Below are 57,671 nucleotides of genomic sequence, written 5' to 3' on the forward strand. Positions count from 1 at the left end.
ACTGGGGCTTGGGCGTGACGGTGCCAATCTCCACGGCGGAGAAGCCGCAGGCGAACAGCCCGTCCACGGCCTCCGCGTCCTTGTCCAGTCCGGCGGCCAGCGCCACCGGGTGGGCGAACTTCAGCCCCGCCAGCTCCACGGACAGGTCCATGGGCGCGCGGGCCAGCGTGTGCTCGCGCATCGCGCGGCAGCGGGCGTTCCACTTCCCCAGGGCCGCGAGCCCCGACATGCCCAGCCGGTGCGCGGGCTCCGGGGGCAGGCTGAAGAGCAATGCGCGAGTCAGGCCGTACATGGCTCAGGCCGGGATGAAGGACGCCTCGCGCGCCCACGCGAGTGCCTGGTCCACCTGCTCCGTCGTGAGCAGGCCGTTGGACTCGACGATTTCAATCTCCCGCCGCATGTCCGTCTCCAGCAGGTAGGGGCCGTCCGTGTTGATGGTGAACTTCACCTTGCGGTCCCAGAACGTCTGCATGATGTGCTTGAGCTCCTGCAGGTCCGCCACCGCCTTGGTGTGGATGTTGGAGGTCGGGCACAGCTCCAGCGTGATGTTGTTCTCACGCAGGACCTTCATCGCGGACTCATCGTAGGCGGCGCGGATGCCGTGGCCGATGCGGTGGGGCTTGAGCTTCTCCACCGCCGCCATCAGGCCGTTGGCGCCCGTGCCGGCCGTCTCGCCGGTGTGCACGGTGCACTTGAGGCCCGCCTTGCGCGCGCGGGCGTAGAGGTCCTCGTACTCGGAGAGGGAAGACTTGTGCTCCATCGCGTCGCGCTCCGTGCCGGCCAGGTCGATGCCGTACACGCCGCGCGAGCGGTACTTGATGGCCTTCTCCACGATGATGCTGTTGAGCTTGTGGTCGAACTCGCGGGCCAGGCAGAAGATGAGGCCCACCTTCACGCCGTACTCCAGCGTCGCGCGGTCCATGCCCCGCAGCGCCGCGTGGATGATGTGGTCCAGGTCCAGCTCGCTGGAGAGGTTGCGCTTCATCGGGTTGAAGCGCAGCTCGATCTGGGTGACGCGGCTGCCCCGGTACTCCTTGCCAATCACCTCGTAGACGGAGCGCTCGATGGCGCTGGGAGACGATTGGATCTTCTCCGTCCAGGTGTGGAGGATCTTCAGGTAGTCGTCGAGGCTGCCCACCTTGCCCGGACGGGAGGTGATCAGCTCGACGAAGTCGAAGTAGTTCTTGACGGGGAGCTTGAAGCCCTGCTGGTGGGCGATGGACCACAGGATGTGCGGAGCCACCGCGCCACCCACGTGGATATGAAGGTCAATGAGGTCGCGAACCATGGCGGCATGTATGCACAGCCACGGCCACGCGTAAAGCTATCGGCGCAGCAGCACGTAGACGGCGCCAGCCCCGCCGTCCTGCGGACGGGCAGTGGAGAACGCCAGCACCATGCGCTCCAGCCGCTTCTGCGACAACAGGTCCCTCACCGCGTCCTTGAGCACGGGAATCTGATCCTTGGAATTCAAACCGCGCCCGTGGACGATGAGCACGCAGCGGCGCTTGGCGCGGCGGCTGTCGGACAGGAAGCGCTCCACGGCGGCCTGGGCCTCGCGCTGCGTCTTGCCGTGGAGGTCCAGCCGGTCCTGCACGGAGAAGTCGCCCCGGCGCAGGGAACGCAGCAGGTTGGGGTCCACGCCGGGGGAGGCGCCCTCGAAGGACGCGTCCGAGCCGGTGAAGGACAGCGGCCCGTCCACGGCGACCAGGTCGGAGAGCTGCGCGAGCGCCTCCGCGTTGTCGTCGATGAGCTCCGGCAGGCGCGGGTGCGTCTTGGGGGCTTCACCGCGGTTCGTGATCTGCTGCACGCCGTCCATGGCGGAGAAGAAGAGGCCCACGTCGTCGTCCTCCGGACGGGCCTTGGGGGCCTTCGTGGCCTTGGGCGCGGCGGCCTTCTTCTTCGCGGCGGCCTCCGCGGCGGCGGCGGCCTCCTTCTCCTGCTTCTGCTGATCCTGAAGCGTCTTGATGGCGGACTTGAACGGGTTGTTCTGGAACTCCGCTTCCTTCTTCTTCGGGGGACGCTGGCTCATGGGATTCCTGTCTTCTAACCCGGGCTACAGGCCGCGCAGCCTGCGGATTTCCTCGTAGGCGTCGCGGACGGCCTGGAACCGGCGTGCGGCCTGCTCGGCGGCCTTGGGTGCGAGGTGGCTGGCCTTGTCCGGGTGGAAGCGGGCGGCGAGCTTGCGGTAGGCGCTCTTCACCTCCGCGTCGGTGGCATCCGGGGGCAGGCCCAGCGTCTGGTAGTGGGCGGTGGCGTCGCCCAGGTGCTGTTCGGCCAGGGCCTGGACCTTGGTGTCGGGGACGTCCAGGCCTTCAGCCATGCGCTTCAGGGCCTCGCGTTCGGAGCGCTGGAGGGGGCCGTCCGCGAGCGCCATCTCATAGAGCGCGTCCAGCAGGCGGAGCCGTTCGCCCGAAGGCAGGGAGTCCAGGCAGGAGGCGAGGGCGGCGGGGGCGTCCAGGGAGGCGGGGTGGGAGAGGAAGTCCTTGAGGTAGCGGCGCACGGCCTGGACGGTGTGGGCGTCGGCGCGGAGGACCTCCTCGAAGTAGCGGCGGACCTCGCGGACCTCCTCGCGGCGCATGTCGCCGTCGGCGCGGGCGACGTCCACGAAGAGGGCGGTGATGTCGCGGTCGAGCGGGTCCTCGTCCGGGGCCTGGACGATGGGGAATTCGCCGGGGCCCTGGGAGAGGGGGGCCGGCTTGGGCGGCGGCTCGAAGGTGGCGGGGAAGTCGCTGAAGATTTCAGGGAAGTCCGGGGGCGCGGCGTGCTGTTCGTCGAAGTAGTGGCCCAGGCCGGTGCCCAGGATGAGACCGAGCACGATGGCCCAGGGCCCGCCCATGAGGAGGCCGGCCATGAGACCCAACATCGCCCCGAGAACTTTTCCCGCGCCCATGCCTTCGCTTCGCTCCCTTGTGCCGGGCCAGTCTTGCATAAGGTGGGTCTCATGACGGCTCAGTTGATTGACGGCAAGGCAGTGGCGGCGCGCGTGCGGGCGGAGATCAAGGAGGAGGTGGCGCGCCTGAAGGCCGAGCGCGGCATCACCCCGGGGCTCGCCGTGGTGCGCGTGGGTGAGGACCCGGCGTCCAAGATCTATGTGACGGGGAAGAAGAAGGCCGCCGAGGAGGTGGGCTTCAACTCCTGGGAGCACCACCCGGACGAGACCATCACCCAGGACGCGCTCCTGGCGCTGGTGCACAAGCTGAACGAGGACCCGGCCGTGCACGGCATCCTGGTGCAGCTGCCGTTGCCCAAGCACATCGACGCGGACGCCATCATCGCGGCGGTGAAGCCGGAGAAGGACGCGGACGGCTTCCACCCGATGAACGCGGGCAACCTGCTCCTGGGGAGGCCGGCGACGCGGGCGTGCACGCCCTATGGGGTGATGCGGCTGCTGGAGGAGGTGGGCTGCAACCCGTCCGGCAAGCGCGCGGTGGTGGTGGGCCGCAGCAACATCGTGGGCAAGCCGCAGGCGCTGATGCTGCTCCAGAAGGACGCGACGGTGACGGTGTGCCACCGCAAGAGCGACCTGCCGGCGGAGGTGGCGCAGGCGGACATCCTGGTGGTGGCGGTGGGCGTGCCGGAGCTGGTGAAGGGCGCGTGGATCAAGCCCGGCGCGGTGGTGATTGACGTCGGGATGAACCGCAAGGCGGACGGGAAGCTGGTGGGGGACGTGGAGTTCGCCGCCGCGGCGGAGCGCGCGTCGTTCATCACGCCGGTGCCGGGTGGTGTGGGCCCGATGACGATCGCGATGCTGATGAAGAACACGCTGGAGGCGGCTCAGCGCGCGGGGAAGTAGTCAGACGGTTGGACCTCCCTGCCCCTGTGTGAAGAGGGCAGGGAGGGGGACTGTGTCACAGACCGCAGACGTACGGGCCGCCCTGGTTCTCGCAGGCGTCGTATCGGATGCACCAACCGTCCAGCGTCGAATAGGCATACCAGTAGCAGCTGTTGGCGCAGCGGGCGCGGGCGCTGTTGTGCTTGGCCCAGTTCCGTGGACATCCGAGATGTGATGGAAGGAGCACGGGATGTCCGCAACTGACGAGAAGCCGAAGAAGCCCCGCCGGCCGCGCCGGGAGTTCACCGCGGAGTTCAAGGCCGGTGCGGTGAAGCTGGTGCAGGAGGGCAAGTCCAGCCCTCAAGTGGCCAAGGACCTGGACCTGACGGAGTCGGTCCTGCGCTTGTGGGTGGAGCAGGTGAAGCCGGACCGGGGTGAGGGTAAGCCCGGAGCCCTGACGACGGACGAGCGCGAGGAACTCTCCCGGCTGCGCAAGGAGAACCGCGAGCTGCGGCTGGAGCGGGAGATACTAAAAAATGCGGCCTCAGACTCAAGCGGTCGTCGCAACGCATCCTGGTTGAGTTGGGCACAGAGGAATGTTGAGCGCGTCGGCAAGTATTTTCCAGCCAAGAGTCTTGCCTTTCGGGATGTACTGGCTGAACGGGAAGCGCCCCTGCCACCTCCTTCTGCACGCTCCGCATCTGCTCGCGCTCCAACTGACAACCGAGGTCAAAGATCACGGCCGTTGGCTCTGCCGGTTTCTGGGTCATGCTGGATTAGGAATACGTCTTCTTCTCCTCTGATCGAATGGGGGTTTGCAGGTCCTGTTTGAGGGTGGCAAAAGTTTCCATGGACTTTGCCGAATATGCCCCAATGCGGGTTGCGTCGGCCAAACGGTTTTTTCCCATCCGAGTTTCGGCAACAACAACGATCTCCTTTTGCCCACCTACTTCAACAAGACGTGGCGGCAAGGGCTTGTCGAGGAGGTCATCCTTCAGGTCGAGTTCACCCTTCAGGAACAGACCCGTGTCAGGGCTTCCCTCCGCAAATTTTTTCACAAATGTCGACACCATGGAGCTTGGCTCTTTACGCCCAGTGATGCCTTGTATTCTCGTCGCCAGAACAACACAATCCAAAAGCTGCTTCTCAAAACGTTCACGAAAGGCGACGTCGCTTCCAAGCCGAGCCATTACCGCCTGCACGACCGCATGATCCCGTCCTGTCTCCCCCTTAATGGCCTTCAGGCCGTCTTTGCCAAAAAGGAGCACCCCAGCCGGGGTCTTAAAAAGAAGCCGAAATACGTTCTTTTGTGATCCAATCCACTGATTGTGGCAACCCCTTGCTACTGCCGCCATATTATAAATCGCAAGCGTGAAGATTGAGCGAAGTTTCGCCAGCTTGATGGTTTCAGGCTTGACCTGCTTATCTACCAGACCATGACGAAGCGAGATTCCTACAGAGTCCTCCTTTTCCTCTTCGAAGTATTGGGTCAAGAATGTCGTCTGTGGCTTGTCGCACTTCGTTGCCGCGGACTTCCCTGTAGATGAATTTGCAAATTTCGCCGCCTCTTCCCTGAAGCAACTGTCAATAATGACATTCGCCTGCCTTCGCGACTCCTCGAAAGACTCCCTGTTTTTCCCAAAGAATTCCAAGATCCCAGTGTCTTTTTCGTTTCCGATGTTGCGCAATGGGATTTCAATATTTACTTGCGAGACATTGGCAACAGGTCGCGCCCCCAGCCTTTCGCTAGCCGTTTTGTTGGCGATAACGCAATAGCAACCCGCCCTTTCTGGATTGTCTCCGGTTTTTCGTGTCTCAGCAGCAACGAGGCGATGCGGATCGTTTGGCTCCAACTTGGCATTAAACACATCAACAATATCGGTCATCTTGATAACACATGTTGAGCCGATAGATTTTCGATACTTTTTAGTGGTGACCATGTCTGCGACCGTGTTGATCAGGCGCGAGCAGTGGTTAAGTAATGTTTCCAACTCATTCGAATTTCGCATCGGCCCTGAGACAATCTCCAGGCCTGAGTTATTGTTCTCAATGCTGATGTTGTCGGCAACCAGTGCCAACCGCCGGAGTTGGTGAATGTAGGGCGAAAAACCCTGGCTCTTGGCGAACACCTCGTCGTATTTAGGCCGGGCGCGGTCTTCCAGATTGGAACTAATTGTCTTTTCTACTGGATCCGCATAGTTCACCCAGACGACACGCGAACCCCAGAATTCATTTTCAATGCCCACAAGGAGATTATCATGGAAGCCCATCTCGAGAGGAGACTGCAACTCATTTGCTCTTTGCGGCAACTCGGCGTAATTGGAGAATGCTGAGAAACTTACTTTTTTTATACTTTTCGCTTTGTCTATGTTGTTCGCATTTGTTTTGGCGGGCAATGGTCGCTGTGAGATGACAGGGGGGAGTGAACCGGTCCTTGCCTGCCTACCAGACAACAGGGAGGAACGGGCCGATGTTAATGTGTCCGCTTGTTGCGAGGGGATGCCACGCGGATTGGGGCTTGGGGTTTTTCCCCGTTGAAACACAGGTGGATGTATTGTCTTGACTGGCTTTTGTTGGGGAAACAAGCTCACCTTGCTTATCTGTAGAAATCCCGGCTGCGTATTTTTGGTATTCGCGGGTGGCTTGGACAAAAAAGAATAGGTTGTAAGTGGATCGATGTCGACGGTGCGTTGTTGTCTGGCGTTTGTTTTTATGTTGCCAGTGGGCGGTAGCAAGGAGGTCGCTCTGTGTGTCGAAATTTCCCTGGGGGGTGCGCTTGTTCTTTTTATGCTGAGTGTAATTTCGCCACTTTTCCCGAGTTTTTCGTTATACAGTAGGTGTGCCTTGAAGATTTTTACTGGCTGTTTTTTGCATTCGCCTTCGTGATATGCGTATCCGCAATGGGGGCAATTCATGGGTGTCTCCTTTTGAGTGGCGCAGCGATTCGGAATGACAAGATCTGACTCTGGCGAGCTACCCTCCCTCTAACGGAGGGACAGTAAAAAGCGACCGCATGATTCAAACCGCAATTGACGTCGCCTTTCGAGCCCTGCGGCGATGCTTACCCACGTCATAGGCATGAGCATGACGGCCCCATTCAAGCTGGCGGCCACACTGCCCCCAATGGCCTCCCTGAACTTCACTATCGCTCGGGCAGGTCGCGCCACTGCACGCCCGTCTTCACGCGCCAGACGACGGCGTTGATGAAGTCGCGGTCCCCGCGCTTCGAGGGAGGGCCGCTGCGCGAGCCCAGCAAGGGCTCAATGCGGCTCCACTCGGCATCGCTCAGTTCATGTCGGCGCACGGCCAGCGTTGATCATACCTGGCGCTGGCTGGAAACCTCCTGATGCCCCCCGCCGAAGCCGGGGCCAATCCCGATGTCCGATCCAGCAGGTTGAATTTTCGGACCGGAGATCAGGGACAGCCCCTAGCGGCTCCAATGGAACATAGACAGGTCAGAGGGCGGACCGTCGCGTCGAGTTGCGACTGACTCTGGGCGAACCCGAGCCCGCCCGCCTCCTCCGCGCCGCCTCTCTAATAACTGCGCTGCTCCGCGAATCCCTGCCCCGCGCCTGCCCCTGGTCATCCGCATCGCCAACGTCCATGCCGCCAGCATCCAGACTCCGCCGGGCCCTCCTGCGGAGCAGCCGCTTCCCTCCACGGTGATGGCCTCGCCGGAGCCCTCTACGAGAACGACGGTTGGGGCGAGTCCGTTCCCGCTCGGCACGACGCGGAGTTCGCCACGCACTGGACCAGATTGCGTCGGGCGGAACGCCACCTCGACGGTGGCCCGGCCTCCCGCAGGCATGGGGGCCGCGACCCCGCGAGTGTCCACCTGGAAGGCGGTGTCGGAGGACTCCACGGCCACGGTTACGGGAGCGCTGCCGGTGTTGGTGATTTCCAGGGGAATGGACTCGCTGGAGGTATTCACCCGCTGGTTGCCGAACGCGATGGAGCCTGGTGTCACCGTCATTGCCTCCGCCACGCCAGTACCCTGTACCGCGATCGTGAGCGGTGACGGGGAGGCGTCGTGGAACAGCGCAAGCGACCCGGAATGATCGCCTGCCCGGGCCGGCGTGAAGCTCACGTGGAAGTGATGTCTCTCGCCGGGCGTCAGCTCGTGGGGCAGGGGCAGGCCTGAGATGGAGAATCCTTCCGAGCGGTCGAGCCTGGAAACGGTGACGGGGCTCGTGCCCGTATTGAGCAACTCCACGGCCCGGTGCTGCGTGGTGCCCATGTCCTGCGAACCAAAGGACACCGCCGTGACGGAGGATTCGAGCGACGCCGTGGTCCCCGCGCCCCGCAGCACTACCTGGACGGGACCCGGAAGCCCACCCTGGATTTCCAGCATCCCGCTCTCCGCCCCCGCCTCGACAGGCTTGTAGGTCGCTCGGATGGGGTGTTTGCCTCCCGGCACGATCTGGACTCCCGGGGTGAGTTCCGAAACCGAGAAGGGCCCCGTCACATTCACCGCCGTCACGAGGAGGTTCGCGGTTCCGGTGTTGAACAGCGTCATCTCAAGCGGTGCGCTCGTTGTGGAGAGCCGCTGCCCTCCAAAATCCAGGATGGCATGGGAGATTCGGGGGGCCGCCTGGAATCCGGTGCCGTGGAGTTTCACGACCATGGGGGGCTTGTGCGTCGCCAAGAACACCCGAAGCAATCCGGACGCATTCCCACGGGCCGCGGGCTTGAAGGTGACCGTCAGGGGGAGTGCGGAATTGGGCCCCAATGTCTTTGGGAATGACGGAGCCTGCAGGGAGAACGGCCCCTCCACCGCGACGGTGTTGATGGTGAGTCCCTCTTCGCCTTCATTGGCGAGCGTCAGCGTCAATGGGCTACTGGTGTCTCCCACCTCCACCCCGGCGTCCAACCACGACAGCGCGGCAGGATAGGCTTTCAGATCGGCTTCGGCTCCCTGTCCGTTGAGCGGTTGCGACTGGGCCCCCCCTCCTGGGCCATCTGTTGTAATTGTGAGATCATGGGTGAATTGGCCGATGGATGTCGGCTCGAACGTCACCTGGAGAGGGACTGCGGTTCCTGGTGCGAGTGCGCGACGGTCGGCCGGGGTTACGGAGTATCCAGTGGGGGCCTGGATGGGCTCAACGACGAGCGTCGCGGGTCCCGTGTTCTTGAGAGTCAGGATCCGAGGGGGGCTTGGGGCATGGACATCCTGCTTGCCGAAATCAAGGCCACCGTCAGGCATTGTAATCTCAAGCGCTTCGCCCTTCACTCCCGTTGCCGTGAGGTCAATCTGCAACTCCGGAGTCCGCAGGTCATCGCTCTTGAGGATGAGCTTGTCGTTCGCCTGACCCTCCTGGGGGCTGTAGGCGAGCTGTAGTTCCGCTTTGCCCTGTGCCTTGATGGTCAGGGTGGGGGCGGTTTTCACTGTAAAGGGGGGCTTGACGCTGACGCTTTGGATGAAGAGGTCGGCCTGCCCTTGGTTGAATACCGTGAGCGATTTTATGATGGATTGGCCTTCCACTGAGTGGATGCCGAAGTCCATCGAAGAGGTTGCCATAGCGATGGAGGATTCGATTCCCTTTCCACGCAATGCAATCTCGGCGAATGGGGTCGATTGGACATGCAAGGCCTCGGTGGAAACTCCAGCCGATGCAGTGAAAGACACCGTGAGTGAATGGACTTCATTCGGCTTTAGGATGAGGCCCTCTGGAGGCACTCCGTCGACCGAAAAGGGGGACCGGGTGGAGACGGAGGAGAGGACGATCGGGAGGGACCCTGAATTCTTCAGGAAAACTGACTTGCTGCTGGTCGTTCCAACCCGCACCGCCCCGAAATCGAGAGCGGTGGGATTGACCGAGAGCCGGGCGAGGCCTCCCGTGCCCTGCAGCGAGATCCCGACATGCGGGAGGTCGGGGTCACTACTTTGGAACGACAGCATTCCGGAGGCGTAGCTCTCCTCCTTGGGGGTGAACGTTACGCTCAGGTTCACGCTGCTTCCAGTGTTGATGACGAGGGGATCGGCCACCACCGCGAGCGTGAATGGCGGGGGGACGCTGGGTTTTTCAATGACAAGACGTGTATCGCCTGTGTTGGTCAGGGTCACGGTCTGGGTGCTGGATGTGCCCAGCGAGACAGCGCCGAAGGGCAGACTGCTGGCGCTGTACTGAAGGAGTGGCCGTGCCGCGGTCAACGTGATCGTCGCGGAAGCTACGCAGTTGGTCTTGTCCGTCTGCAGTTTGAGGGAGTTCTTGCCCCGATACTGGTATCCGGGCATCCCCTTCGGATCGGACCAGGTGCGGCTGAAGACCTGCGTCTGGCAGCTGTGGCAATCGAAGACCGAGGTGAGCGCAGGATTGAAGCTTCCCAGAGCCTGATCGTTCAGCAGCACGGTCATGAGCCCACCATCGTAGCCCCGGACGCCGACCGTCACCTTCGCACCCGTGACGACCCAACCAGCAGGAACCGGGTCCGCGAACTCCTGGACCCCGTTGTTCCAGTTCCCCGTGTTGTCTGAACAGGCATAGTACTGGCTGTTGCAGGTCGAGCACCTCGAAGCACCGGTCCAAGACACCGTGGTATCAAAGGTACGGGTCAAATCCAGGGCGTGCGTTTGCGAGGCTTCGCTGGCCGAGTCAGGAGCGTCCGGTGCCACCGGGGCGCAAGCGACAAGGAAAGACAGACTCAGGGCAAGCAATGACTGGAGTCGGCGCATCCGGGGCGCTCCGCTAGGGTTTGGGCATCGCCTGTGGAGCAGGCGGCCAGGCATTGCTTTGCACCCAGGGTGCCAATCAGTGCGGGAGCGCCAGCAGAGGACGGCGGTGGTGATGGCCCGCGGCGCCTCCCGCTTCCTTCGGCGCTGACACGCAACTGACGCGTCAGTTGCGCATCAGCGGCCATCCGGTCGCGCGATGCCTGAAGCCCTCTGGTCGGCACGTGGGCTGGCCCGGAGTGTGCTCTTGGAGCCCACGGACGAGGCGGCTCTGACGGCGTGCTCAACGACATCCGTCTGGCTGCGACCCGCCGGATGCCGCACCCCGCCATTCCCCTTCGCCCCGAGCGCGACATGACGGAAGATGCACGGATGGGTCCGGTCTGGCACCGATGTGCGCGTGGCGCGGCCGCGCTGGGGCTGTTGCTGCTCGCCACCCCCGCGCGGGCCCAGGACGCCACGGCCCTGCCCACGTTCTCCCTGGAGCGCCTGGACCCCAATCCGGGACTGGGGCCCCTGGCGCTCGGGAATGGTGAGTTGCTTGCGCCCGGAGCGCTGCGCATCTCCTTGATGGCGCACTACCAGCACTCCCCTTTGAGGATCGCGAACGGCTTGCTGGAGCCCTCGCTCGTCCTGTCCCGGACCACCGGACTGGTGTCGCTGGCCGTTGGCGTGCTGCCCTGGTTGGAGCTCCAGGCCCAGCTTCCGGGCGTCATCCACCAGAGCGGCGCGGACCTGAGCACCTCGCTGTCCATCGCATCGCCTTCACACAGCGGGCTCGGGGCGCCACGGCTCGCGGCCCGGTTCGGCTTGCTGGGGACCTCCGCTCCCGAGGCCTTCCACCTGGCGCTCGACCTGGACATGCGGTTGCCCGTGGGCGGTTCGGGCGCGCTTGCCCGTGACCGGGGCGTCCGCGGCCAGGGCCGCGTCATGATGGGCAAGCGGTGGGGGGCCGTGGCTCCAGCACTGGAGCTGGGTGTGCTCCTTCGTCGGTCGGTGTCCGACTCCAGCGTGGAGGGCCTTAACGGCGTGGGCAACGAGCTGCGGGCAGGCGCGGGGCTGACGGTGGGGTACGCCTTCCGCGCGGAGGTGTCCGCGTTGGGCGCCTACTCCTTTCGGCAGCAGCGCGTCAGCGGCGAGCTGCTGGGCGGTCTGCGCTACGCCCCCGTCCGTCCGTGGGAGTTCTTCGCCATGGGGGGGGCGGGGCTGGGCTCGGAGCCCGGGGTGCCCCGCTTCCGGGTGCTCGCGGGAGTAGCCCTGTTGCTCTTCGACAAGCCGCCGCGTCCGCCCCCGGAGAACATCGTCTACGAGCTCGTCACGGGCCTGCCGCGTGCTCCCGCCGAGCCCCAGCTCGAGCCCGAGCCCACGCCTTCCGAACCCCCACCTCCCGAGCCTCCCACGCCGGAGCCGTCAGCCACCGAGACCGACACGGATGGGGACGGCGTCGTGGACGTGCTCGACGCCTGCATCCACGAGAAGGGGACCCGGGAGCATGGCGGTTGCCCCGAGACGGGTGACCCGCTCGTCACCCTGACCCGCGAGCGCCTCATCCTCCACGGTCAGGTCTTCTTCGAGGTCGGCGTGACGACGCTGCCGGACCGCTCGCGCGTGCTGGATCAGGTCGCTCGGGTGCTCATCGAGCATCCAGAAGTGGAGCGCGTCGTCATTGAAGGGCACACGGACGCGGAAGGTTCCTCCGCCTCCAACCAGCGCCTGTCCCTGGCCCGCGCGGAGGCGGTGCGTGACTACCTGCTGCGCAAGGGCGTCCCGGCGCACCGGTTGGAAGCCCGAGGCCTCGGGGCACGTCGGCCTTTGGGCTCCAATGGCACACAGGCAGGACGGGGCGAGAACCGGCGAGCGGAACTGCTTTTGCTATTGGGCGAGCCCACTTCGGACCGCTCCATCCCCGCGCCGCCTCTCCCGTAGCCGGGCAGCCTGGCGACCGTGCTCCGCTGACGCGCAACTGACGCGTCATTTGCGCGTCAGCGCCCATCCGTCCGCTCGATGACCGGTGCCCCCGCAGGGCACGCGGACTGGCCCAGAGCTTGCTCTTAGCGCCTGAGAAAGGGGCTCTGACGGCGTGCTCGACAACATCCCAAGCTTGAACGATTCGAGCCTCTTCACCGTCGGTGGCACGGTGCAGGCGGGCGGCGGTGTGTACCTGGCCCGGCGCGCGGACCAGGAGATGGTCGAGCTGTGCCGGGCGGGGACCTTCGCGTTCGTGCTGACGGCCCGGCAGATGGGCAAGTCCAGCCTGATGGTTCGCACTGCGGAGCAGCTCTACGAAGAGGGCATCCGCTCGGTCATCATCGACCTGACCCGCATTGGCAAACAGGTGACGGCGGAGCAGTGGTACGTGGGACTGCTGGTCGTCATCCAGGAGCAGCTCGAGCTGCACACGGACGCGTCCGAGTGGTGGAGCCGCCATGCCGGACAAGGCCCCGTGCAGCGGCTGACCCGCTTCCTGGAAGAAGTGGTGGTCGTCGAGGTCCGGGAGCGCGTGACCATCTTCGTGGACGAGATCGACACCACGCTGGGGATGGGCTTCACGGACGACTTCTACGCGGCCATCCGCTACCTCTACAACGCCCGGGCCAGCAACCCGGAGCTGCTGCGCATCTCGTTCGTGCTCGTGGGCGTGGCGACCCCGGGAGACCTCATCCAGGACGAGAAGCGCACGCCCTTCAACCTGGGGCAGCGGGTGGAGTTGACGGACTTCGCCCTGGAGGAAGCCGAGCCGCTGGCGCGCGGGCTGGGGGACTCGATCGAGACGGGGCTGCAGGTCCTGGAGTGGGTGCTGGAATGGACCGGCGGCCATCCCTATCTCACGCAGCGGCTGTGTCAGGCCCTGGTGGACCACTACCGGCTGACGGACGGCGCGCTCTGGACGCGCGAGTCCACGCAGCAGGTGATGGAGCGCACCTTCTTCGCGGAGCGCAGCTTCCAGGACAACAACCTGGTCTTCGTCCGCGACATGCTGACCCGCCGCGCGCCGGATCCGGAGCGCGTCCTCAGGACCTACCAGGACATCCGGCGCGGCCGGCGGGTGCTCGACGAAGAACGCTCGCTGGTGAAGTCACACCTCAAGCTGTCGGGCGTGGTGCGCCGCGAGGGTGACCTGCTGCGGGTGCGAAACTCCATCTACGAGCGCGTCTTCACCGTGCCGTGGGCGCGCAACCAACTGCCGGTGGACTGGCGCGTAGTCCGGCTGGCCGCGCTGGGATTGGTGATCGCGGGCTTCATCGTGCTGCTGCCCGCCTCGCTGCTCCTGTACGCGCGGCTCGCGGAGACCGAGCGTGCTCGCAATGCGGCCGTCACGGAGCGGGACCGCGCCCAGCGGCTCCGGGACGGCGCGGAGAAGGCCCGGTCCCTGGCGGAGAAGGAGGCGGAGACCATCGTGGCGCGCGCGACCGCCGCGCAGGAAGAGGCCACGCGCATCGAGAGGAACGCGCGGGCGGAGGCCCAGAAGTCCAGGCAGGAGGCCGAACGCTTCCGCGAGGAGGCGCGCTGGCTGCAGGCGGAGGCGCGGCAGGCGCAGGAGAAGAAGGCGCAGGCGGAGCGGGAGATCGCCCAGGCGAAAGACGAGACCGCGCTGCGGCTGCGCGAGGCGGCCTCCTACGTCTTCATGAACAAGGCGGACGCCACGCTCCGCAGTGCCTCGTCGAACCTGACGGTCAGCACCGCGCTCTCCACGGAGGCGGTGCGGCTCCATGGCTCTCCCGAGGCCATGGACTCCCTCATCCGCTCACTCGTCCAGCTTCGCCACCCCCTGACCACCCGGATGGAGCACGAGGGCAACGTCCTGGCGGTCGCCTTCAGCCCGGATGGGACCCAGGTCCTCACCGCGGGGGAGGACCACACCGCGCGCCTCTGGGAGATCCCCATGGGCTACGCCGGCTATCAGCGGCAGGTGCTTCGCCATGACGACGTGGTCACCGCGGTGGCCTTCAGCCGCGACGGCCGGATGGCCGCCACCGCCAGTGACGATGGCACCACGCGCCTGTGGGACACGCGGACCTGGACGTCCCGGATGACCTCCGCGCGCCACGACGGCGGCATCAACGCCGTGGCCTTCAGCCCGGACGGCACCCGCGTGGCCACGGCTGGCGAGGACCGGTTCGTGCGCATCTGGAGCACCGCCACGGGCTTGGCCCTCGGTGAGCCGCTCGAACACCGCAGCCGCGTCCTGTCAGTGGCCTTCAGCCCGGATGGCAGGACGCTCATCACCGCGGGCGCGGACAAGGCGGCGCGCACGTGGGACGCGGAGACCGGCAAGCGGGTGGGGAAGATCCTGCAACACAAGACCCGCATCATGTCGGTGGCCGTCAGCCCGGACGGTGCGCTCGTGGCCACGGCCGGCGAGGACAAGCTCGCGCGGCTCTGGGAGCTCGCCTCCGGCCGGGAGTTGATGGCCCTGCGACATGACAAGGCCGTCACCTCCGTGGCCTTCAGCCCGGACGGCGCGCTCGTGGCCACCGCCAGCGAGGACAAGACCGTCCGCCTGTGGAACGCGGCCACGGGGAAGCAGCAGGTGCTCCTGCCCCACAAGAGCCGCGTCAACGCCGTGGCGTTCAGCCCGGATGGCAGGCAACTGGTGACCGCCACCGAGGGTGGACTCGCGCTCCTCTGGGCCCTCGCTCCCGGTCCTCCGCTCGTCCAGCTTCCCCATGAGACGGCCGTCACCCAACTGGCCTTCAGTCCGGACGGCCGGCTGCTGGCGACCGCCACGGAAGGCAAGGCCGCATCGCTCTGGCGCGCGGACACGGGCGAACCTTCGGGGCCACCCCTGGTGCACGACGGCCGGGTCCTGGACGTCGCCTTCAGCCCGGACGGCACGCGCGTGGTCACCGCCGGTGCGGACAAGGTCGCCCGCGTGTGGCGCGTGTCGGATGGCGCGCTGCTGATGCGCCTGCCTCACGCCGGCAGGGTCATGGACGTGGCCTTCAGCCCGGATGGCACGCTCGTGGCCACCGCCAGCGAGGACCACACCGCGCGCCTCTGGGAGGTGGCCACGGGCCACGAGCGGGTGCGGTTGGAGCATGCGGAGGGCGTTGACTCGGTGGCCTTCAGCCCGGACGGCGGGGTGCTGGCCACGTCCGGCGACGAGGGCCTCATCCGGCTCTGGGATACGCGCTCCGGCGCGAGCCGGGTCCCGCCACTGAAGCATGCCGCGCGCATCGTGGCCTTCAGTCCGGACGGGACCCGTCTCGCCACGGCCGGTGATGACAACACCGCGCGGTTGTGGAGCGTGGCCACCGGCGAGCCGCTGGGAAGTCCCCTCCAGCATGGCCTGGTGGTCACCGCGCTGGCCTTCAGCCCGGATGGCCTGAGTCTGGTGACCGCCAGTGAGGACAGCAAGGCGCGCGTCTGGGACGTCGCCACGGGCCAGGAGCGGCAGCAATTGCAGCATGACAACACGGTCACCTCCGTGGCCTTCAGCCCGGATGGCGGGCTGCTGATCACCGCCAGCGAGGATGGCTCGGCGCGCCTGTGGGAGGCCGCCACCGGCCGCCGGCTGGCGAGCCTGCCCGTCGAGAAGCGGGTGCGCGCGGTGGCCTTCAGCCCGGATGGCACCCGCGTGGCCACCGCCAGCGATGACGGTGTCGCGCGCCTGTGGCCTGTCCGGGCCTCGGATTGGATTGAGCTCGCGTGTCTGTTGTTACCCCGCAACCTGAAGCCCGAGGAGTGGCCCGCGGATGTGCGCGAGGTCGCTCCCTATCGACAAACGTGTTCGCGCCTGCCCCTGACCCAGTGACTGGAAAGAGCCCCATGGCCCGTGTCTTCATCAGTTACAAGCGCGACGTCACGCCGGACCAGGACCTCTCCAATGCCCTCTACCGGGCGCTCCAGGCGTCCCACGAGGTGTTCATCGACACCTCCATGGTGGTGGGTGAACGGTGGGCGGAGCGGATTGGCGCGGAGATCCGCCAGGCGGACTTCTTCATCACGCTGCTGTCGCCGTTCTCCGTCAACAGCGAGATGGCGCGCATGGAGATCGAGCTGGCGCATCAGCAGCATGCGCAGTACGGCAAGCCCGTCCTCCTCCCCATCCGGGTCGCGTACCACGAACGGCTTCCATCGCCCCTGAGCAGCTACCTGGGCCCCATCAACTGGGCGCTCTGGGAGGGGCCCGAGGACACCCCGCGGCTGCTCGAACAGCTCGCCCGGGCCATGAGCGGATCCGCGCTGCCCGAATCCGCGCTGCCCGCCACGAAGCCGGCCTCCCGCGACGTGCCACCCGCCGAACCCGCGTCCCCTCCGCTGCGGCCGCCGCTTCCTTCGGCACCGCTCGAACTGGACGAGCCCCTGGAGGGCGCCATGGACACCCAGTCGGCCTTCTATGTCGTGCGTGGTGCGGACGCGACGGTGATGAAGGCAGTCGCGCACAAGCAGGGGGCGACCATCACCATCAAGGGCGCCCGGCAGATGGGCAAGAGCTCCCTGCTCATGCGGGGCATGGCGGGCGCGCTCACCGCGGGCAAGCGCGTGGCCTACCTGTCGCTCCAGGAGTTCGACTCCAGCTCGCTCCGCAATCCGGATCTCTTCTTCCAGCGCTTCTGCAGCTCGCTGGGGGAGCAACTCGGCCTCACCGACCAGGTGGAGGCGTACTGGCAGAAGCCCATGGGCAGCAGCCAGCGCTGCGGCCTTTACATGAGCGGCCACATCCTGCGGTCGTTGGATGCGCCGCTGGTGCTGGGATTGGACGAAGTGGAGACCCTCTTCGAGATTCCCTTCGGCACGGACTTCTTCGGCATGCTGCGCAGCTGGCACAACAACCGCGCGCTGCCCACCACGCCGGTGTGGAAGAAGCTCAGCATCGTCCTGGTCACCTCGACGGAGCCCTTCCTCTTCATCAAGAACATGACGCAGTCGCCCTTCAACGTGGGGCAGACCGTGGAGCTGGACGACTTCGCCGCGGCGCAGGTGGTGGACCTCAACCAGCGGCATGGCTCGCCGTTGAGCGCGCAGCAGGCCCAGGAGCTCTTCACCCTGTTGGGAGGGCATCCCTACCTCGTCCGCAAGGCCCTGTACCTGGTGGCCAGCGGCAGCCTGGGCGTGGCGGAGCTCTTCTCCCAGGTGGCGGAGGACCGGGGGCCGTTCGGAGACCACCTGCGCAACCTGCTCTTCCGGCTGAGCAGCCAATCACAGCTCAAGGCCGGGCTTCGCGAGGTGCTCCAGCGCGGCGCCTGTACGAGCGAAGATGTGTTCATCCGTCTGAGGAGCGCGGGGCTGGTGCGCCAGGAGGGGACCGCCGTGCTGCCGCGCTGTGAGCTGTACCGCCGCTACTTCCGGGAGCGGTTGCTCGTGGCCTGACCCGGGAGCGGACCCGCCATGGCCTTCGGTCCCCTGGAACTCACGCTCCACCTCGTCTCCGGCGAGCGCACGCGCGACGCGGATCGCTTCCTCTTCCAGCCCCGGGACTATCTGCGATTGGAAGAGGAGGGCACCTCCAAGCGGGCCTCCTTCCCCTGGAACCACGCACTGGACGACCTGGCCAACCTGGGCTCCAGCCGGCCCAGCCCCAACACGGCCCAGCGGTTGGGGGAGCTGCTGCGCGCGTTCCTGATGCCGCTGGGCTGGGCGCAGGATGAGCAGCGATTGCGGCAGGCGCTGTCGGACGGCGGGACGGTGCGGCTCACCCTGCGGTTGGAGCCCGCGGAGCTGTGCGTGCTCCCGTGGGAGTTGCTCGCGCTGGAGAGCACGGGCCAGGCGCTCAGCGACCTGGAGGGCTGCACCGTCTGCTACGAGCGCCCCGGCTCGAAGACCCACCCACCGCGGCCCTCTCCGCCGCCCGCTGGAGGCCGCATCCTCTTCGCGTGGGCAGGGGATGTGCCCGCGGCGGCGCACCAGCGCGCCCTGACAGAGGCCTGCGCCAGGGCGGGGTATGCCTTTGATCCGAAACGGGACGTGCTTCCCCACGTGAGCCTCGCTTCGCTCGAACAGGCGCTGCGGTCCAGCGAGGAGCCCATCGCCTCGCTCCACCTCTTGTGCCATGGCGTTCCATCGGAGCCCGGGGCGTATGGACTCGCCTGGAACTCCTCGCGCCGGGAGGGGGAGCTGGACGTGGTGGATGCGGCCTCGTTGCGCGCGGCGCTCGAACCGCATGCGGGGCGTCTGCGCATGGTCGTGCTGTGCGCCTGCCGTGGCGGCGACTCGGGGCTCCCCGGCAACCACCTGGGCAGCCCTGCTCGCGAGCTGCACCGCGCGGGCCTCTCCGCGGTGGTCGCCTCGCGTCTGCCTTTCTCCAAGGTGGGGTCCGTCATCTTCACCCGCGCGCTCTATGGCGAGCTGCTCGGACGCCACGCTTCCCTGGAGCAGTCACTGGCCGTGGCTCGCGGGGCGCTGCGGCTCGAAGGGGCGCGGATGGATGGCTGTTCGCTCCAACTCTACGCCCGCGCGGGAGATGGACCGGACCTGCGTCCCTTCATCTTCCAGCCGTATTGCGGCCTGCGGCCCTTCGAGCCCGGCGATGAACGACGCTTCTTCGGACGCGAGCCGCTGCGGCAGACGCTGCGCCAGCGGTTGGAGGCCGCCGCGGCGGGACAGCTTCCGGCGCTCCAGGTCATGGCCGGGGTCTCCGGCAGCGGCAAGTCCTCGCTGCTGCGGGCCGGGCTGCTGCCCACGTTGCCGCCTGAGCGTTGGGAGATCACCCGGTTGCGCGCGGGGGACGCGGGGACGCTGGAGACGGTCCGCGCCGTGAAGGCTTCTCCGGGCAAGCACCGGCTCGTGGTGGTGGATCCGCTGGATGAGGCGTTCACCCTGCTGGAGGAGGAGGCGCGCGCGGAGTTGATGCGCGCGCTGTGGGACGCCTCGCAGGCCCGCGAGCGGGGCACGGTGGTGCTCGCGACGTTGCGGATGGATTACCTCGCTCGTTGCGCCGAGGTCCGCCTGGGCGCGGACGGCCCCCGGCTGGACGCGGTGCTCTTCGAGGGAGAGCGCCTGCTCCTGGTTCCGGAGATGACGGCGGTCGAGCTGCGCGAGGCCATCGAACGTCCCTCGTGGCAACAGGGCATCCTGCTGGAGGTGGGGCTCACGGAGCGGCTCCTCCAGGACGTGGAGCGCCAACCCGGGGGACTGCCACTGCTGGCGCACACGCTGGAGCGGCTGTGGCGGCTGCGGGATGGCCGGTGGCTCAAGCACGGCGCCTATCAGGCCCTGGACGGAGTGGCCGGGGCGCTGGCCCAGGAACTGGACCGGCTGTACCTGGGCTTGGGGGAAGAGGAGCGGCACCAGGTGCGCCAGCTGTTCGTGGAGCTGGTCGACATGCGCGACGGCGCGGCGCCGTTCACCTCGCAGCGCGTGGGCCGGGCGCGCATCCAGCCCCGGGACGTGGAGGCGCGCCGCGCTTTCGATGTCGCGCTGGGCCGGCTGTTGGAGGGCCGGGTCCTGGTGCTTGGAAAGGGGGACGGGGGCGAGGTCTTCATCGAGGTGGCACACGAAGCGCTGCTGCGCCACTGGAGCCCCCTGGGTGAATGGATCCGCGAGGCGCAGGCGCTCCAGCGCAAGCGGAACGAGCTGCGCACGGGGGCGGAGGCCTGGCGGTCGCACCCGCGGACCGCACCCTCCGGGGAGCGTCTCCTGCGGGGCCGGCATCTGGAGGACGCATTGGAGCTGCGTCAAACCCATCCGGGTGAGCTGGATGAGCAGATGCGGTTGTTCATCGACGCGAGTCAGGAGATGGCCAGCACCCTGGCGCGGGAGGCTCGCCGGCAGCAGGAGCAATTGCAGGACTTCGCGCGGTTGATCGTCGCCGACAAGTTGAGGCGAGAGGATCCCACGGCCGCCCTGTTGGTGTTGCTGGAGGTGCGCGAGCCCGAGCAGCACCTGTCCTGGACGCAGACGGCCCTGGAGGTGTTCCAGCAGCCCATCGCCTCGGCGGTGTTGCGAGGACATCGGGGGCAGGTTCGAGCCGCGACGCTCAGCGCGGACGGCCGGTGGGTGGCGACAGCATCGAGCGATGGGACCGCGCGCGTGTGGCGAGCGGATGGAACGGGCCTGCCGAAGGTGCTCGAAGGTCAAGGCGGAGAGGTGCTGGCCGTGGCGTTCAGCCCGGACGGGCAGCGGGTGGTGATGGGCTCCGCGGATCGGACCGCGCACGTGTGGCCCGTGGAGGGCGGAGGCGGGCCGGAGGTGCTGACGGGGCACCTGGCGGAGGTGGTGATGGTGGCGTTCAGCCCGGATGGTCAACGGGTGGTGACCGCCTCGCGGGATGGGACGGCGCGCGTGCGGCGGGCGGATGGGACGGGCCTGCCCATCGTGCTCCAGGGCCACTCACAGGGCCTGGTGGCCGCGACCTTCGATTCAACCGGCGAGCGGGTGGTGACGGCCTCGCGCGATGGAACGGCGAGGGTGTGGCACACGGATGGACGGGGCGTGTTGGCGGTGCTGGCCCATCCGGGCGAGCTGCGCGCCGCGGTCTTCAGTCCGAATGGGACGCAGGTGGCCACGGCCTCGGTGGATGGCACGGTGCGCATCTGGCGCGTGGAGGGCCGGGACGATCCCATCCTGCTGCGCAGCGACTCCGGCTTCGTCAACGCGGTGGCCTTCAGCCCGGATGGAGGGCTGGTGGTGAGCGCGCACGCGGATGGGATGGTCCGCCTGTGGCGGGCGGACGGGAAGGGCGGGGCGATGCGCCTCGCGGGGCACGGGGGGGAGATCCTCTCGGTGGCCTTCAGCCCGGATGGGCGTTGGGTGCTGACGGCCTCCCGGGATGGCACCGCGAGGGTGCGAAGCACGGAAGGAGGGGGCCTGTCCGCGGAGCTGCGGGGACACACGGATGAGGTGTTCTCCGCGAGCTTCAGCTCGGACGGGGAGCAGGTGGTGACGGCCTCCCGCGATGGCACCGCGCGCGTGTGGCGCTGGCGGACACAGCCGCGGGCGCTCACGCTCCAGCGCCGCGCGGGGACAGTGCAATCCCTGGCATTCAGCCCCTGGGAGGATCTCCTGGCGACCGGCCACGCGGATGGCACGGCGCGGCTCTGGTGCCTGCGCAGCGGCATGGACCTGGTGGAGTTCAAGGGGCACCGGGCGGAGGTCCGGACGGTGGCGTTCAGCCCGGACGGGCAGCGGGTGGTGACGGCCTCGGATGACGGAACGGCGCGCGTGTGGAGCGCGGACGGTCCGGGCGAGCACGTGGTCCTCCAGGGCCACACGGGCCGGGTGGTGGCGGCGGCGTTCAGCCCGGAGGGTGAACGGGTGGTGACGGCCTCGTGGGATGCGACAGCGCGGGTGTGGCGCGCGGACGGCCAGGGCGAGCCCGTGGTGCTCCAGGGGCACACGCAGTTCCTCCGGACCGCGGTGTTCAGCCCGGACGGCCAGCGGGTGGTGACGGCCTCGGATGACGGGACGGCGCGGGTGTGGCGCGCGGACGGACAGGGCGAGCCGGTGGTGCTCCAGGGCCACTCGGGCCGGGTGGTGGCGGCGGTGTTCAGTCCGGACGGTGAGCGCGTGGCGACGGCCTCCTGGGATGGGACGGCGCGGGTGTGGCGCGCGGACGGCCGGGGTGAGCCGATGGTGCTCCGCGGGCATGAGCAGGCGCTGGTGAGCGTGGAGTTCAGCCAGGACGGGGCCCACGTGTTGACCGCCTCCCAGGACCGGACGGTGCGCGTGTGGTCCGCCGAGGGGAGGGGAGAGGCCGTCATGGTCCGGGGACACACCGCCCGGTTTCATCCCCGAGGCACGTGGGTGGTGAACGCCGCCGGAGATGGCACCGTGCAGGTGTGGCCCACGGACGGGAGCGGTGAATCCCTGGTGCTCAGCGGCAATGGGGACCGCGTGACAGGAGCGGTCTTCAGCCCCGGAGGAGACATGCTGGCCATCGCCGCCACCGATGGCAGCGCGCGCGTGTGGAAGCTGGGGGGCAACTCACTGCGGGAGCAGCTTCGCCAATTGACCAGCGCGAGCCTGGAGGTCCGGCAGCGCCAGCGCTACCTCGGCGAGCGGCTCGACGAAGCCCGCGAGGCCCACGCCCGCGAAGAGCAGACGTGGGGACGGCAACAGCTCAAATCGTGAGGGCAGTCATATGGCACCTGTTCCAAGTGCGAAATTGGAAGTGATTGCGCTGCTGTTCCTGGGAACCGCGCTGTTGTCACTGGCGTGCGGTGAGGTGTCACAGCACCGCGACAAAGAACCGCGTCGCAAGGCGTCTGAAACCCAAGCGTTCCAAACCACGACCCCCGGACTGTGGAACTCCAGGGATGCGATGGCCGTGGCACGCACCCACCACACGGCGACGCTGTTGCCCTCCGGCAAGGTGCTGGTCTCCGGCGGCAGCGGGGCAGACAGCACCAGCGCGGAGGTCTACGACCCGACGACGAAGAGGTGGAGTTCCACGGGCGCCATGGCCGCGGCTCGCTACCACCACACGGCAACGCTCTTGCCCTCTGGCAAGGTGCTGGTCTCCGGAGGCATTGGCGCAGATGGCGGCGCCCTCGTCAGCGCGGAGGTCTACGACCCGGCGACCGGGCAGTGGAGTCCCACGGGCGACATGGCCACGGCGCGCTACGAGCACACGGCGACGCTTCTCCCCTCCGGCAAGGTGCTGGTCGCTGGTGGCAGGGACCCAAGCCCCCTTGTCAGCGCGGAGGTCTACGACCCGACGACGGGGACGTGGCGTCTCACGGACCCCATGGGTTCGGCGCGCGCTGACTTCACGGCGACGCTTCTCCCCTCCGGCAAGGTGCTGGTCGCGGGCGGGGATGTGGGCCCAGGCCGCTTGGTCGCCAGCGCGGAGGTCTACGAGCCGATAACGGGGACGTGGCGTCTCACGGGCTCCATGACCGCGGGACGCTCCTCCCACACAGCGACGCTCTTGGCCTCCGGCAAGGTGTTGGTCGCCGGAGGCTGGGGGCCAGACAGCGCCAACGCGGAGGTCTACGACCCGGCGACGGGAGCATGGAGTCTCACGGGCTCCATGGCCGGGGCACGCGCGGACTTCACGGCGACGCTGTTGGCCTCCGGCAAGGTGCTGGTCGCTGGTGGCTGGGGCCAAAGCCCCCTTGTCAGCGCGGAGGTCTACGACCCGGCGACGGGCGGCTGGAGCCCCACGGGCTCTCTTGCCTCGGCGCGCTTCCACCATACGGCGACGCTGTTGGTCTCCGGCAAGGTGCTGGTCGCCGGAGGCGAAATCCCAGACGGTACGCTCGTCGCCACGGAGGATTACGAACCCGCGGCGGGGAAGTGGCGTCCCACGGCCTCCATGGCCACGACACGTTGGGGCCACACGGCGACGACGTTGGACTCCGGCAAGGTGCTGGTCGCCGGAGGCTTTGGCGCAGGTGTCGGCGCCCTCGTCAGCGCGGAGCTCTACGACCCGACGACCGGGCAGTGGAGTCCCGCGGGCTCCATGCCCACGGCACACTACGAACACACCGCGACGCTGTTGGACTCCGGCAAGGTGCTGGTCGTCGGAGGCGGGGGCCCGGGCGACGCCAGCGCGGAGGTCTATGACCCGGTGACAGAAAAATGGCGTTCCGTGGCTCCCCTGGCCGAAGCACGCACAGGACACACGGCAACGCTGTTGGACTCCGGCAAGGTGCTGGTTGCTGGGGGCTGGTTCCAGAATGTCTTCCGCGTCAACGCGGAGGTCTTTGACCCGGCGACGGAAAAGTGGAGTTCCGCGGGCGCCATGACCAGCGAACACGTGAACCACACGGCGACGCTGTTGGACTCCGGGAAGGTGCTGGTCGCCGGAGGCTGGAAAGCTGGAATCAGCTTTAGCGCTATCGCGGAGCTCTACGACCCGTCTACGGGAACATGGAGTTCCACGGGCTCACTCACCACGGCACGCTATAAACACACTGCGACGCTGTTGGCCTCCGGCCAGGTGCTGGTCGCCGGAGGCGGAGGCCGGGGCAGTGTCCAAGGCAGCGCGGAACTCTACGACCCGGCGACGGGAGGATGGAGTTCCACGGGCTCACTCACCACGGCACGGCAGGAGCATACGGCGACGTTGTTGCCCTTCGGCAAGGTGCTGGTCGCTGGAGGCAGGAACGCAGGTGGTACTCTTGCCAGCGCGGAGGTCTACGACCCGGCTGCGGGGACGTGGAGTGTGACGGACTCCATGGCCGAGCCACGCTACAAGCACACGGCGACCCTGTTGCCCCCCGGCAAGGTGCTGGTCGCTGGAGGCTATTCACGCAAGGACAGCGCGGAGTTGTACGAACTCGCGGGGGATGCCACTCCGCCAGCAGCCCCGGCGATCCTCACTCCCGACAACGGCTTCATCACCCCGAATCTCCGTCCCACCTACAGCGGCAGGGCGGAGCCGGGCAGCACCCTCCTGCTGTGGGTGGATGACACGTTCGTGGGAGCCACGGTGGCCCAGGTCTCGGGAGCATGGGAGTTCACGCAACCCGTGGCGCTGGTTGATGGCTCCCACTCCGTGACCCCCAGGGTGACGGATGCCGTGGGCAACATCGTTTTCGGATCCAGCACCCGCACGTTCACGGTGGATACCACGCCGCCAGCGGCCCCTGTGGTCCTTACTCCAGCCAATGGATCCACCACCCGTGAGACCCGCCCCTCCTACCGCGGCACGGCGGAGCCTGGCAGTACGGTGACGGTGAATCTCAATGAAACATGGATTGGGACGACCTTGACGGACGAAGCAGGAGCCTGGAGTGTGCCCTCCGCCACGGCGCTGCCCCAAGGGCTCCATTCCGCTGAAATCACTGCGACCGACCTCGCGGGCAATGTCAGCCCTCCCATGGCCTGCGCCTTCACGGTCGACTCCGTGGCGCCCGCGGCACCCGAAGTGATGGCACCTGGGACCCTGATCAACACCCAGAATCCCGCCATTGGAGGCACGGCGGAGATGGGTAGCACCGTGAGGGTGTGGCTGGATGGCGTCGAGGCAGGCAAGGCGCAGACGAACTCCGCGGGAGGCTGGCTCGTCACCCCAGTCGCGGCGCTGTCCGAGGGATTGCATCAGGCGGTCGCCACCGCCACGGACGCATGGGGCAATACCAGCACGGGCTCACCCGTTCATTCCTTCACGGTGGATACCATGCCGCCCGCGGCGCCAGAGGTGCACTCGCCTGGAGCCGTCGCCAACACCCGGAAGCCCACCCTCGGCGGAGTGGCGGAGCCGGGGAGCACCGTCACGGTGTGGCTGGATGGCCTCCTGATGGGAACAGCCCAGATGGATGAGGCAGGGAACTGGAACCTCACCCTGGCGACAGATTTGGCGGAAGGCCGCCACCTGGTGGTGACCACCGCCACGGATGAGGCCGGCAACACCAGCTTGCGCTCCAGCGAGTACGCATTCACGATCCCAGGGAGCCATTTCGGTTTGGGTTGCGCCACTGCCCCTGCGCTGCCTGCCAGTTGGGCCTTGGTGACCCTGGCCCTGTTCTTTCGCAGGCGTCAGCCCAGGAACCCAGTCTGAGCCGCGAGTCTCTGTACGCGCCGGGCTCGCGTTCCAACGAAGCCCGCGAGGACCCACGCCCGCGAGGAGCAGACGTGGGGAGGCAACGGCTCATGGCGTCTTGAGCCGCCGGCCGCGCAGGACCCAGGTGAGCGCGAGCAGGACCCAGGTCGCAGGAAGGGCAGGGGCGGCGGCGCAGCCCCAGCCGTAATGACTCCTCCGTATCGTGAACGTGTGGGTGTTGGAGTCGGCACTGAATTTCCCCGCTGCATTGACTGCTCGGGCCAGCACCGTGTGCGATCCAGCGACCAACGTCATCTCAGGCGTGAAGCTCCAACGGCCTGATGCATCGGCCGTGGTCGTGCCCCGCGACGTTCCATCAACGATGACAATGACGGTGATGCCTGCATCCGCCGTTCCGCCATAAGTTGGCGGATTCTTGGCGATCGCCGAGTTGTTGGGGGGGGTGGTAACCAGCGGGGCCAAAGGCGCGCTGTACGCGACCATGAAGGTGTTGCTGTTCGATTCTGGGCCGGTATTGCCCACCGCGTCAGTGGCGCGTGCCTTCACCGTATGGCTGCCATCCTGAAGGGCCTCAGGCTGCGCGATACTCCATTGCCCCAGGGGGGTGGCATCCATGGTGCCAATCTGTACGTCGTCCACGAATACGGCGACGGTGCTGCCAGCCTCCGCCAACCCGCTATAGGAGGGCCGGTTGTCGTAGGTGGTCAATCCGGCCAGGGGAGCGGCGATCTCCGGCGCGCCTGGAGGCGTGGCATCCACGACGAATGCGTGGGTGTTGGAATCAGCACTGGTGTTGCCGGAGACGTCGCTGGTTCGTCCCCTCACTGTATGGCCGCCGTCCCGCAGAGCCTCAGGTTGCGCGATGCTCCATTGGCCCAGGGAGTTGGCATTCGTGGTGCCGATCTGAACGTCGTCCACGAGCACGGCGACGGTGCTGCCAGCCTCCGCCAGACCGCTAAAGGTGGGTTGGTTGTCGCGGATGGTCAATCCGGCTGACGGAGTGGTGATCTCGGGTGCGATCGGAGGCGTTGCATCCACGACGAACACGTGGGTTTTGGACTCAGCGCTGCTGTTGCCGACTGCATCCATTGCGTGTGCCTTCACCATATGGCTGCCGTCCTGCAATGCCTCAGGCTGTGCGAGGCTCCACTCGCCCGAGGTCGTAGCCGCCGTGCTGCCAAGCTGAACCCCATCCACGAACACGGTCACGAGGCTGGCTACCTCTGCCACACCACGATAGAACGGTCGGGAGTTGTTGGAGGCCGATCCATTTGCGGGAGTGATGATTCCTGGAGCAGCCGGAGGGGCGGCATCGACTGTGAAAGCGTGGGTCTTCGAATCGGCACTGGCGTTGCCAACTGCATCCATTGCTCGTGCCTTCACCAGATGGCTGCCGTCCTGCAAGGTCTCAGGTTGGGTGATTCTCCACCGCCCCGAAGTATCGGCTTTCATGTCGCCGATCGGCTCTCCGTCCACGAACACGGTGACAGTGCTGCCCTCTTCGGCCAGGCCGATATAGGTTGGCAGGCGGATGTTGGTTGTCATTCCGGTAATGGGAAATGTGATTTCTGGAGTTGCCGGAGGGCGGGTGTCCACTGTGAAAGCATGGGTCCTGGGATTGATGCCGGTATTGCCGGCGGCGTCCATCGCTCGTGCCTGCACCTGATGGCTTCCGTCCTGCAAAGCATCAGGCTGCAAGATGCTCCATTCCCCTGAAACGTTGGGAGTCGTGGCGCCAATCTGGAATCCGTCCACGAACACAATGACGCTGCTGGCTGGCTCTGCTTGCCCGCTATAGGTGGGACGGTTGTTGTGGATCATCAATCCGTTGGAAGGAGCGATGATTTCCGGAGCAGTTGGCGGGATGGTATCCACCATGAAACCGCGGATGTTCGATTCGGCACTCGTGTTGCCAACGGCATCCGTCGCTCGTGCCTTCACCACGTGACTGCCGTCCTGCAGCGCTCCAGGCTGCGTCAGGGTCCACTTTCCTGCGGTATCGGCCCTCGTATTGTCGACCTGAACTCCGTCCACGAACACGGCGACGGTACTGAATGCCTCCGCCGAACCGCTGTAGGTTGGCTCGTTGTTGTTGGTTATGAGTCCATTGGAAGGAATGGTGATTTCCGGGGCGATTGGAGGAGTGGCATCCACCGTGAAGAAATGGGTGTTCGAATAGATGCCGGTGTTGCCGACCGTATCCATCGCTCGTGCATACACCCTGTGGTTGCCATCCGGCAGGCGCGTGGGCGGCACGAAACTCCACCTCCCTGTGATGTCGGCCATCGTGGCTCCCGCCAAGATGCCGTTTACAATCACGATGACGGTGCTCCTGGCCTCCGCTGTCCCGCTATATGTTGGTTGGCCACTGGTCATGGAATTGGCGACAGGAGTCGTGAGCACAGGGGGCGCCGGTGGGGTGGCATCCACCAAGAAAAAGTTGCTGATCGAGTCGACAGGGGCGTTGTCCACTGCATCGATGACTCGTGCCATCACCGTGTGGTAGCCGTCTCGCAGAGCGACAGGTTGATTGAGGGTCCACTCACCCAAGGTATTGGCATTCGTGGTGCCAACCGGGACCCCGTCCACAATCACTGTGACGGCGCTGACTAGTCCCACCAGCCCCCGATAAGCAGGTCGGTTGCTGCTGGTTGATAACCCATTGGATGGATTGGTGACCGCTGAAGTGGATGCATTGTATAGCTCTGCGCTGGAGAGTGAACCTGTCAGGAAGTCAAAGCCTCCGGCGATAAGCACCTTGCCTGAGCGCAACAGCGTCGCCGTATGACGCCTGCGAGTCGTGATCATTGAGCCAACGGGGTGCCAGGTCCCTGCGGTGGGGTCATAGAGTTCCGCGCTTTCGATATTGTCACCGCCAGCGGCCAGCACGAGGCCCGTGGGTAATAACTCGTTCGCGTGGTCATAACGGTCGATGGCCAGAGAGCCCGTTGTGCTCCACTTCCCGGTCTCCGGGTTGTAGACCTCCGCGCTGGTGATATAGCAACAGCCACCAGAAACCAGCACATTGCCTGAGGGCAACAGCACTGCGGCGTGCTCGTAGCGCGCCGTGTTTATTGGCTCGGTTTGACTCCACTTCCCCGTATCCGGGTCGTATATCTCCGCCGCCGCAGCTCCGGTGACCAGCACCTTGCCTGAAAGGAGCCGTGTTGCTTTGTGCAAAGCGCGGTGCGAGGCCATCGAGCCCGTCACGGTCCACTTCTCTGTAACTGGGTCGTACACTTCCGCGCTGCTGAGTGCTTCGCTGACTCGACCGCTGCCTCCAGAGACCAGCACCTTGCCTGAAGGCAATAACGTTGCCGTGTGGTCGTAACGAGCACTGACCATTGACCCTGTCGAACTCCACCTTCCCGTATCCGGGTCGTACAACTGCGCGCTTTTGAGAGTGCCGTTAAAGAGGTTCTCGCCTCCGGAAACCAACACCTTGCCCGAAGGCAGCAGCGTCGCCGTGTGGCCCACGCGGGCCGTAGCCATTGGCCTGGTCAGGCTCCACGTCCCCGTAGCCGGGTCGTACCACTCCGCGCTGTCGAGGATCGCTTCAAAGGAGGGCATTTCGCGGGACGCATTCCCTCCCGTGACCAGCACCTTGCCTGAAGGCAATAGCGTTGCAGTGTGATTGTAGCGAGCCGTGGTCATGGCGCCCGTGACGCTCCACGACCCATCGCCCGCGGCCTGGAGGGGTGCGGCCATCTCCTTCGTGTGCAGTGCTTCGCCCTGACCCGGCGGTGTCCCGCATGCCAGGTGCATCAGGGTTGAGAGGATGATGATTCTTGAGATTGATTCTGCTGCGATTCTTGATGGTGAGAACATGGTCTTTGCGTAGCGGGAGTCTTTGTCTGCGGTTCAGGGAAACAGCCCCACGCCCAATGAGAACAGCACCGAGTCCGGCCTGTAGCGATCGGAGCCGATGACGAAGCGTTCGTAGGCCACTTCTGAAAAGGCATACATCCTGGAGCTCCACTGCCAATCCAGCCCGGCGGCCACCCGGCCGCTCATCCCCCCCAGGAAGGTGTGGCCGTCCCCTTGTTCATTCCTCACGCGAAAGAACGCTGTGGTGCCGGCCCTGGCGTAGGGCCGAACCCATCCCATGAGGAGCGGATGGAACTGCACCTCGGCCCTGAGCCCGGGGGAGGCCTGCGTCAGCAGCGTCAGCGCGCAGCCTTCGCGCTCCCAGCTGTAGTTCACACCCACGGCCGGAGTCCCGGTGAAGGCGGTGCCGAGCCCCAGCACATCCACCTCGCCGCGCAGGCTCACGCTCAGCCCCAGCCGCCTGGGGGGAGGAATCCACGGGACAAGACTTGGCTCCCAATCCTCGGTCAGCTGCTCCTCGTTCACGGCGAGGCCCACGGAGTTGCGTGCCTGCTCGAAGAGCTTGCGCAATCGCCAGGACGGACGGACGGGCAGCGCGGCCTGCGCGTCCAGCGCCAGGGCCTCGTTGAAGGACTCCAGCGCGCCGCCCTGGCCAAGCTCCGCCTGGAGCACGCCTTTCATCAGCTTGAGGAAGAGCACCTCGCGCGGACCGTTGGTGGGCCATTCGAGCGCCTTCTCCACCTTGGAGAGCGCCTCCTCGTACCGGGTCTGCTCATAGAGGGTGGCGACCGCCGTGACGTATGGGTTCTGGGTCACGGGCACCCCGACCCTGAACCCCTCCGGGCCTTCTTGCGCCACCGCCGAGGACGTCATCAGGAGCGCGAGCACCAGGGCGCTCGCGGACCCCGGCCACACTGCATGTGAGATTTGGGATTTCATGGAGGGGCCTCGGACGAAGACGGCTTGATGGGGGACAGGCCGTTGAAGTACTGGTCGAGCGGTCTGTGTGACGGCGGCGCACAAAGCGGAGGGCACTCGTTGGAAGACATCTCCACGCTCACCCGGCAGCCGCGGCACGGCGCTCCGGCGGCGGCAGGCCTTGTTCCTGCCCTGACCCTGATCTCCCACCTGAAGATCCAGCGCAGCGGCGAGCAGGTGTTGCTCCGCGAGCTCCTGACGGGCCGGGAGGTGGCCCTCTCCCGCACGGAGCCGAACTTCGCGCGCCCCGGCTCCCTCCTGGGGCTGCCGCTGGCGGACCCCTTCCTGAGCCGCAAGCCGTTGCGCCTGGTCCCGGGACGCTCCGGCGGGGTGCGGCTGGTTGCGGGGAGCAGCTCACCGGTGCTCGTGGACGGAGAGCCTCTTTCCGGTGAGCGCGAATTGAGCCCCCAGGCGTTGGCTTTGGGCGTCACGCTGGAGCTGGCCGAGCGCGTGGTGTTGCTGCTCCATCTGGTGGAGCCCGTCGAGAAGACGGAAGCGGATGAGCTGGGCATGGTGGGGCAGAGCGCGGCCGTCCGCCGCGTGCGCCGACAGGTTTTGCAAGTGGCGGACCTGGACGTGCCGGTGCTCATCCGGGGCGAGACGGGCACGGGCAAGGAGCTGGTGGCACGCGCGCTCCACCAGCACGGCCGCCGGCAGAAGGGCCCCTTCATCAGCGTGAACCTGGGCTCCATCCCCAAGGAGCTGGCCGCCGCCGAGCTCTTCGGCGCCGAGCGTGGCGCCTACACGGGGGCCACCCAGTCCCGCGAGGGCTTCTTCCGCGCCGCCCAGGGAGGCACGCTCTTCCTGGACGAGGTGGCCGAGGCCTCCCCCGAGGTGCAGGCGCTGCTCCTGAGGGTGCTGGAGACCGGCGAGATGTATCCGGTGGGCAGCCGCACCCCCGTGAAGCTCAACGTGCGGCTGGTGGCCGCCACGGATGCGCACCTGGAGGTGCAGATCCAGCAGGGAACCTTCAAGGCGCCGCTCATGCACCGGCTGGCGGGGTACGGCATCCAGCTTCCCCCCTTGCGCGAGCGCCGCGAGGACCTGGGCCTCCTCTTGATGCACTTCGCCCGGCTGGAGCTGGAGGCGCTCGGAGAGCGCTGGCGGCTGGAGGATCCCGACCCCTCGGCCGAGCCCTGGCTGCCGACGTCGCTGGCGTCCCGCCTGGTGCGCCACCCGTGGCCCGGCAACATCCGGCAGCTGCGCAACGTCACGCGCCAGCTCATCATCAGCAGCCGGGGCCAGCCGAGCCTCCAGGTGGATCCCCAACTGGAGAAGGAGCTGATTGCTCCCATCCCGGTCCCCGCATCCCCCGAGAAGGCGCCGGTGGAGTCGCGCCGCAAGCCCTCCGAAGTCTCCGAGGAGGAGATGATGATCGCGCTGCGCGAACACGGCTGGGACCTGGCGGCCGCGTCGAACCAGCTCGGCATCACCCGCGCCTCGCTCTACAACCTGATGAAGAAGAGCTCCCAGGCCCGCACGGCCAAGGACCTGAGCGTCGAGCAGATCCGCGAGAGCTACCGCGACTGCAAGGGCGACCTGGAGCTGATGTCCCAGCGCCTGGAGGTCTCCGTTCGCGCGCTCCAGCGGCGTGTCCGGGAGCTGGGGCTGGAGGAGGACTGACGCGCTTGCGCGCCAGTTGACGCGCAAGCGTCAGCGCTGACGCGCAAGTTTCGCGACGAGCGGACCGCCCTACCTGGGAAGTCGGTCGGCATGCGCATTGCTGAATGTGTCGGCGACAGGCTCGCGAACCCCCGGGCCTGCCAACCCCCGTTCACGCGAGGCATTCCGATGAGTCGACCCGAAATGCAGTGCAATCCCTCTCAGGACCGCGAGCAGCCCCCCGCGCCCGTTCCGCCCCCGCCCGCGCGCGCCCCGGTCCAGCGCAAGCCCCTGCCTTTCGACGATGACGACACCGGCACCGCCGGCAACGTCACGGATACCACCAACCCCAAGATCGAAGGCTTCGCGGGGTCCGTGTACCAGCCGTGAACCGCTGACAGGGCAACCCGGGGCACGGCGTTCAAACGACGCCGTGCCCCTGTCTGTTTTTACCGGACCGACTCCGCGCGGAATGGGTTCTGGAGCAGCTGAAGATTCGCCCGCAGGGCCTGGGCCTCGGCCCAGGAGGGGCGGGCCTCCAGGACCTCACCCACCCGCAGCAGTCCCTGTTCGATGAGACCGCTCGCGTCCAGACCGGACTGCTGCCTCCACGCGGCCCATTCCCGATAGAAGTGGGCCAGCGCCAGGCGGAAGTCCAGGGAGCCACCGCTCAGTGAGAGGGCCGACTGATACGTTCGAGCCGCCTCCTCGAAATCCCTGTCCGCCTTCCGCCAACGGGCCCGGAGCGCCTGGGCCTCCGCCAGATAGAGCGTGGCGTCCTTGTCGCCGGGGGCATGCGCGATGGCCTGTTGAAGGGCCCCCAGGGCCTTGGACAGGGGGACGCCCGGGTCCCTCCGGGTGTCCATCAAGGCCGTTGCCTGGAGGCGCAGGGCACGTCCCAGGTTGCTCAGGGCGAGGCACTGCTCGGGGGCTCGCTTCAGGGCCTCTCGGGACGCCTGCACCGCGGCCTGAAGGCTCGGCGATGGGTCCTGCCCCAGCGCTTGCTGATACACGGCGCCCGTCGCATGCAGGTGCGAGAGGTTGTTGTAGGCGTCGGCGCTCTCGGGCGCCACGGAGCGGGCCCTCTCGAAGGAGTGCCGCGCCTGCTCAATCAGGGGGAGGGGAGACTCGCCGCGTTCCCAGGCGTCCCGGGCCTCGTCCATGAACGCCAGACCTTCGAGGAAGGAGAAGTTCTCGATCCGGGGGTTGATGGCCAATCCCAACCGGCAGGCTTCGCGCACCGCCGCCAACGCCGGGCGCGGATCCGCGTCCCTGTCACGCAGGCGCTGGGCCCGGAACAGCTGGAGCCGGCCGGTCTGGAAGTGGGCCGCCACGCTCCGGGGATTGAGCGCCAGGCTCTTCTTCAGCGCCTGCTCGGCCTGGCCCAGATCCTCGTCCACCGTGAGCGCACCCGGGGCCGAGGCGCGCTGGTAGTACTGCGCGGCCAGGTTGTTCCATGCCGCCTGGTATCGGCCCGCGAGACCGAGCACCTTCTGAAAGGCTTCAATGGCCCTGTCGCGGTGGTCCCGGGCGTCCAGGTGGAGCTGCTCCTCGTGGTCCGCCCAGGTCATGAACGTGAGGGCCAGCGCATGGTGGATGTAATAGTCCCGGTCCGCGGGGGCGACGCTCTCCAGGACTTCGAGGGCCTTCGCGAGCGCCTCGCGCGGATCCAACCCCTGTGACTGGCGATGCGCGGCCAGGGCCCAGAGGTCCATGCCCAGCTCCTTGCGCGCCAGCAGGTTCGAGGGGGCGAGCTCCAGGGCGCGTCGGGCCGAGTCCGTCGCCTTGCGCAGCGACGCCTCCGCGTCGGTGGCCGGCCCCAGGCGGGCGAGGTTCCGGTGGAGCGTGGCCTGCAGGGCCCAGGACGGGGCATGGTCCGGCGCGGCCTTGAGTGCGCGCGCGAGGTGCTCGAACGCGCGCCGGGCATGCTCCGCGCGCGCCTGCGCGTCGTAGAGGTCCATGGAGATCGCCTCCACCTCCACGGCGGCGAGCGCGTAGTGCGCCTCGGGCCAGCTCTGGGCGGTGTCCGCGACCTGGACGTAGCTCCGGCGGGCTGCTTCCAGGTCGGCCTGGACCAGTGCGCGCTCCTCCGGCGTGCGTCCGCCGCCATCCCAACGCACCATCGCGCGCCGGAAGAGGATGTCGCCCCGCAGCTTGAGGGCTTCGTAGAACCAGGGCAGCCGCTGGCCGAGCGCGTCGAGCCGGAGCAGGGCCTCGTCGGAGCGCTCCTCGTAGAAGGCCAGGAGCGCGGACATGTACTCGGCGGGAAGGACGAGCGCGTCCTGGCTCTGGCGCAGCCAGAAGAGCGCCGGGTCCCGGTACCGCCGCGCCAGCTCGTCGCGGCGGGCCTTGAGCTGCTCCGGCGCGGGTGCGCCCAGCAGCTGATCCCCCGCGAGCTGTTCGCCGCGCAGTTGGAGGTTGTAGAGCTGGCCCAGGGCCAGGCTCATCGCGGAGGCGACGCGCGGCTGCTGGAAGCCAGACTGCCAGGCGGCCTCCAGGTGTTCGCGGGCCCTGGCGGGCTCGCCCAGATCCAGCCAGCCCTTTCCCAGCGCATAGTGCCCGGGGCCCAGGGCCGGCTCGCCGCCCGCCTGCATCTCCCGTTCAATGTCCTTCAGCTTCTCACGCAGGAGCTGCCGCTCGGCGCTCGTGTCGTGCAGGCGGCTGATGGTCATGAGCCGGGCGTTGTATTCGACCTCCGACGACAGCTCGGCGAAGCGGCGCGCCAGGTTCTCGCGCATGCCCAGGTGCCGGCGGGTGAGCACCACCTGGCCCATGGCCAGACACACCAGCACCAGCGTCACCGAGGCCATGGCGACGAGCGCCCGGTGCTTGCGAGCCCGCTTGCGCAGCCGGTACCAGTGGCCCACCGCGCGGGCCTTCACGGGCTCCCCGTTGAGGAATCGCTCCAGGTCCTCGGACAGCGCCCGCGCCGAGTCGTACCGAGCCGCGGGTTCGCGCTCCAGGCACTTGAGGACGATGGCCTCCAGGTCCGAGGGGACGTTCTTGTTCAGCTCGCGCAGCGGGCGCGGATCCTGCGTGGCCAGCTTCGCGAGCACCTCCAGGTTGTTGTTCCCCGGGATGGGCGTCTTGCCCGTGAGCAGGACATAGAGCGTGGCGCCGAGGCTGTAGACATCCGCGCGCCTGTCCAGTTGATGCACATCGCCGCGGGCCTGCTCGGGGGCCATGTAATGCACGGTGCCCAGGACCGTGCCGGTGACGGTGTGCTCCCGCTGCCAGTCACGCGCCAGCCCGAAGTCCATGACGTAGGGCTTCCACTGCCCATCCTCGCCGCGCTCGACGAGGATGTTGGAGGGCTTGATGTCACGGTGGATGAGTCCGGCGCGGTGGGCCGCGTGCACGCCCTCGGTGGCCTGCTGCACCACCTTCACCGTCTGCTCCACGGAGAGCTCCCGGGCCACCTCCAGCAGGGGCCGTCCCTGGATGTACTGCATGGCGATGAAGGGCTGGCCCCGGACCTCGCCCACTTCATACACCTTGCAAACCCTCTCATGTTCCACGCGGGCCTGGGCCTGGGCCTCGGCGCCGAAGCGGCGCACGAGCTCGGGGTCCTCGCCCCGCACGAACTTGAGCGCGACGTGGCGCCGCAGCAGCGGGTCGTACGCCAGATAGACCCGGCCCATGCCGCCCTGTCCCAGGAAGCGCACGGGCTGGTACCGCTCCCAGCCCGGGACGGGGAAGGCCGGCTCTTGCGCCGGAGGCTGCGCCGCCTCGGGGCTGGGGTGGCGGGTGAAGGTGGTGCCGTCGGCCTGCGGAGGCGTTTCCCTCGCCTGCTCCAGGGGGGCGGGAGGCGGGACATGAGGCGTCACCTCATCGCGCGCCGTGGCCCGGATCGCGGCGAGTGTCTCCTCGGAGATCACGCCGTCCTCCACGAGGCGCGCCAGAGGGTCGCGTCCCGCGCGCCGACCCTCCGCGAGCAGCGCTTCGGCCTCCTCGGGGGACACCACTCCCCGGGCTTGCGCGACGCGCAGCTCTTCCTCGTACCTCTCATGCATTGGCGGTCCTCAGTGCCCACGTGCCTCCGCAAGCGCACGTCGTGGACAGTGTTGACACAAAGACTATCAGGTCGAGGCTGCTCCCTTGAGGGGCCAGACGACAAACGGGGGCTCGTCCGCCCCCGCCGGGTCGGCGGGGTGTCTCCAACCCAGGTGGATCGCCGACCCTGTTGCTGATCTTCCCGGCGCATCTGTTTGCCTCGCTTTCCTGCCGCCAATGCCTTCACCGCGAGGGCGCCACTGCTGGCGCCGTGCCAGTGGCGGCTCAGCGGAGGCGTCCGCATCACGGGAAACCCTGACGCGTCAGTGACAGGTATTTGCGCGTCAAAAGAAGCCAGACGGCCTGGAGGACCCGGGCCGCGAGCCGGGTGGCAGGGAAGTGGCAAGGGACCCTGTCGCATGGACTTCGAACTGCTGTTGAGCCACGCCAATGACCGCCGGCCGGTGCTGGAGGAAGCCCTCCCCCTGGATGCGGCCTCCCATCAGCCTCGGCCCGAGGCGCCTCGGGAGGAGGCGGGGAGGGCCTCATCCGAGGACGTGCTGCTCCGCCCGGACCGGGACCCCAATTCATTGCCAGACCAACGTTGGGGGGTGGTGGTCCCCGAAGGGCCGCTGGGGGACCGGCTGCTGGCCCTCATCGCTCCTCTGTGCGCACTGCGTGCGGAGGAGCAGGGCGCACCGGTGCGCGTGTATCGCGTTCCCCCGGGGATGGATGGGATCCAGGCGGTCCGGTGGATGGACTCCGTGCTGCGCGACGAGGACGCGTCCGAGACGGAGCAGCCCGCCTTCCTGTTGATGCTGGGCGACTTCGACCAGGTGTCCTTCGAGCTTCAGCAGATGCTCGGCGCGGGAGGCTTCACGGGCCGGCTCACCTTTGGTTCGGACGCGGGCTATGAGGCCTATGTGGACAAGGTGTTGCGTTGGAGTCGCACGCCCGCGCCCGAGCAGCGGGCCCGCACGCTCCTCTTCACGGCCCACGATGGAACGCCCGCGACCACCGTGGGCTATCAGGCGCTGATGGCCCCCAGTTTCAGGAGCCTCCGCACGCGGCAGGAGGAGGGCCTTCTTCGCGCGGAGGTCCCATGTGAGCTCGGTGAGCCCGGGGCCTGGTCGCTGGGGGAATTGCTCGGACAGGTGGCGTCGCCGCATCCCTCCATGCTCTTCACCCTGAGCCATGGGCTGGGCGCCCCGCGTCGGGGTTGGGCTTCCGTGGGGGAGCAGCGCGCGCGCCAGGGGGCCATGAGCCTGGGAGGGCAGGGGACGCTGGAGGCGTCGGACCTGGCCTCCACCGCCTTTCTCCCAGGGGGCTTCTGGTTCTACTTCGCCTGTTTCAGCGCGGGCACGCCCTCTCGCAGTGCCTATCACGCGTGGTTGTCGCGGTTGCGCGAGGCGGGTGAGTACCCAGGCCGGCTCGAGCGATTGCTGGAATCACTTCCGCGCGAGGGCGAGCGTCCCTTTGTCGCCGCGCTGCCCCAGGCCGCGCTCGCCAATCCCCAGGGCCCGCTGGCGGTGATGGGGCACGTGGACCTGGCCTGGACCTATTCGTTCCAGGACATGACCTGCCTGGCCCGCGACCGGCCGTCGCGCTTCATGGGCCTGCTGAGCTCCCTGGTGGAAGGCAGCCGAGCCGGAGTGGGGTTGAGCGCGCTCCTTCGCTCCTTCAACCTGGCCAACATGGAGCTGACGACGCTCTATGATCAGGAGGAGTTCGCGCGCCGCTCGGGGCGAGACAGCGCGGTGAATCCCGTGGACCTCGCGCACCTGTGGATGCTGAGGCATGACCTCGCGGGATACATCCTGCTGGGGGATCCCGCGGTCCGGCTGCCACTCGCTGGATCCGTGACGACGATGTCCTTGGCACGACCGGAGACCCTCCCGCCTGGCAGGGACCTCGCAGGAGCCGGCGGCATGGCCGACGCCGTCATCCGCCTGCTCGCCGGAACAGAGTACGAAGGCGACGTGGCCCGGCGAGCGGGTGTGCCCGTGGAAGACCTGCTCCGGTGGAAGCGGGTCTACATGGAGGCCGGCATGAAAGCCCTGGCGGACCAGTTCCCGCCACCTCCCAAGTGAGACCAAGACACGTCGATGGTGTCCATGGTACACTATGCTGGGAGGCTGGGACATGGTGAGTCGCGAGGAGCGCATTGCGGGAGGGGTGTATGGATTGCTCATTGGCGATGCGCTCGGGGTGCCCTACGAGTTCCATCGGCCGGAGCAAATCCCAGCTCCGGAGGCCATCGAGTACGACCCGCCGCCGGGCTTCAACCGCGCGCATGACAGGGTCCCCCCGGGCACCTGGTCGGACGATGGCGCCCATGCGCTGTGCCTCCTGGACTCGCTGACGTATCAGAAGCGGCTCGACTGCGAGGACCTGGGCCGGCGGCTGGTGAACTGGCAGGACTGGGGTTACCTCGCCGTGGACGGCGACGTGTTCGACGTGGGCATCCAGACCAGCACTGCCCTGCGCCGGTTGCGTGACGGCACGCCGGCGATGCTCGCGGGCCCCAACGGCACGATGGACAATGGCAATGGCTCACTGATGCGTGTGTTGCCATTGGCCCTGTGGCACAAGGGCAAGGACGCGGCGCTCGTATCGGATGCCATGGCGCAGTCTCGCGTCACGCATGGCCATGTGCGCGCCCAGGTTTGCTGCGCGCTGTACTGCCTTTGGGCCCGCCGCATTCTGGAAGGCGCGGCGGACCCCTGGGCCGACGCCGTGGCCACGTTCCGCGACCTGTACGTGGAGGGCTTCCCACAGCGGGAAGAACTGGAAGCCCACATCCGCCCGGATGACCCGGCACCGGGGACGGGCGGAGGCTATGTCGTGGATTGCCTGCGCTCCGCACGGGCCTGCGTCGCGAACGGGAAGACCTACGAAGAGATCGTCAAATCCGCCATCCGGCTGGGCCACGACACGGACACCACGGCCTGCGTGGCGGGCGGCATCGCGGGACTCATCTTCGGCGTGAACGGCATTCCGCACCGCTGGCGTTCCCAGCTACGCGGCGAGGAACTGGTGGCGCCGCTCCTGACGCGGCTCCTGGCCGCGACTCGCGGATGAGGTGCGACGCCCCCGGACCTGTTCCGTCCGGGGGCCGCGCGGACAGGAACTACAGCGACTGGCTCTGCTCGGGAGCCGTCCGCGGCTGGCTCTGGGGCGCACACGCCAGGAGCTCCTCCGCGGGGGCTTCAGTCTCGACGCTGGCGGTGCTGGCGAACGGGCAGCCGCACCACGCCGTCCAGAGCACCACGCAGCAGGGAGCAGGGCCGCAGACGGAGCACGTATCTCCCTCCTCGACGGGCGCCTGCACCGAGGAAACCTGGGTGTCTTCCACCGCGAAGGCGGGCGCCGCGAACAACATCAGGAGGGAAGCCATCTTCGGGAGGACGGAGCGTCGCATCAGCTTCACGGTGCACCTCGGGGGGAACGGCGTGTCGGGTCCACGCCGGTGGGACCCAGGAGCTTCGCACATCCACCCCGAGTCCCGTGATGCCCCGTCCCTCAGTCCGGAAAGATTTCGAGCACGTCCTTCAACATCGCCGCGCCCGTGCCCCGCGCGCCCTGCTCACCGTTGATGACGGTGTTCACGCCGTGCAAATCACTGCGGAACACCGCGCCCATCTCCATCGCGCCCAGCCGGGCCAGGGGATGGGACGCGTCCACGGCGGTGGGCCGCACGCTCCACTCCCACTTCTCCGCGCCCACGGGCTCGCCGCGCGCCAGCAGCAGCACCTGGCCGCCCTTCGCCTTCGCCGCGTCCAGGTCCGCGCGCGTCACGCCTCGCATCCCCGTCACGGACACGTCCTTCAGCGTCGTGGGCACGCGCATCACCGCGTTGGCCAGGATGACCAGCTTGCCCGCCGTGTCCCAGCCGTCCACGTCCAGCGTCGGGTCCGTCTCCGCGATGCCCAGCGCCTGCGCCTCCGCCAGCGCGGCCTCGTACGTCCTGCCCTCCGCCATGCGGCACAAGAGCAGGTGGCTGGTGCTGTTGAGCACGCCCTCGAACCGGCCCAGCTTCCCCAGCGCCAGATCCCTGCGGCCCACGTTCACCAGCGGCATCGACGCGCCCACCGCCGCGCTGAAGCGCAGGGGAGGTCGGCCCGGCGACTCCAGGTCGCTCAAGGAAGCCAGCTCCCGGAACCCCAGCACCAGCGGCCCCTTGCTCGCGAGCACCGCCGCCATGCCCCGCATCAGCGCGTCCCGCGTGATGTCCAACCCGGGCTGCCCGTCCTGGAAGCTCGTGGGCGTGGCCTCCAACAGGAGGTCCGCCTTCACCTCGCGCACCAGGTCGCGCCCGCTCATCCCCGGCCGCCCCACCACCGGCAGCGACGCCACGGAGTGCCGCGCCCGCTTCACCGCGAGCACCGCCCCGAGGTCCAACCCATGCGGCGACACCGCCGCGCCGCCCGAGTCCGCCAGTCCCACCGGCAGCAGCTCCAGCCGGTAGCGCTCCATCAGGAGCGACGCGCGAGACTGGAGGATCTCCAAGAGCGGCACGCCCACGTTGCCCAGGCCCGTGAGCAGGAAACGCACCGTGCGGACGGCGCGCGGGTTCATGGTGCGAAGGCCTCGCGCACGCCGTCACGGCGCAGCGTGAAGAGCATCCACACCGCCACCGGCACGCCAATGAAACAGCCGGGCGTCAGCGTGTACATCGCGCAGATGGCGCCCACCGTCGCCAGGCCGTAGCCCTTGAGGTTCATCGCGTTCCACGCGCCCCAGATGGCCAGCAGCCCGCAGAGGATGCCTCCCAGGATGGCCAGCGAGAAGCCCATCGTGAACTCCAGCACCACCGGCGCCTGGCCCGGCGTGGAGAAGGGCGACGCCACCTTCAGCGCCGCCAGCACCGCGCCCAGCAGGCTGAACGCGACGTGCAGCACGCCGACGATGAGCAGGAAGAACGCCGGGAAGCGCACGATCTGGAAGATCTGGATGCGCGGGTCGCCCGGCGGGAGCTGAGGTCCAGGACCGCTCATGACCGCCCCTTCAGCGCGCCCACGATCATCCGCGTCGCGGGAGACTTGTTCAGCGTGTAGAAGTGGATGCCCGGCACGCCGCGCGCGAGCAGCTCCATGCACTGCACCGTGGCGTGCGCCACGCCCAGCTGCACGACGGCGTCCGGCTGATCCTTCACGCGCTCCATCTGCAACGCCAGACGCATGGGCACCGTCGCGCCGCACATGCGCGTGAAGCGCTGGACCTGCTCGTAGTTGGTGATGGGCATGATGCCGGGAACGATGGGGACGTTGATGCCCATCCGCCGCGCCCGCTCCACGAAGTCGAAATAGAAGGCGTTGTCGAAGAAGAGCTGCGTCACCACGAAGTCCATCCCCGCATCCACCTTGGCCTTCAGGTGCTTGAGGTCGTCCTCGCGCGACGCCGTCTCCACGTGCCCCTCCGGATAGCACGCACCCCCCAGGCAGAAGTTGAAATCCTCTTCTCGGACGAATCGGACCAGCTCCTCCGCGTAGCGGAAGCCCCCGGGCACCGGCTCGAACGTCGTCTGCCCCTGCGGCGGGTCCCCGCGCAGGAGGAGCACGTTCTCGATGCCTGCCGCGTCGAGCCGGCGCAGCACGTCACGAAGCTCGTCGCGGGTGTGTCCCACGCACGTCAGGTGCGCCATCGCCTCGATGCCGGTCTTCTGCTTGATGTGCGTGACCAGGTCCACCGTCCGGTCGCGCGTGCTCCCGCCCGCCCCGTACGTCACCGACACGAACCCCGGGTCCAGCGGCGCAAGCTCCTCCACCGTGCGCAGGAGCGAGGCCACGCCCGCGTCCGTCTTGGGAGGAAAAAACTCGAAGGAGAAGCTCGGCTTGGAGGGGTTGAGACAGTTGCGAATCTTCATGTCGGGAGGAGTTTAGTCCCTTCCGCGTCGGCCTTGATCGGAGAAGGTGCGCCGCTATAGTCCGCGCCGTTTCGCCACCCCCTGCCATGGAGAAGTCAATGACCCGGCGTACGCCCCTCAACGAGGCCCACCGCAAGCTGGGGGCCCGCATGGTCGACTTCGTCGGCTGGGACATGCCGGTCCAGTACAGCTCCGTCATCGCCGAGCACGAGGCCGTGCGCAACGCCGTCGGCCTGTTCGACGTCTCCCACATGGGGGAGATCGAGTTCACCGGCCCGGGCGCCCTGGAGACCGTGAACCGGCTCATCTCCAACGACCTCGCGCGCATCCAGGACGGCCAGGCCGTCTACGCGGGCCTGCTCAACGACCTGGGCGGTTTCGTGGACGACGTCGTCGCCTACCGCTTCAGCCCCGAGCGCATCCTCATCTGCGTCAACTCCAGCAACCGCGAGAAGGACTTCGCCTGGATGAAGGCGCGCGCGGAGGGCGTCACCCCGGTGGACCGCGGGGACGACTACGCGCAGATCGCCATCCAGGGCCCCAAGGCCGTGGGGCTGGTGCAGCGGCTGACGAAGTCGGACCTGTCCCAGGTGGGCACCTACCGCTTCACCGAAGGGGAGGTGGCCGGCGTGAAGTCCATCATCTCCCGCACGGGCTATACCGGCGAGGACGGCTTCGAGCTGTACTGCGCCTCCGGCGACGCCGTGAAGCTCTGGGACGCGCTCCTGGAGGCCGGGCAGCAGGACGGCGTGAAGCCCTGCGGCCTGGGCGCGCGCGACTCGCTGCGCACGGAGATGAAGTACGCGCTGTACGGCAACGACATCGACGATGCGCACACCGCCCTGGAGGCGGGCCTGGGGTGGATCGTCAAGCTGGACAAGGCGGGCGGCTTCATCGGCAAGGACGCGCTCGTCGCGCAGAAGGCCGCGGGCGTGCCGCGCAAGCTCGTGGGCTTCGAGCTCACCGACAAGGGCATCCCCCGCCACGGCTACCCCGTCCTCAAGAACGGCGAGCGCGTGGGCGAGGTCACGAGCGGCACCATGGGCCCCACGGTGAAGAAGTCCATCGGCATGGCCTACGTGCCGGCGGCCCTCGCCGCCGAGGGCTCCACCTTCGACGTGGACATCCGCGGCCGCGCCGTGCCCGCCGTCGTCGTGAAGACCCCCTTCCTCAAGAAGTCCTGATTTCCTTCCTTCCACACCCTTTGTGAGGAGTTGAAACCCCCATGGCCGACAACGTCCCGCAGGACCTGAAGTACACCCAGGAGCACGAGTGGGCCCGCGTCTCGGGCAAGATCGTGGTGGTGGGCATCACCCAGCACGCCTCGAACACGCTGGGCGACATCGTCTACGTGGAGCTGCCCAAGCTGGGCGCCCAGGTGGCGGCCGGCGGCTCGTTCGGCACCGTCGAGTCCGTCAAGGCCGTGTCGGAGCTGTTCGCACCCATCTCCGGCAAGGTGGTGAAGGTGAACGACGAGCTCGTGGCGTCGCCCGAGGACATCAACTCGGATCCGTACGGGGACGGGTGGCTGGTGGAGATCGAGCTCTCGGACGCCGGGGAGCTGGGCAACCTGCTGGACGCCGCCGCCTACGAGAAGCTCATCAAGGAGTAGTCCCGCGCGCGCAAGAAGTCGGGCGTCCCGGTTGTTAGAGACGCTCCATGGAGTTCCGAGCCCGCTCGGACGCCGACCTTCCTACCGCACCTCACGCGAGCCCTTCGACCATGTCCCTCAACTGGAAGTACCAGGAGTCCTTCGCCGGCCGGCACATCGGCCCGGAGACCCCTGAAGTGAAGCAGATGCTGTCCACGCTGGGCGTGGACTCGCTGGACGCCTTCGTCGAGTCCACCGTGCCGCCGGTCATCCGCTCCCCGGAGCCCCTGCGGCTGCCCGCGGGCAAGGGTGAGAACGAGGTGCTGGCGCAGCTGGAGGCCATCGCCGCGAAGAACCAGGTGTTCCGGTCCTTCATCGGCATGGGCTACAGCGACACCCACGTCCCCAACGTCATCCTGCGCAACATCTTCCAGAACCCGGGCTGGTACACCCAGTACACGCCCTACCAGGCGGAGATCGCCCAGGGCCGGTTGGAAGCGCTGCTCAACTTCCAGACGATGGTGACGGACCTCACCGGCATGGAGGTGGCCAACGCCTCCATGCTGGATGAAGGCACCGCCGCGGCGGAGGCCATGGCGCTCGCGATCCACGCCAAGGGCGACAGCACCGCCGCCGCGTTCTTCGTCTCCGACGGCTGCCACCCGCAGACGGTGGACGTGGTGCGCACGCGCGCCATCCCGCTGGGCGTGGAGGTCGTCGTGGGCGACCACCGCACGGTGGACCTGTCCCAGAAGAAGTTCTTCGGCGCGCTGGTGCAGTACCCGGCGACGGACGGCGTGGCGCACGACTACCGCGCCTTCGGTGAGAAGGTGCACGCGGCGGGCGGCCTGCTCGTCGTCGCGGCGGACCTCTTGGCCCTGACGCTGCTCACGGCGCCCGGCGAGTTCGGCGCGGACGTGGTGGTGGGCAGCGCGCAGCGCTTCGGCGTGCCGCTGGGCTACGGCGGCCCGCACGCCGCCTACTTCGCCACGAAGAACGCCTACACCCGCGTGATGCCGGGCCGCCTCATCGGCGTGTCCGAGGACTCCGGGGGCCGGCCCGCGCTGCGCATGGCGCTGCAGACGCGCGAGCAGCACATCCGCCGTGAGAAGGCCACGAGCAACATCTGCACCGCGCAGGTGCTCCTGGCCGTGATGGCCGGCATGTACGCCGTCTACCACGGGCCGCAGGGGCTCAAGGCCATCGCGGAGCGCGTGCACGGGCTCACCGTGGTGCTGTCGCGGGGCCTGGCGAAGCTGGGCTTCAAGCCGAAGCACGAGCAGTTCTTCGACACGCTGCGCGTGGAGCTGACGCCCGCGCAGGTGCGGGGCGTGCTGGCCGCCGCGGAAGGCGCGAAGATGAACTTCCGCCGCATCGACGAGAAGACGCTCGGCCTGTCGCTGGACGAGACGACGCGCGCCAAGGACGTGGAGGACATCCTCACGGCCTTCATCCAGGGCGCGAACAAGTCCGCGTCCCCGGTGAACCTGGACGAGGTCGCGGAAGGGCTGGAGAGCCCGCTCGCCCCCGAGCTGCGCCGCACGAGCGCGTACCTCACGCACCCGGTCTTCAACCGCTACCACTCCGAGACGGAGATGCTGCGGTACGTGCGCCGGCTGGAGGCGAAGGACCTGTCCCTCACGCACTCCATGATTCCGCTGGGCAGCTGCACCATGAAGCTCAACGCCACCGCGGAGATGATCCCGGTGACGTGGCCCCAGTTCAGCAAGCTGCACCCGTTCGCGCCCACCTCGCAGGCGGCCGGCTACAAGGTCGTCTTCGAGCAGTTGGAGCACGCGCTGTCGCAGGTGACGGGCTTCGCCGGGTGCTCGCTGCAGCCCAACGCGGGCAGCCAGGGTGAGTACGCGGGCCTGCTCGTGATTCGCGCCTACCACCAGGCGCGCGGGCAGGGGCACCGCGACGTGTGCCTCATCCCGTCCTCCGCGCACGGCACCAACCCCGCCTCCGCGGTGATGGCGGGCTACCGCGTCGTCGTCACCAAGTGCGACGAGAACGGCAACATCGACCTGAACGACCTGCGCGCCAAGGCGGACCAGCACAAGGACAACCTGGCCGCGCTGATGGTGACGTACCCCTCCACGCACGGCGTGTTCGAGGAGGAGATCCGCGAGATCTGCTCCACCATCCACGAGCGCGGCGGCCAGGTGTACATGGACGGCGCCAACCTCAACGCGCAGGTGGGCCTCACCGCGCCGGGCCTGGTGGGCGCGGACGTCTGCCACATCAACCTGCACAAGACGTTCTGCATCCCGCACGGCGGTGGCGGCCCGGGCATGGGCCCCATCTGCGTGGCGTCCCACCTGGTGAAGTTCCTCCCCGGGCACCCCGTCATCCAGACGGGCGGGGCGGACGCCATCGGCGCCATCTCCGCGGCGCCGTGGGGCAGCGCCAGCATCCTGCTCATCTCCTGGATGTACATCCAGATGATGGGCGGCGAAGGCCTGACGCAGGCCACGAAGATGGCCATCCTCAACGCCAACTACGTCGCGGAGCGGCTCCAGCCGCACTACCCGGTGCTCTACCGGGGCAAGCGCGGCCGGGTGGCCCACGAGTGCATCGTGGACCTGCGCCCGCTCAAGAAGACCGCGGGCGTGGAGGTGGAGGACGTGGCCAAGCGCCTCATGGACTACGGCTTCCACGCGCCCACCGTGTCGTTCCCGGTGGCGGGCACGCTGATGATCGAGCCCACGGAGTCCGAGTCCAAGGCGGAGCTGGACCGCTTCTGCGACGCGATGATCGCCATCCGCCAGGAGATCCGCGACGTGGAGGAGGGCCGCGTGCCCAAGGACAACAACGTCCTGAAGAACGCGCCGCACACCGCGCGCACGCTCACCGCGCCGGAGTGGAACCGCCCGTACACCCGCGAACAGGCCGTGTTCCCCACGCCGTGGGTCCGCGACAACAAGTTCTGGCCGTCCGTGGGGCGCCTGAACAACGTGCTCGGTGACCGCAAGCTCGTGTGCTCGTGCCCTCCCATCGAGGACTACGACACGCCCGAGCAGAAGGTCGCTTAGGCCGTCCTCGGACGCAGCCATCACCCGGGCCGTCTTCCAGCGCATTGGAAGGCGGCCCTCGTGTTTCTAGCGGGCCTTCGCGGGCTCCACGTGGACCACCACGTCCACCACCTGCGGATAGGCGCCGTGCAGCGTCTCCTCCACCTTGTCCGCCACCTCGTGGGCCTGCGCGGTGGTCAGCTGCGGGTCGACTTCAATCTTCAGGTCCACGTAGACGCTCTCCTCCATGCCCCGGCTGCGCACGTCGCGACAGGAGCGCACGCCGGCCACCGACAGCGTGTGCTGGGACACCTGCGCCGGGTCCAGGCGCGCGGTGTCGGAGAGGATGCCCACCGCCTGCCGGACGATGCCGTAGGCCACCCACGCCACGAAGACCATCACGGCCAGCGCCACCAGCCCGTCCGCGCGCGGGTAGCCCAGCGCCACGAGGCCAATGGAGATGAGCACCGCGATGCTCACGAACACGTCCGACAGCGTGTGCTGCGCGTCCGCGAGCAGGAGCGCGCTCTTGTACTTCTGCCCGTAGTGCCGCTCCACGCGGGTGACGACGAGGTTGATGACGAGCGTGAAGACCATCACCGCCGCCATCGTCACCGACACCGTGGGGTGCTTGTCGTGCAGGAGCGAGTCGAAGGCCATGCGCCCCAGCTCCAGCATGCCCACGCCAATCATCGCGCCGATGCCCAGCGACGCGAGCGCCTCGAACTTGCCGTGCCCGTAGGGGTGGTCCGCGTCCGCCGGCCGCGACGCGACGCCCATGGCGACCAGGCCCAGCACGTTGGAGCCGCCGTCGATGAACGAGTGCAACCCGTCCGCCGTCACCGACGCGGACTGGGCCATGAGGCCGAAGACGAGCTTGGCGGCGGCCACCACCCAGTTGGCCACGAGGATGGCCAACAGGACGAAGCGGACCTTCCGGTTGCGCTCCTGGAGCGCGGCGCTGCGGTCGACAAGAGAGGCTTCCACGGCGGGGCAGGGTAGTGCCTTCACGCCGTCCACCGCGAGGCCCGCGTGGGACCTACTGTCGGAACAGCCGCATCCGGGGGCCGCCGCCCATCTCCAGGAAGAAGCCGAACTGGAAGCGCACCGTCGCGTCCTGCCCCAGGAGGCCGGACGGCGGGTTGGGGAAGGGCTGCGCGCGCTTGAAGGACGCCACCGCCTCCATGTCCAGGAAGTCCAGGCCGCTGCTCTTCTCCACCTGGATGTCCTTCACCGCGCCGCGCTCGTCCAACGTGATGGTCAGCAGCGTCTGGCGGTCGCGCCCGGAGTAGATGTTCCCCGTCGGGTCGCGCATGCGCAGCTGCTCGTTGGGGTTCCAGTGCATGCCCACGCTCTGCTTCACGCGGTTGAAGAAGCTGGCGTACTTCCACTCGCGCGTGTTGAGGAAGGTGCCGTCCCCCTCCTCCTGGTCCCGGAGCATGTCGTTGGGGGCCGCGCCCACCACCTTGTCCATGGCCGCCTGCGACGGCATCAGCGTGGCCAGGCCCGGGGAGCCCACGCGGCCCGTGGAGCCCTCCTGCTCGCTGTCCTCGCCCTCGCCGGGCTGGATGCGCAGGCGCTTCGCGTTGCCCTGCGTGGCGTCGCTCTCCGACTGGTTCTTCACCGCCATGCCCGGGCCGCGCTCGCGCGGATCCGTCTTCATGGCGATCTCCTGCTTGCGGCGCGTCTCCGGCATCTCGAAGACGGGCTTCTTTCCGCCCTGGGACTGGGCCCGGTCGTCCGCGCCCGTACCATTGTTGCCGGACACGCGCGGGGGCTGCACCTGGTCCTGCGCGGCGCCCTCCTGCTTCTGGGGCGCGGTCCGCTGGGGCATGGCGTTGCGGTAGAAGGCCGTCTGGTCGCGCGCGCGCGTCTCCTTCTGCACCGTGTTGTTGTGCTCGGCCAGGTACTTCGCGTCCGGGGATTGCTGATCATTGCCCGGCGCCACGTCCACCACCTGGCCCTGGGGCTTCGTCTCGTCCGGCTTCTTCTCTTCCTTCGGCTCGCGCTTCTCCGTGGGGCGGGGCTTCGTCTGCTGCGGGGTGACGCTCCCCCGGTTCTTCGCCCACTGGTCCGACGTGAGCGGCCTCACCGCCACGGACGTGGGCCGGGCGGGGCGCTTCTCATGCGGGAGGTTCGCCTGCACGGCCGACACCAGGAGCACGAAGCCCACGAACGCGGCCTGGGCCAGGAGCGCCAGGATGCCCGCCACCAGGTAGCGCAAGGGCCCGCGCTGCTTGCGCGCGCGCCGCTGACGCCAGTCTGTCGAGGAACCCGTGCCCACGGCCTGATGATAAACCTCCGGACCGCTTCTTCAGTCCCGAACGTGCGCCCCGTAACACCCGGGACATCAAAGAGATTCACGAGACCGCGCGTGGGTGCGCGCGATTTGTTCCCTGGACCTCAGTAGATGGGGGCCACCTGCGCCCCATTGAAGTAGAAGCGCAGGATCTCCGGATAGGTCTGGCCCGCCTCCGCCCGCCCGATGGCGCCTGTCTGACACATGCCCACGCCGTGGCCCCAGCCGCCGCCCCGGAACAGCCATCCGGTGGGCCGGCCCTCGGCGTCCCGCTCGGCCTCCACGGTGGCCATGCTGCTGTTGAGCATCCCGAAGAGCCGCCGGATGTTCAGCTCCCCGCGCACCTGGGTGGCGCCCTTCGTGCCCGACACGGTGAGCAGCCGGGCGCGCCCGGACACCCCCCGCTCGGACAGGGTGAGCCCCTGGATGGCGCCCACGCCCAGCTTCTCCGTCAGCGCGTCCACCTGGCCTTGCGTGAAGCGCTTCTCCCACCGGAACTTCGTGGGCTGCGCGAAGCTGGACAGCCTGCACGCGGCCGGCACGTCCGCCGTCGCCAGCCACGCCTTGAGGTTGGACGGGCCGGGCACGTCCGGCGCGGGCTCCAGCAGGTCCGGCCGCCCGCGCAGGCTGGGGTCCGGCGGGCCGCCCCACACCACGTCGTTGTCCTCGGTGTGGCCGCCGCACACGGCGCTGTAGACGGAGTCCACCAGCCGGCCGTCCTGGCTGAAGAGCGCCTGGCCCCGGGTGGCCTCCACCGCGGCGGTGGTGCTGGCCGCTTCGCCGGTGCGGCCCCGGTACACCGCGCAGTGCTGCTCCGAGCAGAGGAGGTATGGATCCGCCAGGTGCTTGATGCCCACCTTCGCCAGCACCTCGCCGCGCGCGGTGACGGCCTGGGCCTTGAGCGCCTCCGGGTGCGCGCGCGCGAAGATTTCGGACGGCACCAGCCCCTTGAGCAGGTCCTCCAGGCCCACCACGTTCACCACCGCGAGCTTGCCGCCGCGGTCCACCGCGAACTGGAGCGCGCCCCGGAAGCTGCGGTCCTCGAAGGCGTGGAAGTCGTAGCCCACGCCGTACTCCACCTGCCGCACGTCGAAGCCGCTGCCGTCCGGCGTCTCCGCGTCCAGCCGGTCCTGCGCCAGGCCCACCACGGCGTCGTTCTCGTCCTTCAGCTCCAGGATGGCGCGCGAAGGCTTGCGGACCTCCTCGAAGAGCGTGGTGCGCAGGCCGTAGCGGCGCAGCAGCTCCGTCTGCTGTTTCGCCGCGGCCTCGGGCGTCAGCGCCTCTTCACTCAGCAGGAGGTAGCGCCGGTTGTCGATGACCTTCCCCGCGATGCCGTACACGGAGCCCAGCGTGTGCGTGCGCACCGCGAGCCCCCGCGCGCGCCACGTCTCCTGCGCCTCCGCGAGCCCCGCCTTGTCCGCGAAGCGGAACTCGCCCAACTGCAGCCGCGCGCTCCACTGGGCCGGTTCGCCCTGCGTCACCCGCACCGTCCAGCGCGAGCCCGCGGGCGCGTCCAGCACCTTGTCGCCGGGCCCACCGAAGCGCAGCCGCATCCGCGCGCGCGGCGAGAACGTCACCGCCTCGCGGCCCTCCATCAGCTTGATGGGGAGGCGCGGCTCGCCGTTGCGGAAGTCCAGGCGCTTCAGGTCCTGAGGACCGGGCAGGCCCGACGTGAGCGGGTCCTCCAGGGCACTCGGGGCGGGGGGCGTCACGCCCGCGTCGGCGGGCTTCGTGGGGACGGAGACCTCCGGCTCGCCCAGGCCCCGGGTGCCCGGGGCAGGGGAGGGCGCCGGCGTGGCGCAGGAGGCGAGCATCAGGGCGGTCAGGAGCAGGACGGCTTTGGACACGGCGGCGGCACCGTAGCCGCCATGGGGCCGAGCGTCACGGTTCTCCCTCCCGCTGCGGCGCGTCTCGCCCTGGATGACCGGCAGTGAATAGAACGCCCGACACCGTGCGTTGCCCCTGCTCATGCGAATTCTTGGAGGCAACGGATTGAAGACGCGACGCACCCTGATGGCCTCCCTGGCCGCCTGCACCCTGGCGCTTGGGACAACTGCTTGTGGCGCCGGCGGTGGCTCTGGCGACGGCACTGGCGGTTCATCGAACGCCGGCACGGGGGCCCAGGCTCCCGCGGCGAACACAGGGACTTCGGGCAAGGTGGAAAAGACGCCCGCCACCCCGGGCAAGGCGCCGCCCATCGGCGTGCAGCCGGTGGAGGACACGCCCGCCGCGCAGATGCCGGAGCACGCGGACCATGCGCCCCTCGCGGAGCCCGGTCCCCAGCCCGCCGTCAGCGCCCAGGCCATGGCGGAAACGCCCGCCACCACGCCCGCCCATGACTGGGTGGTGTCGCCCAACGGCAATGACGGCGCCGAGGGCACGGAGGCAGCGCCCCTGAAGACCATCGCCATGGCGGTGAGCAAGGCCGGCCCCGGCGACCGCATCCGCGTGCTCGCGGGCACCTACGCCGAGCGCGTGGTGCTGGGCGACAACACGAAGGCCGGCACACCCGAGGCGAAGATCACCCTCCAGGGCGAGGGCCGTCCCAAGCTCACCCCGGGCAGCGGCTCCGGCGCGGCGGTGCAGGTGCGCCGCGCGAACTGGATCATCGACGGGTTCGACATCGACGTGGAGGGGCAGCCCATCTTCGGCGTCACCTTCGAGGGCGACGTGCAGGGCACGGTGCTCGCCAACTCGGATCTGCACAACGGCACGGGCGGCGCGGGCGTCACCCTGTTCAACAACGCCAAGGGCCCCACCATCGAGAACAACAACATCCACGACTTCGTGCGGACCACCGGCAACAAGGACTCGCACGGCATCGTGATGCAGCCCGCGTCCTACGACCTGACCGTGCGCAACAACGACATCCACGACGTGTCCGGTGACTCCGTGCAGTGCCTGGGGCCGGAGGGCTTCAGCGAGCTGCCGCCCGCCACGGGCCTGCTGGTGGAGAACAACCACTTCTTCAACAACCGGGAGAACGCCGTGGACATCAAGACGTGCCACGACGTCATCATCCGCAACAACCGGATGCACCAGTTCCGGCCGTCGGAGACGGCGAAGGGCGACGTGCTCGTCATCCACTACTCCGCCAACAACGTGCTGGTGGAGGACAACGAGCTGTATGACGGCGCCAAGGGCATCTCCGTGGGCGGCAATCACGAGGGCCCCGTGCCCCAGGCCGTCGTCTTGCGCCGCAACCGCGTGCACGACATGACCGACGCGGGCGGCGGCGAAGGCACCGGGATCCGCCTGGAGAACTCCAAGGGCACCGTGGTGGTGAACAACACCATCACCCGCGCCAAGGCCGGCATCATCCTGGGCCACGGCACGGGCGGCCCCACGGAGTCCCTGCGCGTGGAGAACAACCTCGTGGACGCGCCCGTCAGCGTGGACATGGGCGGCCAGGCCCCCGGCCTCCACATGAGCAACAACCTCTACCCGGCCGGCGCGCAGTTCAAGACCAACGGCCAGCTCCAGGCCCTGGACGCCTTCAAGGCCGCCGCGAAGGACACCACCTCCACCGGCGGTGACGTGACGGTGACGGACACCTTCGCCCCGTCCGTGGCCGCCCAGGACAAGGGCATGGACCAGGGCCAGCCCTTCTGCGGCGCGGCCCCGGACATCGGCGCGGTGGAGCTGGGCTGCTAGGCCCCCCTCCGGGAAGGCACCCCCGGAAAAGCAGAAGGCCCGATGCGGAGACTTCCGCATCGGGCCTTTTGTCTATGAGGCGCCACCCGGATTCGAACCGGGGAATGAAGGTTTTGCAGACCTTTGCCTTACCACTTGGCTATGGCGCCGCAGCGATTGGGGCCGGGTTTATACGCAGCCCGATAGGAGCCGGTCAAGGAAGCAACACCATCCGGCCGCGCTTCTCGTCCCGGTACCATACGGCGCGGGGTGTCAGGCCCTGACAAGCGAGGGAGCACACGATGCTGCATGGTCACGGCGTCTACCTGGAGGAGCACGAGGCCTTCCGCCGCACCGTCCGGGCGGTGGTGGACAAGGAGCTGCGCCCGTTCGCGGCGGAGTGGGAGGCCCGGGAGGAGTTCCCCCGGGAGCTTTTCACCCGCTTCGGCGAGCTGGGCTTCCTGGGCCTGAAGTACCCGGAGGCCTACGGAGGCACGGCGGCCGGGGAGCTCTATGAGGCGGTGCTCCTGGAGGAGCTGGGCCGCTGCGGCTCCGGCGGCGTGGCCGCGGGGCTGGCCGGGCAGTTCACCATCGCGACCGGCCCCGTGCACCTGTTCGGCACGGACGCCCAGAAGCAGCGCTGGCTGGCCCCCGCCATCCGGGGGGAGAAGATTGGCGCCCTGGGCATCACCGAACCGGACGCCGGTTCGGACGTGGCGGGGCTGCGCACCACCGCCCGCCGCGACGGCGACCACTACGTCGTCAACGGCTCCAAGACGTACATCACCAACGGCGTGCGGGCGGACTTCGTGGTGCTGGCGGTGAAGACCGACCCGTCGCGCGGCCATAAGGGCCTGTCCATGCTGGTGGTGGAGCGGGGCACGCCGGGCTTCAGCGTGGGGCGCAAGCTCCAGAAGGTAGGCTGGCGCGCGTCCGACACGGCGGAGCTCTTCTTCGAGGACTGCCGCGTGCCCGCGGAGAACCTGCTGGGCGTGGAGAACCAGGGCTTCTCGCAGATCATGGGCAACTTCCAGTGGGAGCGCCTGTCGCTCGCGCTGGGCGCGGTGGGCGCCATGGACGACATGCTGGAGACGGTGCTCGAGCACGTGAAGCAGCGCCGCGCCTTCAATCAGACGCTCGCGGGCTTCCAGGTGGTGCGCCACAAGCTGGCGGACCTGCACACCGCCCGTGAGTGCGCGCGGCAGCTCACCTACCACGCGCTGCGCCTGCACGTGGCCGGCGAGTACGCCGTCGCGCAGACCTCCATGGCCAAGAAGGTCGCCACGGAGACGTGCTGCCGCGTGGCGGACGAGTGCCTCCAGCTCCACGGCGGCGCGGGCTACATGATGGAGTACGACATCCAGCGCCACTGGCGCGACGCGCGGCTGGGGCCCATTGGCGGCGGCACCAGTGAGGTGATGAACGAAATCATCGCCAAGCAGCTGGGACTCTGAAGCCCCGGCGGGCTCCAGGGAGCAGGCGGGCGGACAGGCGGGAAGAGGGGAAAAAGCCCTCCGGTTCATGTTCGATGGAGCCAGTCGCCTGGGGAGGTCCCGGTGGAGCCCACCATCATTTGCGATGAGCTGTTCATGCGTCTGGGGGACGAGGATGTGCTCGTCCTGGATTGCCGCGACGCGATGGACTGGGAGCGGTTCGAGATCCACATCCCCGGCGCGCTGCGCATGACGGCCTCGGAGGTGGCCCGGGATCTGGCGATGCTGCCGGACGACGAGCTCATCGTCCTGTGCGGCACCACCCAGGACTGCGCGGACATCCGCCGCATCTGCCGAGTGTTGCGCCTGCGGGGGCGCAACGCCGTGTGCCTCGCCGGCGGGCTCCACGCCTGGGTGACGGGGGGCTACCCCACGGAACGCCACACGCGCGCCCCCTCCCACGCCCACCGTTGAGCGGCGGATGCAGTGCGTCGTGAAACGGTGTAAGGAGCCCCCTGCCGCCCCCACCGGAGAATCCCCACGATGGCCAAGCTTCGCGCCGTGCTCATTGGCGCCACCGGACTCGCGGGCCAGCAGTTCATCGCTGCCCTGAAGGACCACCCGTTCATCGAGCTGACCGGGCTCGCCGCTTCGCCCCGCTCCGCCGGAAAAACGTACGCGGACGCCCTGCGCGCCTCCAACGGAATGCTGGCCTGGTTCGTCCCGGAGCCGCTCCCGGAGGCCATCGCCCGCATGACCGTGCTCAGCGGCGACGCCGTCCAGGCGAAGGACTACGACATCGCCTTCTCCGCCGTGGAGGCGGACGTCGCCCGTGAAATCGAGCCGCGCCTGGCCCGGGACATCCCGGTGTTCTCCGCCGCGAGCGCCTTCCGCTACGACGCGGACGTGCCCCTGCTCATCCCCCCCGTGAACGCCGCCCACGCCCCGCTCATCAACGAGCAGCGCCGGCAGCGCGGGTGGAAGGGCTTCATCGTCCCCATCCCCAACTGCACCACCACCGGCCTCGCCGTGACGCTGGCCCCCCTGGCCGAGCGCTTCGGCGTGAAGGCCGTGCTGATGACCAGCCTCCAGGCCATGTCCGGCGCCGGACGTTCGCCCGGCGTCATCGGCCTGGACATCCTCGACAACGTCGTGCCCTACATCCCCAAGGAGGAGCACAAGGTCGAGGTGGAGACGAAGAAGATCCTCGGGGCGCTCAACCCCGCGGGCGCGGCGCTCACCCCGCACGATGTGCGCGTCTCCTGCACCTGCACCCGCGTCGCCGTGCTGGAGGGCCACACCGAGTCCGTCTTTGTATCGCTCGGGAAGAAGGCCACCGTGGCGGAGGTCGCCCAGGCGATGCGCGAATGGCAGGGCGCCCAGGTGGCGAAGGACCTGCCGTCCGCTCCCCCCCGGTGGATCGAAGTGCTGGACGACCCGTTCCGCCCCCAGCCCCGCATGGACCGGGACACCCACGGCGGCATGGCCACCACGGTGGGCCGCATCCGCGAGGACGGTGTGCTGGAGAACGGCTTCAAGTACGTGCTCGTCTCCCACAACACGAAGATGGGGGCCGCAAAGGGCGCCATCCTCGTCGCCGAGCTGCTTCGGGCGCAGGGCTTGCTGGGCTGACCGGGGAAGCAGTCGGGGTGGGGCCCTAAATTCAGGGTGCCAACCCTGGCCGCAACCATCTACTGTGCGCGGCCACGGACGCGCGGAATTCCGCACAGAGGAGACATCCACATGGCCTACGTCGTCGCCGAGCCTTGCATCAAGTGCAAGTACACCGACTGTGTTGAGGTGTGCCCGGTCAACTGCTTCTACGAGGGCGCCAACTTCCTCGTGATCCACCCGGACGAGTGCATCGACTGCGGCGCTTGCGAGCCCGTCTGCCCGACCAAGGCGATCTTCCCCGAGACCGAGCTGCCCGGTGAGTGGTCGGAGTACAAGAAGCTCAACACCGACTTCGCGTCCAAGTGGCCCAACATCGCGGAGAAGAAGGCCGCCCTGCCCGAGGCCGAGGAGTACAAAGACAAGAAGGGCAAGCGCGCGGAGCTGAACACCGCGCCCGGGAAGTAACCGCGGGCCGAATCGCCCGAGCGCGCCCGTCGTGATGCAGGCCCTTGCGCCCCCTGGCGTGAGGGCCTTCGTCGTTCCGGGAGTCTGGCGGGGAAGGGGCATCGTCGGACGTTCACCCCGCCTGGAGGACGCTGAGCCGCAGCCCCCGGGCCTCCAGCGCGTCGCGCAGCCGCGCCACGTCCTCGGTGGGAACGGGCCCGTGGCGGCCCTGGATGCGCAGCGCCACCTCCCGGGGCCCCGTGCGCTCCACCTCCACGGTGGCCTCCAGCGGGCCGCGCAGGCTGAGCCCCAGCGCCGGCCGCTGTGACTTCACGAAGACCTCGATCTTCTCGATGAGTGCCAGCGTGGACTCGACCTGCGCGACGGGCGTGCTGGCCGGTGCCGCACTCTGCGTGGATCCGCTCGCCGCGCGAGCCCCGTCGAGCGCGGTGAGGCGCGACAGGCCTTCCAGGGAACGGTCATCCCGCGTGGGCGAGGCGAGGGGACCCGGCGCGGGACGGGGCTCCGCGCGGAAGGAGCGCTCCACCTCGCGGGCCAGTAACTCCGTCGCCCGGTGGGAGGCCTGCGTCCCGCCTTCCGTGAGCGCCTCCTGGCGCACCGTCCCCAGCCGCCGCGCCTCCACGTGCATGCCCTGCCGGGCCTGGCCGAGCGTCTCCGGGCTCCCCAGCGCGCTGCGCGTCGTCGAGAGGAGGGCCCCCGCCGCACGGACGCCGGGAAGCGCGGGAGTGGCCCGCGTCGCTGTCCCCGGCGCCTGTCCCCCGGCACGGAGCAGGCCGGGCTTCGGAAGGGGGCCGGGAGCCCCGGGTTCGCGGCGGGCGCCGGGACGGGATGGGGGACCGGGCCGTCCGGAAGACCGCTGGAGGACCTGTTTGAACGCGTCCTTCTCCGGGGGGGCCTTCTCGTTTCCGGAAGGGGCGTCCTGACCTTCGACCTTCATGGCATGCCTCGCGCGCAAGGGATGCGCGGGCATGAGCAGCGGCCGTGCCAGTCAGGCGGGGCGCGCTCCCGGGAGGAGGGCGCGCGCGGGAGGCGGCACGGTGGGGTGCCGCCTTTGGGATGGGCGTGCGGAACGCGGGACGGCGCGCTTCAGCGCTTGCTGCCGAAGCCGCCCGGCTGCACGGGCGCGGTGCCCGTCAGGTCGTTGAACGCGAGCGGACAGGCCGCCACGGCGTTCGGATCCGCGAGCGCGGGGTTCTGGGCCCAGTCGCGATCCTGGAAGAGGTACGCGTCGCGCACCTCCAGCTCCTTGAGCTGCTTGCGGTACTCCCAGAAGCGGCCGCGCAGGAGCACGCGAGCGCCCTTCGGCAGCTGCGTCAGCGGCGTGTACTGGTCGTCCTTCAGCCGCGCCGTGATGGTGATGGCGGGCCGCACCTTGGGCTTGCCGTAGGTGAGCCCCGACAGCAGGCCGTCATTGCCCGGATCCGGCAGGTAGAACATGAGCCGGGCCACCAGCGCGGGAGGCTCCGGCGGAGGGCCCTTCTTGCTCTTCTTCTTGGGCTTCTCCAGCTTCGCGTCGATG

Annotated in this window: 37 protein-coding genes, 1 tRNA gene and 1 pseudogene (2 of these 39 only partly in view); 19 read left to right on the forward strand and 20 right to left on the reverse strand. The window is 68.1% G+C overall.

Annotation, left to right across the window (positions count from 1 at the left end; genetic code table 11):
* The 4 genes in view from JYJ93_RS17960 to JYJ93_RS17975 are tightly spaced (at most 36 nt apart) and all read right to left on the reverse strand, a layout consistent with a single transcriptional unit that may run on beyond the window.
* Positions 1–292, reverse strand: the 5' end (the start) of a protein-coding gene (locus tag JYJ93_RS17960; RefSeq protein WP_206792913.1) for a quinone-dependent dihydroorotate dehydrogenase. It extends 782 nt beyond the left edge of the window; 292 of the gene's 1,074 nt are visible here — the first part of the coding sequence; its start codon is at positions 290–292; the stop codon falls past the left edge of the window.
* A gap of 3 nt (positions 293–295) precedes the next feature.
* On the reverse strand, positions 296–1,288 hold the full coding sequence (gene add, locus JYJ93_RS17965) for an adenosine deaminase (protein ID WP_206792916.1): 993 nt from the start codon (positions 1,286–1,288) through the stop codon (positions 296–298).
* Between the two features lie 36 nt (positions 1,289–1,324).
* Positions 1,325–2,032 carry a Smr/MutS family protein gene (locus JYJ93_RS17970; protein ID WP_206792917.1) on the reverse strand — a complete coding sequence of 236 codons (708 nt, stop codon included), beginning with the start codon at positions 2,030–2,032 and terminating at the stop codon, positions 1,325–1,327.
* A gap of 24 nt (positions 2,033–2,056) precedes the next feature.
* Positions 2,057–2,854: a TerB family tellurite resistance protein gene (locus JYJ93_RS17975; protein WP_330166743.1), complete on the reverse strand. Its 798-nt coding sequence runs from the start codon at positions 2,852–2,854 to the stop codon at positions 2,057–2,059.
* 90 nt (positions 2,855–2,944) lie between these two features.
* On the opposite strand from JYJ93_RS17975, the gene folD reads away from it, so the two are divergent.
* Both folD and JYJ93_RS40100 read left to right on the forward strand, forming a co-directional pair.
* Positions 2,945–3,796, forward strand: coding sequence for a bifunctional methylenetetrahydrofolate dehydrogenase/methenyltetrahydrofolate cyclohydrolase FolD (folD, locus tag JYJ93_RS17980; protein ID WP_206792921.1), 852 nt, complete (start codon positions 2,945–2,947; stop codon positions 3,794–3,796).
* Between the two features lie 229 nt (positions 3,797–4,025).
* A pseudogene (locus JYJ93_RS40100) lies at positions 4,026–4,310 on the forward strand (transposase); the annotation flags it as partial.
* 241 nt (positions 4,311–4,551) lie between these two features.
* On the opposite strand, the gene JYJ93_RS17990 reads toward JYJ93_RS40100, so the two are convergent.
* The 3 genes from JYJ93_RS17990 to JYJ93_RS18000 form a co-directional block, all read right to left on the reverse strand.
* Entirely contained in the window at positions 4,552–6,690 is a 2,139-nt protein-coding gene (locus JYJ93_RS17990) for a hypothetical protein (RefSeq protein WP_206792926.1), read from the reverse strand.
* A 227-nt stretch (positions 6,691–6,917) separates the two neighbouring features.
* Positions 6,918–7,079 (reverse strand): transposase, encoded by a 162-nt coding sequence (locus JYJ93_RS17995; RefSeq protein ID WP_206792928.1) that lies wholly within the window; start codon positions 7,077–7,079, stop codon positions 6,918–6,920.
* Between the two features lie 123 nt (positions 7,080–7,202).
* Positions 7,203–10,130, reverse strand: a complete 2,928-nt coding sequence (locus tag JYJ93_RS18000) for a choice-of-anchor D domain-containing protein (protein WP_206792930.1) — start codon at positions 10,128–10,130, stop codon at positions 7,203–7,205.
* Positions 10,131–10,817: 687 nt separating this feature from the next.
* On the opposite strand from JYJ93_RS18000, the gene JYJ93_RS18005 reads away from it, so the two are divergent.
* The 5 genes from JYJ93_RS18005 (at position 10,818) to JYJ93_RS18025 (ending at position 25,833) form a co-directional block, all read left to right on the forward strand.
* The gene (locus JYJ93_RS18005) at positions 10,818–12,371 is read left to right on the forward strand and encodes an OmpA family protein (RefSeq protein WP_206792932.1); all 1,554 of its coding nucleotides are present in this window, start codon (positions 10,818–10,820) and stop codon (positions 12,369–12,371) included.
* Between the two features lie 175 nt (positions 12,372–12,546).
* On the forward strand, positions 12,547–16,200 hold the full coding sequence (locus JYJ93_RS18010) for an AAA-like domain-containing protein (protein ID WP_206792935.1): 3,654 nt from the start codon (positions 12,547–12,549) through the stop codon (positions 16,198–16,200).
* 14 nt (positions 16,201–16,214) lie between these two features.
* Positions 16,215–17,759, forward strand: a complete 1,545-nt coding sequence (locus tag JYJ93_RS18015; RefSeq protein WP_206792937.1) for an AAA-like domain-containing protein — start codon at positions 16,215–16,217, stop codon at positions 17,757–17,759.
* 18 nt (positions 17,760–17,777) lie between these two features.
* Entirely contained in the window at positions 17,778–22,457 is a 4,680-nt protein-coding gene (locus tag JYJ93_RS18020; RefSeq protein WP_206792939.1) for a CHAT domain-containing protein, read from the forward strand.
* 196 nt (positions 22,458–22,653) lie between these two features.
* The gene (locus JYJ93_RS18025) at positions 22,654–25,833 is read left to right on the forward strand and encodes a kelch repeat-containing protein (protein ID WP_206792941.1); all 3,180 of its coding nucleotides are present in this window, start codon (positions 22,654–22,656) and stop codon (positions 25,831–25,833) included.
* Between the two features lie 90 nt (positions 25,834–25,923).
* Here the strand turns inward: JYJ93_RS18025 and JYJ93_RS18030 are convergent, their stop codons facing one another.
* Together JYJ93_RS18030 and JYJ93_RS18035 are read right to left on the reverse strand one after the other, a co-directional pair.
* Positions 25,924–29,490 carry an Ig-like domain-containing protein gene (locus tag JYJ93_RS18030; protein WP_206792943.1) on the reverse strand — a complete coding sequence of 1,189 codons (3,567 nt, stop codon included), beginning with the start codon at positions 29,488–29,490 and terminating at the stop codon, positions 25,924–25,926.
* 207 nt (positions 29,491–29,697) lie between these two features.
* The gene (locus tag JYJ93_RS18035) at positions 29,698–30,480 is read right to left on the reverse strand and encodes a hypothetical protein (protein ID WP_206792945.1); all 783 of its coding nucleotides are present in this window, start codon (positions 30,478–30,480) and stop codon (positions 29,698–29,700) included.
* A gap of 231 nt (positions 30,481–30,711) precedes the next feature.
* On the opposite strand from JYJ93_RS18035, the gene JYJ93_RS18040 reads away from it, so the two are divergent.
* Positions 30,712–32,265, forward strand: a complete 1,554-nt coding sequence (locus JYJ93_RS18040; protein WP_269013136.1) for a sigma 54-dependent Fis family transcriptional regulator — start codon at positions 30,712–30,714, stop codon at positions 32,263–32,265.
* Between the two features lie 168 nt (positions 32,266–32,433).
* Positions 32,434–32,634, forward strand: a complete 201-nt coding sequence (locus JYJ93_RS18045; protein ID WP_206792949.1) for a hypothetical protein — start codon at positions 32,434–32,436, stop codon at positions 32,632–32,634.
* 59 nt (positions 32,635–32,693) lie between these two features.
* On the opposite strand, the gene JYJ93_RS18050 is transcribed toward JYJ93_RS18045, so the two are convergent.
* Positions 32,694–36,257: a serine/threonine-protein kinase gene (locus JYJ93_RS18050; RefSeq protein WP_206792951.1), complete on the reverse strand. Its 3,564-nt coding sequence runs from the start codon at positions 36,255–36,257 to the stop codon at positions 32,694–32,696.
* A gap of 399 nt (positions 36,258–36,656) precedes the next feature.
* Between JYJ93_RS18050 and JYJ93_RS18055 the strand changes: the two genes are divergently transcribed.
* Positions 36,657–38,327, forward strand: coding sequence for a hypothetical protein (locus tag JYJ93_RS18055; RefSeq protein ID WP_206792953.1), 1,671 nt, complete (start codon positions 36,657–36,659; stop codon positions 38,325–38,327).
* A gap of 52 nt (positions 38,328–38,379) precedes the next feature.
* Positions 38,380–39,318, forward strand: a complete 939-nt coding sequence (locus JYJ93_RS18060; RefSeq protein ID WP_206792955.1) for an ADP-ribosylglycohydrolase family protein — start codon at positions 38,380–38,382, stop codon at positions 39,316–39,318.
* Between the two features lie 49 nt (positions 39,319–39,367).
* Here the strand turns inward: JYJ93_RS18060 and JYJ93_RS18065 are convergent, their stop codons facing one another.
* From JYJ93_RS18065 to metF, 4 genes are all read right to left on the reverse strand, one after another.
* Complete coding sequence (locus JYJ93_RS18065; protein WP_206792957.1) at positions 39,368–39,667, reverse strand: hypothetical protein; 300 nt, start codon at positions 39,665–39,667, stop codon at positions 39,368–39,370.
* 92 nt (positions 39,668–39,759) lie between these two features.
* Entirely contained in the window at positions 39,760–40,815 is a 1,056-nt protein-coding gene (locus JYJ93_RS18070; protein WP_206792959.1) for a hypothetical protein, read from the reverse strand.
* Positions 40,812–41,234 carry a hypothetical protein gene (locus tag JYJ93_RS18075; RefSeq protein WP_206792961.1) on the reverse strand — a complete coding sequence of 141 codons (423 nt, stop codon included), beginning with the start codon at positions 41,232–41,234 and terminating at the stop codon, positions 40,812–40,814. Before JYJ93_RS18075 ends, JYJ93_RS18070 begins: the two co-directional genes overlap by 4 nt.
* Complete coding sequence (gene metF / locus JYJ93_RS18080) at positions 41,231–42,103, reverse strand: methylenetetrahydrofolate reductase [NAD(P)H] (RefSeq protein WP_206792962.1); 873 nt, start codon at positions 42,101–42,103, stop codon at positions 41,231–41,233. Before metF ends, JYJ93_RS18075 begins: the two co-directional genes overlap by 4 nt.
* 98 nt (positions 42,104–42,201) lie before the next feature.
* Between metF and gcvT the strand changes: the two genes are divergently transcribed.
* The 3 genes from gcvT to gcvP all read left to right on the forward strand — a co-directional run bounded on the left by gcvT (position 42,202) and on the right by gcvP (position 46,729).
* Complete coding sequence (gene gcvT, locus JYJ93_RS18085; protein ID WP_206792964.1) at positions 42,202–43,287, forward strand: glycine cleavage system aminomethyltransferase GcvT; 1,086 nt, start codon at positions 42,202–42,204, stop codon at positions 43,285–43,287.
* Positions 43,288–43,328: 41 nt separating this feature from the next.
* Positions 43,329–43,715: a glycine cleavage system protein GcvH gene (gcvH, locus tag JYJ93_RS18090; protein ID WP_206792966.1), complete on the forward strand. Its 387-nt coding sequence runs from the start codon at positions 43,329–43,331 to the stop codon at positions 43,713–43,715.
* 110 nt (positions 43,716–43,825) lie between these two features.
* Positions 43,826–46,729 carry an aminomethyl-transferring glycine dehydrogenase gene (gcvP, locus tag JYJ93_RS18095; RefSeq protein ID WP_206792968.1) on the forward strand — a complete coding sequence of 968 codons (2,904 nt, stop codon included), beginning with the start codon at positions 43,826–43,828 and terminating at the stop codon, positions 46,727–46,729.
* Positions 46,730–46,795: 66 nt separating this feature from the next.
* Here the strand turns inward: gcvP and JYJ93_RS18100 are convergent, their stop codons facing one another.
* The 3 genes from JYJ93_RS18100 to JYJ93_RS18110 all read right to left on the reverse strand — a co-directional run bounded on the left by JYJ93_RS18100 (position 46,796) and on the right by JYJ93_RS18110 (position 50,977).
* Complete coding sequence (locus JYJ93_RS18100; RefSeq protein WP_206800356.1) at positions 46,796–47,695, reverse strand: cation diffusion facilitator family transporter; 900 nt, start codon at positions 47,693–47,695, stop codon at positions 46,796–46,798.
* Positions 47,696–47,747: 52 nt separating this feature from the next.
* Positions 47,748–48,992 carry an energy transducer TonB gene (locus JYJ93_RS18105; protein WP_206792970.1) on the reverse strand — a complete coding sequence of 415 codons (1,245 nt, stop codon included), beginning with the start codon at positions 48,990–48,992 and terminating at the stop codon, positions 47,748–47,750.
* 119 nt (positions 48,993–49,111) lie between these two features.
* Complete coding sequence (locus JYJ93_RS18110) at positions 49,112–50,977, reverse strand: SpoIID/LytB domain-containing protein (RefSeq protein ID WP_206792972.1); 1,866 nt, start codon at positions 50,975–50,977, stop codon at positions 49,112–49,114.
* 22 nt (positions 50,978–50,999) lie between these two features.
* Here JYJ93_RS18110 and JYJ93_RS18115 point away from each other — a divergent pair, with 22 nt between their 5' ends.
* Positions 51,000–52,661 (forward strand): right-handed parallel beta-helix repeat-containing protein, encoded by a 1,662-nt coding sequence (locus JYJ93_RS18115; RefSeq protein ID WP_330166742.1) that lies wholly within the window; start codon positions 51,000–51,002, stop codon positions 52,659–52,661.
* 77 nt (positions 52,662–52,738) lie between these two features.
* Here JYJ93_RS18115 and JYJ93_RS18120 read toward each other — a convergent pair.
* Positions 52,739–52,810: transfer RNA gene (locus JYJ93_RS18120), tRNA-Cys, on the reverse strand.
* 132 nt (positions 52,811–52,942) lie between these two features.
* Between JYJ93_RS18120 and JYJ93_RS18125 the strand changes: the two genes are divergently transcribed.
* From JYJ93_RS18125 to fdxA, 4 genes are all read left to right on the forward strand, one after another.
* Positions 52,943–54,094, forward strand: coding sequence for an acyl-CoA dehydrogenase family protein (locus tag JYJ93_RS18125; RefSeq protein WP_206792976.1), 1,152 nt, complete (start codon positions 52,943–52,945; stop codon positions 54,092–54,094).
* Between the two features lie 102 nt (positions 54,095–54,196).
* The gene (locus tag JYJ93_RS18130; RefSeq protein ID WP_206792979.1) at positions 54,197–54,547 is read left to right on the forward strand and encodes a rhodanese-like domain-containing protein; all 351 of its coding nucleotides are present in this window, start codon (positions 54,197–54,199) and stop codon (positions 54,545–54,547) included.
* 69 nt (positions 54,548–54,616) lie between these two features.
* Positions 54,617–55,705 (forward strand): aspartate-semialdehyde dehydrogenase, encoded by a 1,089-nt coding sequence (asd, locus tag JYJ93_RS18135; protein WP_206792981.1) that lies wholly within the window; start codon positions 54,617–54,619, stop codon positions 55,703–55,705.
* Between the two features lie 111 nt (positions 55,706–55,816).
* Positions 55,817–56,152 (forward strand): ferredoxin FdxA, encoded by a 336-nt coding sequence (gene fdxA / locus JYJ93_RS18140; protein WP_206792983.1) that lies wholly within the window; start codon positions 55,817–55,819, stop codon positions 56,150–56,152.
* 112 nt (positions 56,153–56,264) lie between these two features.
* On the opposite strand, the gene JYJ93_RS18145 is transcribed toward fdxA, so the two are convergent.
* Both JYJ93_RS18145 and JYJ93_RS18150 read right to left on the reverse strand, forming a co-directional pair.
* A complete protein-coding gene (locus tag JYJ93_RS18145; RefSeq protein ID WP_206792985.1) occupies positions 56,265–57,089 on the reverse strand; it encodes a hypothetical protein in 825 nt (274 codons plus the stop codon).
* Positions 57,090–57,238: 149 nt separating this feature from the next.
* On the reverse strand, positions 57,239–57,671 hold the 3' portion of the coding sequence (locus JYJ93_RS18150; RefSeq protein WP_206792987.1) for a hypothetical protein. It continues 617 nt past the right edge of the window; only the last 433 of its 1,050 coding nucleotides appear in the window; its start codon lies off the right edge, out of view; its stop codon occupies positions 57,239–57,241.

The sequence above is a fragment of the Corallococcus sp. NCSPR001 genome (genome assembly GCF_017309135.1).
Taxonomy (GTDB): Bacteria; Myxococcota; Myxococcia; order Myxococcales; family Myxococcaceae; genus Corallococcus.

Bases quoted from the DNA above. Each gene is read 5' to 3' on its own strand.
- add (WP_206792916.1), bottom strand. From the start codon at position 1,288: ATGGTTCGCGACCTCATTGACCTTCATATCCACGTGGGTGGCGCGGTG.
- JYJ93_RS17970 (WP_206792917.1), bottom strand. From the start codon at position 2,032: ATGAGCCAGCGTCCCCCGAAGAAGAAGGAAGCGGAGTTCCAGAACAAC.
- JYJ93_RS17975 (WP_330166743.1), bottom strand. From the start codon at position 2,854: ATGGCCGGCCTCCTCATGGGCGGGCCCTGGGCCATCGTGCTCGGTCTC.
- folD (WP_206792921.1), top strand. From the start codon at position 2,945: ATGACGGCTCAGTTGATTGACGGCAAGGCAGTGGCGGCGCGCGTGCGG.
- JYJ93_RS17990 (WP_206792926.1), bottom strand. From the start codon at position 6,690: ATGAATTGCCCCCATTGCGGATACGCATATCACGAAGGCGAATGCAAA.
- JYJ93_RS18000 (WP_206792930.1), bottom strand. From the start codon at position 10,130: ATGACCGTGCTGCTGAACGATCAGGCTCTGGGAAGCTTCAATCCTGCG.
- JYJ93_RS18005 (WP_206792932.1), top strand. From the start codon at position 10,818: ATGGGTCCGGTCTGGCACCGATGTGCGCGTGGCGCGGCCGCGCTGGGG.
- JYJ93_RS18015 (WP_206792937.1), top strand. From the start codon at position 16,215: ATGGCCCGTGTCTTCATCAGTTACAAGCGCGACGTCACGCCGGACCAG.
- JYJ93_RS18020 (WP_206792939.1), top strand. From the start codon at position 17,778: ATGGCCTTCGGTCCCCTGGAACTCACGCTCCACCTCGTCTCCGGCGAG.
- JYJ93_RS18030 (WP_206792943.1), bottom strand. From the start codon at position 29,490: ATGACCACGGCTCGCTACAATCACACTGCAACGCTATTGCCTTCAGGC.
- JYJ93_RS18045 (WP_206792949.1), top strand. From the start codon at position 32,434: ATGAGTCGACCCGAAATGCAGTGCAATCCCTCTCAGGACCGCGAGCAG.
- JYJ93_RS18050 (WP_206792951.1), bottom strand. From the start codon at position 36,257: ATGCATGAGAGGTACGAGGAAGAGCTGCGCGTCGCGCAAGCCCGGGGA.
- JYJ93_RS18055 (WP_206792953.1), top strand. From the start codon at position 36,657: ATGGACTTCGAACTGCTGTTGAGCCACGCCAATGACCGCCGGCCGGTG.
- JYJ93_RS18060 (WP_206792955.1), top strand. From the start codon at position 38,380: ATGGTGAGTCGCGAGGAGCGCATTGCGGGAGGGGTGTATGGATTGCTC.
- JYJ93_RS18070 (WP_206792959.1), bottom strand. From the start codon at position 40,815: ATGAACCCGCGCGCCGTCCGCACGGTGCGTTTCCTGCTCACGGGCCTG.
- JYJ93_RS18075 (WP_206792961.1), bottom strand. From the start codon at position 41,234: ATGAGCGGTCCTGGACCTCAGCTCCCGCCGGGCGACCCGCGCATCCAG.
- metF (WP_206792962.1), bottom strand. From the start codon at position 42,103: ATGAAGATTCGCAACTGTCTCAACCCCTCCAAGCCGAGCTTCTCCTTC.
- gcvT (WP_206792964.1), top strand. From the start codon at position 42,202: ATGACCCGGCGTACGCCCCTCAACGAGGCCCACCGCAAGCTGGGGGCC.
- gcvH (WP_206792966.1), top strand. From the start codon at position 43,329: ATGGCCGACAACGTCCCGCAGGACCTGAAGTACACCCAGGAGCACGAG.
- gcvP (WP_206792968.1), top strand. From the start codon at position 43,826: ATGTCCCTCAACTGGAAGTACCAGGAGTCCTTCGCCGGCCGGCACATC.
- JYJ93_RS18110 (WP_206792972.1), bottom strand. From the start codon at position 50,977: ATGAGCAGGGGCAACGCACGGTGTCGGGCGTTCTATTCACTGCCGGTC.
- JYJ93_RS18125 (WP_206792976.1), top strand. From the start codon at position 52,943: ATGCTGCATGGTCACGGCGTCTACCTGGAGGAGCACGAGGCCTTCCGC.
- asd (WP_206792981.1), top strand. From the start codon at position 54,617: ATGGCCAAGCTTCGCGCCGTGCTCATTGGCGCCACCGGACTCGCGGGC.
- fdxA (WP_206792983.1), top strand. From the start codon at position 55,817: ATGGCCTACGTCGTCGCCGAGCCTTGCATCAAGTGCAAGTACACCGAC.
- JYJ93_RS18145 (WP_206792985.1), bottom strand. From the start codon at position 57,089: ATGAAGGTCGAAGGTCAGGACGCCCCTTCCGGAAACGAGAAGGCCCCC.